This window comes from Streptomyces dangxiongensis (genome assembly GCF_003675325.1).
Taxonomy (GTDB): domain Bacteria; phylum Actinomycetota; class Actinomycetes; order Streptomycetales; family Streptomycetaceae; genus Streptomyces; species Streptomyces dangxiongensis.
In genome coordinates this window covers 7,569,272-7,625,440 of sequence record NZ_CP033073.1, presented here as the reverse complement: position 1 = coordinate 7,625,440, position 56,169 = coordinate 7,569,272, and the positions used below count along the sequence as shown (strand labels likewise).

The 56,169-nt window shown below is 72.4% G+C and carries 53 protein-coding genes and 2 pseudogenes (2 of these 55 only partly in view); 31 read left to right on the top strand and 24 right to left on the bottom strand.

Annotation, left to right across the window (positions count from 1 at the left end; translation table 11 throughout):
• Both tap and tpg read left to right on the top strand, forming a co-directional pair.
• Positions 1-971 carry the 3' portion of a telomere-associated protein Tap gene (gene tap, locus D9753_RS34360; protein WP_121790552.1) on the top strand. The gene continues 1,270 nt to the left of window position 1, outside the view, so 971 of the gene's 2,241 nt are visible here — the last part of the coding sequence; the start codon falls outside the window, past its left edge; it ends in the stop codon at positions 969-971.
• A gap of 13 nt (positions 972-984) precedes the next feature.
• On the top strand, positions 985-1,542 hold the full coding sequence (gene tpg / locus D9753_RS34355; RefSeq protein ID WP_121790551.1) for a telomere-protecting terminal protein Tpg: 558 nt from the start codon (positions 985-987) through the stop codon (positions 1,540-1,542).
• Positions 1,543-1,653: 111 nt separating this feature from the next.
• Here the strand turns inward: tpg and D9753_RS38815 are convergent, their stop codons facing one another.
• Positions 1,654-1,779: a hypothetical protein gene (locus D9753_RS38815; RefSeq protein WP_276209451.1), complete on the bottom strand. Its 126-nt coding sequence runs from the start codon at positions 1,777-1,779 to the stop codon at positions 1,654-1,656.
• Between the two features lie 54 nt (positions 1,780-1,833).
• Positions 1,834-2,130: a hypothetical protein gene (locus D9753_RS34345; RefSeq protein ID WP_121790550.1), complete on the bottom strand. Its 297-nt coding sequence runs from the start codon at positions 2,128-2,130 to the stop codon at positions 1,834-1,836.
• A 254-nt stretch (positions 2,131-2,384) separates the two neighbouring features.
• Between D9753_RS34345 and D9753_RS34340 the strand changes: the two genes are divergently transcribed.
• Positions 2,385-3,464: a hypothetical protein gene (locus D9753_RS34340; RefSeq protein ID WP_338057998.1), complete on the top strand. Its 1,080-nt coding sequence runs from the start codon at positions 2,385-2,387 to the stop codon at positions 3,462-3,464.
• 188 nt (positions 3,465-3,652) lie between these two features.
• On the opposite strand, the gene D9753_RS34335 is transcribed toward D9753_RS34340, so the two are convergent.
• Positions 3,653-4,039: a peptidase inhibitor family I36 protein gene (locus D9753_RS34335; RefSeq protein ID WP_121790548.1), complete on the bottom strand. Its 387-nt coding sequence runs from the start codon at positions 4,037-4,039 to the stop codon at positions 3,653-3,655.
• A gap of 461 nt (positions 4,040-4,500) precedes the next feature.
• Between D9753_RS34335 and D9753_RS34330 the strand changes: the two genes are divergently transcribed.
• Complete coding sequence (locus D9753_RS34330) at positions 4,501-4,881, top strand: VOC family protein (protein WP_121790547.1); 381 nt, start codon at positions 4,501-4,503, stop codon at positions 4,879-4,881.
• Positions 4,882-5,021: 140 nt separating this feature from the next.
• On the opposite strand, the gene D9753_RS34325 is transcribed toward D9753_RS34330, so the two are convergent.
• The 5 genes from D9753_RS34325 to D9753_RS34305 form a co-directional block, all read right to left on the bottom strand.
• The gene (locus D9753_RS34325) at positions 5,022-6,467 is read right to left on the bottom strand and encodes an NAD(P)/FAD-dependent oxidoreductase (protein ID WP_121790546.1); all 1,446 of its coding nucleotides are present in this window, start codon (positions 6,465-6,467) and stop codon (positions 5,022-5,024) included.
• Positions 6,468-6,499: 32 nt separating this feature from the next.
• Positions 6,500-7,639: an MAB_1171c family putative transporter gene (locus D9753_RS34320; protein ID WP_240468363.1), complete on the bottom strand. Its 1,140-nt coding sequence runs from the start codon at positions 7,637-7,639 to the stop codon at positions 6,500-6,502.
• A gap of 78 nt (positions 7,640-7,717) precedes the next feature.
• Positions 7,718-8,875 carry a hypothetical protein gene (locus D9753_RS34315; RefSeq protein ID WP_121790544.1) on the bottom strand — a complete coding sequence of 386 codons (1,158 nt, stop codon included), beginning with the start codon at positions 8,873-8,875 and terminating at the stop codon, positions 7,718-7,720.
• Positions 8,872-9,477, bottom strand: coding sequence for a toxin (locus tag D9753_RS34310; protein ID WP_121790543.1), 606 nt, complete (start codon positions 9,475-9,477; stop codon positions 8,872-8,874). Before D9753_RS34310 ends, D9753_RS34315 begins: the two co-directional genes overlap by 4 nt.
• Positions 9,478-9,589: 112 nt before the next feature.
• Positions 9,590-10,207, bottom strand: coding sequence for a helix-turn-helix transcriptional regulator (locus tag D9753_RS34305; protein ID WP_121790542.1), 618 nt, complete (start codon positions 10,205-10,207; stop codon positions 9,590-9,592).
• Positions 10,208-11,642: 1,435 nt separating this feature from the next.
• Between D9753_RS34305 and D9753_RS34295 the strand changes: the two genes are divergently transcribed.
• Entirely contained in the window at positions 11,643-11,936 is a 294-nt protein-coding gene (locus tag D9753_RS34295; protein ID WP_121790540.1) for a hypothetical protein, read from the top strand.
• Between the two features lie 241 nt (positions 11,937-12,177).
• Positions 12,178-12,630, top strand: a complete 453-nt coding sequence (locus tag D9753_RS34290) for a phosphatase PAP2 family protein (RefSeq protein WP_394346786.1) — start codon at positions 12,178-12,180, stop codon at positions 12,628-12,630.
• 177 nt (positions 12,631-12,807) lie between these two features.
• Here the strand turns inward: D9753_RS34290 and D9753_RS34285 are convergent, their stop codons facing one another.
• Positions 12,808-13,104: an ArsR/SmtB family transcription factor gene (locus tag D9753_RS34285; RefSeq protein WP_121790538.1), complete on the bottom strand. Its 297-nt coding sequence runs from the start codon at positions 13,102-13,104 to the stop codon at positions 12,808-12,810.
• 89 nt (positions 13,105-13,193) lie between these two features.
• Between D9753_RS34285 and D9753_RS34280 the strand changes: the two genes are divergently transcribed.
• The 3 genes from D9753_RS34280 (at position 13,194) to D9753_RS34270 (ending at position 15,410) form a co-directional block, all read left to right on the top strand.
• On the top strand, positions 13,194-13,565 hold the full coding sequence (locus D9753_RS34280) for a VOC family protein (protein ID WP_121790537.1): 372 nt from the start codon (positions 13,194-13,196) through the stop codon (positions 13,563-13,565).
• Between the two features lie 893 nt (positions 13,566-14,458).
• On the top strand, positions 14,459-15,151 hold the full coding sequence (locus D9753_RS34275) for a TNT domain-containing protein (RefSeq protein WP_121790536.1): 693 nt from the start codon (positions 14,459-14,461) through the stop codon (positions 15,149-15,151).
• A 13-nt stretch (positions 15,152-15,164) separates the two neighbouring features.
• A complete protein-coding gene (locus D9753_RS34270; protein ID WP_121790535.1) occupies positions 15,165-15,410 on the top strand; it encodes a hypothetical protein in 246 nt (81 codons plus the stop codon).
• A 40-nt stretch (positions 15,411-15,450) separates the two neighbouring features.
• Here D9753_RS34270 and D9753_RS34265 read toward each other — a convergent pair whose 3' ends face one another.
• Positions 15,451-17,124: a purine-cytosine permease family protein gene (locus D9753_RS34265; RefSeq protein ID WP_121790534.1), complete on the bottom strand. Its 1,674-nt coding sequence runs from the start codon at positions 17,122-17,124 to the stop codon at positions 15,451-15,453.
• 411 nt (positions 17,125-17,535) lie between these two features.
• Here D9753_RS34265 and D9753_RS34260 point away from each other — a divergent pair, with 411 nt between their 5' ends.
• The 6 genes from D9753_RS34260 (at position 17,536) to D9753_RS34235 (ending at position 24,961) form a co-directional block, all read left to right on the top strand.
• The gene (locus D9753_RS34260) at positions 17,536-18,015 is read left to right on the top strand and encodes an HAD family hydrolase (RefSeq protein WP_121790533.1); all 480 of its coding nucleotides are present in this window, start codon (positions 17,536-17,538) and stop codon (positions 18,013-18,015) included.
• Positions 18,012-20,408 (top strand): glycoside hydrolase family 65 protein, encoded by a 2,397-nt coding sequence (locus D9753_RS34255; RefSeq protein ID WP_121790532.1) that lies wholly within the window; start codon positions 18,012-18,014, stop codon positions 20,406-20,408. Before D9753_RS34260 ends, D9753_RS34255 begins: the two co-directional genes overlap by 4 nt.
• A 407-nt stretch (positions 20,409-20,815) precedes the next feature.
• Positions 20,816-21,796: a GNAT family N-acetyltransferase gene (locus D9753_RS34250; protein ID WP_121790531.1), complete on the top strand. Its 981-nt coding sequence runs from the start codon at positions 20,816-20,818 to the stop codon at positions 21,794-21,796.
• Positions 21,793-23,133, top strand: coding sequence for an ABC transporter substrate-binding protein (locus D9753_RS34245; protein WP_121790530.1), 1,341 nt, complete (start codon positions 21,793-21,795; stop codon positions 23,131-23,133). Before D9753_RS34250 ends, D9753_RS34245 begins: the two co-directional genes overlap by 4 nt.
• Complete coding sequence (locus tag D9753_RS34240; protein ID WP_121790529.1) at positions 23,127-24,095, top strand: carbohydrate ABC transporter permease; 969 nt, start codon at positions 23,127-23,129, stop codon at positions 24,093-24,095. Before D9753_RS34245 ends, D9753_RS34240 begins: the two co-directional genes overlap by 7 nt.
• Positions 24,092-24,961: a carbohydrate ABC transporter permease gene (locus D9753_RS34235; RefSeq protein WP_121790528.1), complete on the top strand. Its 870-nt coding sequence runs from the start codon at positions 24,092-24,094 to the stop codon at positions 24,959-24,961. The genes D9753_RS34240 and D9753_RS34235 overlap by 4 nt, the downstream gene beginning before the upstream one ends.
• Positions 24,962-25,063: 102 nt before the next feature.
• On the opposite strand, the gene D9753_RS34230 is transcribed toward D9753_RS34235, so the two are convergent.
• Positions 25,064-25,720 (bottom strand): alpha/beta fold hydrolase, encoded by a 657-nt coding sequence (locus tag D9753_RS34230; protein ID WP_240468362.1) that lies wholly within the window; start codon positions 25,718-25,720, stop codon positions 25,064-25,066.
• 238 nt (positions 25,721-25,958) lie between these two features.
• Between D9753_RS34230 and D9753_RS34225 the strand changes: the two genes are divergently transcribed.
• A complete protein-coding gene (locus D9753_RS34225; RefSeq protein ID WP_121790526.1) occupies positions 25,959-26,162 on the top strand; it encodes a cold-shock protein in 204 nt (67 codons plus the stop codon).
• Between the two features lie 97 nt (positions 26,163-26,259).
• Here the strand turns inward: D9753_RS34225 and D9753_RS34220 are convergent, their stop codons facing one another.
• From D9753_RS34220 to D9753_RS34210, 4 genes are all read right to left on the bottom strand, one after another.
• Positions 26,260-26,568, bottom strand: coding sequence for a hypothetical protein (locus D9753_RS34220; protein ID WP_121790525.1), 309 nt, complete (start codon positions 26,566-26,568; stop codon positions 26,260-26,262).
• Between the two features lie 515 nt (positions 26,569-27,083).
• On the bottom strand, positions 27,084-27,995 hold the full coding sequence (ku, locus tag D9753_RS34215) for a non-homologous end joining protein Ku (RefSeq protein WP_338057997.1): 912 nt from the start codon (positions 27,993-27,995) through the stop codon (positions 27,084-27,086).
• Positions 27,934-28,170 carry a Ku protein gene (locus D9753_RS39125; RefSeq protein WP_338057996.1) on the bottom strand — a complete coding sequence of 79 codons (237 nt, stop codon included), beginning with the start codon at positions 28,168-28,170 and terminating at the stop codon, positions 27,934-27,936. Before D9753_RS39125 ends, ku begins: the two co-directional genes overlap by 62 nt.
• 192 nt (positions 28,171-28,362) lie before the next feature.
• Positions 28,363-29,004, bottom strand: coding sequence for an NAD(P)-dependent oxidoreductase (locus D9753_RS34210; protein WP_121790524.1), 642 nt, complete (start codon positions 29,002-29,004; stop codon positions 28,363-28,365).
• A gap of 168 nt (positions 29,005-29,172) precedes the next feature.
• Here D9753_RS34210 and D9753_RS34205 point away from each other — a divergent pair, with 168 nt between their 5' ends.
• From D9753_RS34205 to D9753_RS34180, 5 genes are all read left to right on the top strand, one after another.
• A complete protein-coding gene (locus D9753_RS34205) occupies positions 29,173-30,087 on the top strand; it encodes a helix-turn-helix transcriptional regulator (RefSeq protein WP_394346785.1) in 915 nt (304 codons plus the stop codon).
• A 210-nt stretch (positions 30,088-30,297) separates the two neighbouring features.
• Complete coding sequence (locus D9753_RS34200; RefSeq protein WP_121790523.1) at positions 30,298-31,344, top strand: 4Fe-4S dicluster domain-containing protein; 1,047 nt, start codon at positions 30,298-30,300, stop codon at positions 31,342-31,344.
• The gene (nrfD, locus tag D9753_RS34195) at positions 31,341-32,363 is read left to right on the top strand and encodes an NrfD/PsrC family molybdoenzyme membrane anchor subunit (RefSeq protein WP_205614334.1); all 1,023 of its coding nucleotides are present in this window, start codon (positions 31,341-31,343) and stop codon (positions 32,361-32,363) included. The genes D9753_RS34200 and nrfD overlap by 4 nt, the downstream gene beginning before the upstream one ends.
• A 177-nt stretch (positions 32,364-32,540) precedes the next feature.
• The gene (gene fdh / locus D9753_RS34185) at positions 32,541-35,801 is read left to right on the top strand and encodes a formate dehydrogenase (protein WP_205614333.1); all 3,261 of its coding nucleotides are present in this window, start codon (positions 32,541-32,543) and stop codon (positions 35,799-35,801) included.
• Positions 35,802-36,002: 201 nt separating this feature from the next.
• Positions 36,003-36,389, top strand: a complete 387-nt coding sequence (locus D9753_RS34180; RefSeq protein WP_205614332.1) for a hypothetical protein — start codon at positions 36,003-36,005, stop codon at positions 36,387-36,389.
• Between the two features lie 366 nt (positions 36,390-36,755).
• On the opposite strand, the gene D9753_RS34175 is transcribed toward D9753_RS34180, so the two are convergent.
• Complete coding sequence (locus tag D9753_RS34175) at positions 36,756-37,178, bottom strand: CBS domain-containing protein (protein ID WP_121790520.1); 423 nt, start codon at positions 37,176-37,178, stop codon at positions 36,756-36,758.
• 337 nt (positions 37,179-37,515) lie between these two features.
• Here D9753_RS34175 and D9753_RS38810 point away from each other — a divergent pair.
• The 3 genes and pseudogenes from D9753_RS38810 to D9753_RS38435 all read left to right on the top strand — a co-directional run.
• Positions 37,516-37,854, top strand: a pseudogene (locus tag D9753_RS38810) (SDR family NAD(P)-dependent oxidoreductase); the annotation flags it as partial.
• Between the two features lie 46 nt (positions 37,855-37,900).
• Positions 37,901-38,065 (top strand): annotated as a pseudogene (locus tag D9753_RS38805) (SDR family NAD(P)-dependent oxidoreductase); the annotation flags it as partial.
• 107 nt (positions 38,066-38,172) lie between these two features.
• The gene (locus tag D9753_RS38435; protein ID WP_240468361.1) at positions 38,173-38,358 is read left to right on the top strand and encodes a hypothetical protein; all 186 of its coding nucleotides are present in this window, start codon (positions 38,173-38,175) and stop codon (positions 38,356-38,358) included.
• Positions 38,359-38,416: 58 nt separating this feature from the next.
• On the opposite strand, the gene D9753_RS34165 is transcribed toward D9753_RS38435, so the two are convergent.
• The 4 genes from D9753_RS34165 to D9753_RS34150 form a co-directional block, all read right to left on the bottom strand.
• Entirely contained in the window at positions 38,417-40,462 is a 2,046-nt protein-coding gene (locus D9753_RS34165; RefSeq protein WP_121790519.1) for a beta-galactosidase, read from the bottom strand.
• A gap of 74 nt (positions 40,463-40,536) precedes the next feature.
• Positions 40,537-41,883: an ABC transporter substrate-binding protein gene (locus tag D9753_RS34160; protein WP_121790518.1), complete on the bottom strand. Its 1,347-nt coding sequence runs from the start codon at positions 41,881-41,883 to the stop codon at positions 40,537-40,539.
• A 114-nt stretch (positions 41,884-41,997) separates the two neighbouring features.
• Positions 41,998-42,948: a carbohydrate ABC transporter permease gene (locus tag D9753_RS34155; RefSeq protein WP_121790517.1), complete on the bottom strand. Its 951-nt coding sequence runs from the start codon at positions 42,946-42,948 to the stop codon at positions 41,998-42,000.
• A 7-nt stretch (positions 42,949-42,955) separates the two neighbouring features.
• Positions 42,956-43,876 (bottom strand): carbohydrate ABC transporter permease, encoded by a 921-nt coding sequence (locus D9753_RS34150; RefSeq protein WP_121790516.1) that lies wholly within the window; start codon positions 43,874-43,876, stop codon positions 42,956-42,958.
• A 397-nt stretch (positions 43,877-44,273) separates the two neighbouring features.
• On the opposite strand from D9753_RS34150, the gene D9753_RS34145 reads away from it, so the two are divergent.
• The 3 genes from D9753_RS34145 to D9753_RS34135 all read left to right on the top strand — a co-directional run bounded on the left by D9753_RS34145 (position 44,274) and on the right by D9753_RS34135 (position 46,914).
• Positions 44,274-45,302, top strand: coding sequence for a LacI family DNA-binding transcriptional regulator (locus D9753_RS34145; RefSeq protein ID WP_121791440.1), 1,029 nt, complete (start codon positions 44,274-44,276; stop codon positions 45,300-45,302).
• A 324-nt stretch (positions 45,303-45,626) separates the two neighbouring features.
• Positions 45,627-46,688, top strand: a complete 1,062-nt coding sequence (locus tag D9753_RS34140) for a glycoside hydrolase family 5 protein (RefSeq protein WP_121790515.1) — start codon at positions 45,627-45,629, stop codon at positions 46,686-46,688.
• A gap of 28 nt (positions 46,689-46,716) precedes the next feature.
• Positions 46,717-46,914, top strand: coding sequence for a hypothetical protein (locus D9753_RS34135; RefSeq protein WP_121790514.1), 198 nt, complete (start codon positions 46,717-46,719; stop codon positions 46,912-46,914).
• Between the two features lie 164 nt (positions 46,915-47,078).
• On the opposite strand, the gene D9753_RS34130 is transcribed toward D9753_RS34135, so the two are convergent.
• The gene (locus D9753_RS34130; protein ID WP_121790513.1) at positions 47,079-47,819 is read right to left on the bottom strand and encodes an esterase/lipase family protein; all 741 of its coding nucleotides are present in this window, start codon (positions 47,817-47,819) and stop codon (positions 47,079-47,081) included.
• 297 nt (positions 47,820-48,116) lie between these two features.
• Between D9753_RS34130 and D9753_RS34125 the strand changes: the two genes are divergently transcribed.
• Both D9753_RS34125 and D9753_RS34120 read left to right on the top strand, forming a co-directional pair.
• Positions 48,117-51,332, top strand: coding sequence for a BTAD domain-containing putative transcriptional regulator (locus D9753_RS34125; protein ID WP_121790512.1), 3,216 nt, complete (start codon positions 48,117-48,119; stop codon positions 51,330-51,332).
• A 66-nt stretch (positions 51,333-51,398) separates the two neighbouring features.
• Entirely contained in the window at positions 51,399-52,814 is a 1,416-nt protein-coding gene (locus tag D9753_RS34120) for an FAD-binding oxidoreductase (protein ID WP_121790511.1), read from the top strand.
• Between the two features lie 83 nt (positions 52,815-52,897).
• On the opposite strand, the gene D9753_RS34115 is transcribed toward D9753_RS34120, so the two are convergent.
• The 3 genes from D9753_RS34115 to D9753_RS34105 all read right to left on the bottom strand — a co-directional run bounded on the left by D9753_RS34115 (position 52,898) and on the right by D9753_RS34105 (position 54,930).
• Positions 52,898-53,359 carry a DUF6098 family protein gene (locus tag D9753_RS34115; RefSeq protein WP_121790510.1) on the bottom strand — a complete coding sequence of 154 codons (462 nt, stop codon included), beginning with the start codon at positions 53,357-53,359 and terminating at the stop codon, positions 52,898-52,900.
• A gap of 29 nt (positions 53,360-53,388) precedes the next feature.
• Complete coding sequence (locus tag D9753_RS34110) at positions 53,389-53,616, bottom strand: DUF5133 domain-containing protein (protein WP_121790509.1); 228 nt, start codon at positions 53,614-53,616, stop codon at positions 53,389-53,391.
• A 279-nt stretch (positions 53,617-53,895) separates the two neighbouring features.
• Positions 53,896-54,930: a helix-turn-helix domain-containing protein gene (locus D9753_RS34105; RefSeq protein WP_121790508.1), complete on the bottom strand. Its 1,035-nt coding sequence runs from the start codon at positions 54,928-54,930 to the stop codon at positions 53,896-53,898.
• 107 nt (positions 54,931-55,037) lie between these two features.
• Here D9753_RS34105 and D9753_RS34100 point away from each other — a divergent pair, with 107 nt between their 5' ends.
• Both D9753_RS34100 and D9753_RS34095 read left to right on the top strand, forming a co-directional pair.
• Positions 55,038-55,934, top strand: a complete 897-nt coding sequence (locus D9753_RS34100) for an alpha/beta hydrolase (RefSeq protein WP_121791439.1) — start codon at positions 55,038-55,040, stop codon at positions 55,932-55,934.
• 202 nt (positions 55,935-56,136) lie between these two features.
• Positions 56,137-56,169 carry the 5' end (the start) of a serine hydrolase domain-containing protein gene (locus tag D9753_RS34095; protein WP_240468360.1) on the top strand. The gene runs 1,071 nt beyond the window's last position, so 33 of the gene's 1,104 nt are visible here — the first part of the coding sequence; it begins with the start codon at positions 56,137-56,139; the stop codon falls past the right edge of the window.

The window sequence follows — 56,169 nt, the reverse complement described above, 5'->3', positions numbered from 1 at the left end:
ATGACGAGTGCATGCGGCGCTGTCTGGTCGGCATCGACGTGAACCTGGCGTTCGGCGCGGCGGCGAACGGCGCCGTCGTCGGCCTGGCGTCGCCGCCCGTACACGTCACCGACCCCGTCTTCGACCCGGCGCTGCCCGGCTCGTGGCTGGTCGACCTTTCCCACGTCGAGCTGTCCCGGGTGAAGGTCGCCAAGCAGTGGCGTGACCTCGACGGCGCGTTGTTGCCCAGTCCGTTCACGCCGACCGGCGAACGCCCCGAGGGGCCGGCCTGGTACGCCACTCCTACGGTCGCGTACGCCGTCGAGCTGGGCTACGACGTCGCACCACGTGAGGCGTGGGTACGCCCGGAGCACGGCCGGTTCCTGGACGGCTGGTACAAGCGGCTGCGCGACGCCTACGTCACCACCATGGCGGACCTCGGCGTCGCGGAGAAGCTGCCCCCGGCCGAGTTCCTGAAGGCGATGGACGGCTACAAGCGGCGTGACCCCGAGATGGGAATCGTCGTGGACGCCGTCAAGATGACCGTCAAGGGCGGCATCGGCAAGCTCCAGGAGAAGGCGCGCGGCGGCGGCTGGAAGCCGGGGCACGCCTGGCCCGCCCTGGCCCGCCCGACGTGGCGACCTGACATCCGCGCCACCGTCATCTCCCGTGCCCGCGTCAACATGCACCGCAAGATGCTCGCCCTCGCCGCGGCCACCGGCCGCTACCCGGTCGCGGTCCTCTCGGACTGCGCCGTGTACGCCGCCGACGGGCCCGGCCCGCTGGACGTCCTGCCCTACGACGGCGACGGCAGGACCGTGCCGGGCTCGTTCCGGCTGGGGGTGTCTCCGGGGATGGTCAAGCACGAGGGCACCCAGAGCGTGCTGTGGGGCGCGGACGTGTTCGAGCGGCTCGGCCGGGACGGCAAGGTCGCCAACCTCGCCCGCTACATCAAGACCGGCGAGGTCACCGCCAAGGACACCGGAGAGTAGGAGCGTTACGGCGATGGTCACGGTCGCGGAGGAACTCGACAAGGCGGTGCAGGGCGCGTTCACGCGTCCGCTCCCCAAGTCCGCCGGGGCACAGATGCGCTACCTGGTCCGGCAGCACCGGCGCAGCACCCGGCGCGTGGCCGAGCTGCTCGGCGTCAGCCGGCGCACCGTGGAGCGGTACGTGAAGAACGAGATCAGGAAGCCCCGGCCGGAGCTCGCCGACCGGCTCGAACGGGAGGTCCGCGCGCGCTGGCAGCCGCAGATCAGGGCCAGGGCCAAGCAGACCGCGGCCACCACGGGCGGCATCATGATCGACACCCGCGCCCGGTTCGGCTTCACCGCGGCCCCCGGCAGCACCGACGACGCCCGGCTGCGTCACCTCACCCTCGCCCTCCCGCCCCACCACGCCGCCCGCCTCTTCACGGCCCAGGAAGCCGGCGCCACCGAGGACCAGCTCCGCGAGATCGCCGCCGAGGCCCTGGGCGAGGTCTACTTCCGCGACAGCGGGCGCCGCGCGCACGGGCTGGAGGTGGAATTCACCGACCTCGGGCATCTGGAGTTCGAGCTGTAGCCACCTCGGCACGTCGACGCGCCTGATGGCGGGCAGGAGTGCCGTCGGTGGTGAGGGCGATGCGGCCACCCATCCGGCACCCGCGCGCCACGACGCTTCACGTCGGCACCCTCAGCCGCCCTGCGTCGGGGCCTCCGGCGTCGGTGCGGCGAGGCCGGCCAGGTGGTGCAGCGAGTCGGTGAGATGATCAGGGCCGAACGGCGGGAACTGGATGTACTCCCGGATGAACTGCGGCACCGCCGACCAGTCGTAGGTCAGCGTGACCCCGGTCTAACGTGGTCGGGGCCGTGGTCAGGGCGTGTCGCCGCAGTAATAGAAGCTGCAGGCCACGCCCGGACCGGGTGCGCGGGGCTCGCCGGGCCGCGGGTCGTACAGCGACCGCCCGCCGGGGAACCGGCCCAGCTCGGTGGGCAGGGCCGCGCCGTCGTCGACCTCCTCCGGCCGCCAGCCCGTGATGTCCAGCAGCAGCCCGTCCAGCGGGCCGCCGGTGAGCGCGGCGTACGTCCGGTGCGCAAGCGGGCCGGGTTCCTGGTCCTCGTGGTCGCGGCCGTACACCCGGCCGCGCAGCAACTGCTCGTCTCCGTTCATGCGTCCAGGGTTGCAGCCGCCACTGACACAGGGGCCGGAGCCGGCCACCGGACCGGCCCGGCGGACTCCGGCTCGGCACGCCGCGCCGGACGCGGGTCGGCCGCGTGCGACGGACGGGGCGCGGAGCCGGCGACCTCCAGTCGCACGCCGCGTGCTGGCTCACGTACACGCGCCCGTGCCCACGACCCGTACGGCAGCGCTGTGCGCACGACCCGCACGGTGACGCCTGCCGCCCCTGGGCCTAAGGTGTGCCGGTGATCTTCAAGAGGAAGCAGAAGGCCCCGGGCCTCGGTGCCGTCGTGTCCGAGCTGGAGCAGGCCGTCGACGCTCGCGACGGCGCCCGCACCGAACGTGCCTTCGCCGCCATGCTCAAGGGCCTGCGGCAGGCGACGGACACGGAGTGCGTCCTGGCGGGGCCCCGCCTGGCCGCGCTGCTCACCGCCTTCCCGCCCACCGGTCCGCGCCCGCTCCTGGCGTCGGCGGCCGGCTTCTGCGTCGAGCGCGGCGCCGATCCGGCGGCCTGCGCGGAACCGGTCCTCGACGGTGTCCGCCAAGACCTGTTCGACGCCCTGGAGTTCGCCCACCGCTGGAACACTGCCGGCGGCGCCGAGGACGAACTGCCGGAGCCCGACGAGGAGATCATCGACGATGCGCTGCCGGCCCGCTTGGGCGGCGACGCGTACGAGGTCACGCGGCTGGCGCTGGCCTGGTGCTCGGCCGAGGAATGGCAGCCGCCCGCGCTGGCGGTGCTGTGCCGCAGCGCGGAGGTACGCCGTCGGCACGCCTCCGCACTCCTCCCCGCCTGCCGCGAGCTGGCAGCCCTCGGGCGGCACGACCTCAAGTGCCTGGCCTACGCCCTGGCGGTGCTGGACGACGAGCCCCTGATGGTGCTGCACCGGCCCACCGGGAGCGGGTTCGAGATGCGGATCGGCGGCATCGGGGACAACTTCCAGTTGCACACGCTGCTCGCCCACGTCCTGGTCGGTGGCGGCCACGTGCCCGGCACCGCTCCTTCAGCCGAGATCGTCCGCCTGGCCACGGATCCCGAGCCCGCTCAAGAACCCACCGACGCCGTCGCGACCGGAGCCTTCGAACTCCTCGCCCCGGACGGCGAGCGGATCTGGAACGAGGGACTGCCCGACGACATCCCCGTGGTGGAGGGGTACCGCCTGCTCGTACTGGACGAACCGCTGTACAGGCGCAGTTGGAACGCCGACCGGTTCTTTCCCCATCTCCCGGGCAAGGCCGAGCTGATCCGCGTCCTGTCCGACGACGAGGCCCGGACCTGGTTCGCCCGCACCACGTCAGTCAGGAGCACCCGACAGGGGTCCTGACCCGGTGGACCCGGCCGCCACCGCGAAACGCCCGACTCGGACCTGGTCCCCCACCGCACACAGAATCCGCCGGGGCGCTGGCGCGACGGCCTCCCACCGTCCCAGCCTGAGGTCGGGCGCGGGACGTCCGCCGCCGCCCGCCCACGCGCGGACACGCTGTTGCGACGCCTGGATCCGCGCTCACGGGCCTACTGCTTCTTGAAGGAGCGGATCTGGTAGCTGCCCTGGAGGTTGCCGCCATGACCGGCGGTCGTCGATCCGACGCGCGCGTGGTAGTTGGTCTGCGTGTAGTACTGGATGCGGTGACCTGTGCCGTTCCACACGGACAGCACCTTCTTGCCGTTGCGGATGAAGGAGCACGCGTCGGCGGTGTTCGCGACCTTCTCCGACGTCCACTGGCAGCGGGTCCCGCCGCCGTCCCAGCCGCTGTAGATGCAGAAGTGCCCCGGGTCGCAGTGGAAGGCCGCGGCGACGGCGCCGGACTGCGTGGCCGCCGGGGCGGACACGGCGGGGGCGGTGCCGAGGGCCGCCGCGAAGGCGACCGAGGCGATGGCGAGCGAGGTGATACGGCGCATGCGGATCGTCTCCTTACCACTGGTTTCATCGTCGGTGTCCCCGGACGACGGTTGCCAGTGTCATGCGCTGCGAACGGCGGTCACCAGAGCGTGCGGAGGGGCGCGCGAGGCGTCCCCGGCAGCCGCCGGCACTGTCTCTCCACCGTGTGAGCCGGGGCCTCCGGCGGAGTCGGGGTCGCGCTGGCGGACGGCGCGCGACCCCGAGCCGTACCTCCGGTGCATGGACGCAGGCCGGCCGTCGCGGGAACAGCGGCCCGACGGGCACCACCGGCTCGGGGACGCGGTCCGTACGGCTACGGTCCTCGCCCGGCGGCCCGGCCGAACAACGCCAGGAGCCCCCAGAAACTCCTCGCACCGGCTCGCCTCACCGGGTACGGTCTCGAACGTGTTCCGGCTGCGTGGGCCCAAGGGCTCCGTTGTGGCCACCCCGGCAGTTCCCACGCTGAGAGTAGGTTTCATCCATGGCATGTCGTATCAGTGAACTCGTGCTCGGTTGCCGCGAGCCCGAGGTGCTGGCGCGGTTCTGGTGCGAGGTCCTGGACTTCGTGGTGCTCGATCGCGAAGAGGACGGCAGCCTGGAGATCGGACCGCGCGACGGGTTCGGCGGCCCGCAGCCGACGCTCTTCCTCAGCCGCAGGGACGAGCCGGAGCCGGGAAAGCCCCGGCTGCACATCGACGTCAACGCCACCGACCGGGACCAGGACGCCGAGCTCGAACGCCTCCTGAAGCTCGGGGCGCGCCCGGCCGACATCGGCCAGACCGGCGAGGAGTCCTGGCACGTTCTCGCCGACCCCGAGGGCAATGTGTTCTGCCTGCTCAAGGCCCGCCTCAACCCGCTCTGAAGGCTCTGTGCCCCCGGTGCGGCCCCAGGCACTGTCGTGCGGGTCGGGGCCGGCAGGAGGGGTGGCGCACTGCTCGGGGAGGCAGCGCTGCGGGACCAGGTGGCTCCTCGGTGGCCCGCCACGCCCGGAACAACCGGAAGTCATGAGTGGGCCACGGACGTGGCTGTCCTCTCGGCGGCCTTTCTCAGCCGGTTGAGCACCTCCCTCTCCGAAGGCCACAGCGGGGGTTCGGACGTCCGGGGTAGGAACGGGCCGGTCAGGCCGGCCAGCAGGGCCTTCGGCCGGAGCACGCGGGTCGGAGTGGCCTTCAGGCTGGTGACGTCCCAGAGGGCTGCCGCTGCGTCGTAGGAGCCGGTCGCGGCCTTGGTCAGTCGGCGTGCGTAGTGGGCGGTGACCCGGTCGGCGAGTGTGGGCGCTCCGCCGAGTACGCCCGGGTAGAGGATGTCCATGCCGACGGCGGTGGCCCAGGCCGTGTCGACGTGGCGGGCGGCGCCGCGCAGGACGCGTCGGGACAGGCCAGGGCCGGTGAGGCCGTGCTGCTGGACTTCGCGGGTGAGGACCTGGGCGCCGAGCGCCGCCACCGACATGCCCTGTCCGTAGGCGGGGTTGAAGGTGGTCAGCGCGTCGCCGAGCACGACGAACCGTTCGGGCCACCGCGGCGACTTCTCGAAGTACCGGCGGGCATTGCTCGTGCTGCGGCCGCGGGTGACCACGACGTCGGTGAGGGGCTGCGCGCCGGAGATCAGGTGGCCGACGATGGGGTGCGGCAGGCCAAGGGTGTACTCGAGGAAACCCTGCGCGTCCTGGGGAGGTTCACCGCCCCGGGTGCCCCCCGCGCTGACCATCCACCGGTTCCCCTCGATCGGGAGCACCATGGCGCTCCGGCCGGGCCGACCGTTGTAGGGGTTGGCCTGCACCACCGTCAGCGGAAACGATTCGGCACCCTCCGGCGTGCGGTAGATCCGGGTGGCGTTGGTGAGCCCGGAGTCGATCTTCCGCTCTTCGACACCCGTGACGCCTATGCCGCTGAGCCACGTCAGGCTGCCTGATCCCCGACCGCTCGCGTCGACGACGAAGTCCGCTTCCAGTTCCGTGCCGAGGTCGTGGTCCGCCCCGCTGATACGGACACCGTGGACACGCTGAGCGTCGCCGAGGAGCCCCTCCACGGTGGCCCGGTGGATCGAGATGGTGGCACAGGAGTCGAGCAGGGCCTGCCGGAGGACCCAGTCCAGCAGAGCGCGTGTGCAGGTGATCATGTGCGGGCCGTTCCACCTCCACCGGCGGAACCACCCGCTGTCCGCTGTGAGGGCGAGCATGCCGTTGCCGAGGGCGATCTCGTGCGCCCCCGCGCTCAGGAGACGGTCGCGCACGCTGTCCGGGAAGAGCGACTCCATCGCGGCCAGGCCGCCGGCCATGAGCAGATGGGCGTGGTGGCCCTGGGGAACACCGCGCCGGTTCTCAGGACCCTCGGGAAGCTCGTCCCTGTCCAGAAGGAGGATCTGTAGCGCGGGCTCGGCGCGGGCCAGGGCCGCGGCGGCCACCAGCCCGGCTGTGCCGGCTCCGATCACGACGGCTTTTTGCGACAACTGTTACTCCCTGTAGCACTCGTGAGACGGTCTCACTGGATTCTCGCCTGCGCCGGCGCCGCCTCACGGAGGCGGTTCACGGCGTGCGCCAGCTCGACCAAACCGATGGTGACGCGGAACTTCTCCGGCGGGTCGGCAGGTCCGTCCCCCTTGCCCGAAGCACGGCGGATACCGTCGATGATCATCTCGCGTTCGGAGGCGAACCGGGCCTGTTCCTGTCGCTCGCCACGCTCCACGGCGGCCGCGTACGCCGCGTGGCCGACCCGTTGGTCGAAGTGCGCCGTCAACTGGAGCAGAGCGTCATGGATGTTGGCTTCGAGCAGGTAGAGGCGGCTGCTCGGCATCTGCCACCAGGGCTGCCACCACGTCGGTTCCGCGACCGGTGGTGCCGTCACCACGTCCTTCACCGCGGACCACAGCGGTGTCAGCGCACGGTAGGTGGCCAGGCTCTGCCGCTCCGCGGCGGCGGCGGACGCGAGACGTGGAAGGACGAATCCGGTGGAGTAGATCAGAGCGCCGAGCGCGGCGGCCGGCGGGGCGACGGTGGTGGACAGGACGTCCAGGTCGTACCCCAGCCAGCGTGCGACGACAGCGGTGACCTTGGCGAGTGTGAAGCCGAGGGCGTCGAGCAGGAGGCCGGCGAGGATCAGTCGCAGGCCGACGCGCAGGAGCCCGGTGACCTCGTCGCGCGCCCATTTCAGGCAGACGGCGCTCAGGACGACGGTGCTCGCCAGGTGACCCACGAGGTAGAGGCTGATCATCTCCCGCATGTACGGGGTGTTGGCGTAGTACGTGTCCAGGTCGGTGAGCCGCTCCGTGTGCGCGTCCGCCAGGCTGAACAGCAGGACGATGGCGACGATGAGTGTCCCGTAGACGGCGACCGTCATCCGGGTCATCCGCCGTATCCGCTCCTCGGGACCGCCTCTCCAGTGGATCAGCAGGATGATCAGGGAGCAGCTCAGGGCAGAGATCGAGCTGTAGGTCAGCGGGGCGCCGACGTTGGGGATGCCCGTGGCGTGGTTGACCGCGGCGAGGGTGACGGGAGCGGACCAGAAGAAGCACGTGGCGGCGATGAACGCGGTGGCCCGCGTGGCGTTGGACAGGGGTGAGCGGGGAGTCCTGCGTGGTCGGCGAAGAAGTACGGCGGCCAGAGCCAGAAGAATGGACGCCATATACACGACAAGACTCATCTTTTCGGGGACTCCGTTCAGGTCCGCGGAGGTGGGGGAATCGAATGCTCGGATCCTGGCTCAGACCGACTGGGCCGCCACGGTGTCCGGCTCTCGTACCGTCCGCTCGGACTTCCTCACGGCATCGGCGATCCGGACCAGGGACTCGGCGTCCCTCGGGTGGGAGAGCCGCGTCGGCGCGCCCGCGGGTCTGAGCACGGGCCGGGTGCTGCGCCGTACGGCCGCGGCGATGGTCACGGCCCATGCGGTCGAGGTGGCACTCCCCCAGTCACCCGTCCTGTCGAACTCCGCGCCGAAGGCCTCGTCGTAGAGCCGTTCGTCGAAGTGTGTCTCGAGCGCAAGGAGACCGTTGTGGATGGTGCTCCAGCGCCAAGTGCCCCACAGGAGCGGGGAACGCGGGCGCTCGACGCGCAGCGCGCGTTCTTTGAGGACCGGGTCCAGGACGGCGTCGAGGGGTGCGAGACGGAAGAAGTCACGCCACGCCGAAAGGTGGTGGCCCGCCACGGGAAGGAGGACTCCCACCACCGTGAGCAGTGCGCCGAGGCCGGCGCACAGGGGCGGAATGGAGGTGCCGAGGACCGCCCAGTCCCGGCCGGCCCACCGCGCGATGACGGCGACCAGCTTGGAGACGCTGTACCCGGCGCTGATGACCGTACCGGCGCCGATCGTCAGCAGGCTGGCCCGCAGCCAGGGCAGTCTGCGGACCTCCGCCTCGAACGCCCAGCGCAGCGACCAGACGGCACTGACCGTCACGGCCGTCAGATGAGCGACCAGGTACAGGACGACCATCTCGGAGATCCAGGGCGCCGTCGCGTAGTACGTGTCGAAGTCGCTGCGACGCTCCTCCGTGGCGTCCCCCAGGATGTAGAGGGTGGCGATACCGAGGAGGACAGCCGCGTAGCCGTAGAGCCAGCTCCGTGTCGTCCGGCGCGCGGAGGGGCCGCCCCGCCAGCAGGCGATCAGGATCAGAAGTGTCGCGCTGTACGCGGTGATCGAGGCATAGGTCAGAGGGGCGGCCAGGTTGGGTACGCCGCTGACCCGGTTGATCACCTCGACCGAGCTGGGCGCGCCGAGGAGGAAGCACAGCGACGCGAACGCCAACACCGCGTTGATGGCACGGAGCGAGGGCTCGCTCCCGTTCCGGATCAGGCCCGGCAGTTTCACCAGGAGCCCGATCCACAGCAGGCCGCAGCTTATGTAGTTGATCGACCCACTCATTTCCGGTTCCCTCGATAGCTGAGAGCATCTGCGATACGGCGGGCGGTCGCGCCCGTGATCACGTCCCGTTCCATCAGCGCCCGCATCTCCTGCCCGACCCGGATGCCGAACAGTTCGGCCTCCTTCTCGGGATCCTCGTCGAAGCGTGAACGCGCGGCGGCCGGCTGCGCGCCGTGCGCATGCCCGGACTGCAGCTCGTCCCACGCCCCGCCCGCCAACTGCTCGGGGGTGAAGCCGTCCTTCTGCCGCATGTGCCACAGCTCGTGACCGAAGATCTGCGCCTGATGCCAGATGGCCGCGTCCCGCTCGATGATGATGTCGTCACGGTCGGCCCGCTCCAGCCACATCCCGGTGGCCTTGAACTCACGCGGGATGTGCACCTTGTGCACCTCGAGCCTGCGATCGCCGCGCCACTGCCGGGCGGACTCCACCAGTGCTTCGAACAGGGCTTCGGGATCTGCCGGCGCCTCCAGGTCACCTTCCGCGTCGGCGTCACCCAGCCGTCCCCGGACCGGAGCGATGAGCGTCTCGGCGAACTGACGCATCTCCCTGTCGCGCGCCCGTAACCGTTGCCACTGCCGGAGCCGGGTCACAGGAGTCATCGCCCGCTCCGGCGGTTCGGGACAGCGGCACCACGGACTGTGCCGGGCTTCTGCCGGCCGGCAGGCGTACCCAGGGGCCGCGGACGGTGGGGTGCCCCGCTGCATCCGGAGATCACGACGCAAGTCCTTCTCCGCCTCGGCCGCCCTTGTGGACACTCTGTGCGACAGGCCGGGTGACGGCCTCCGCCCACTGGGCCATCGCCTGCACTCCGGTGGGCGACAGGAGCCCGCGCGCCGCGAGCCGCAGTATCTCGGGCGTACGAAGCTCGGCGAAGGGATCCGACCTCGACTCGAGTTCCTGGAGGCGCTGTTGCAGCGCCTCGTCGAGTGCCTCCGGCTCGTCGGCGAAGAAGAACCCGGGCGGCAGGGAGAAGAAACGACGGAGCCGATCGGCCGATTCCAGGCCGGGTATGCCCTTCTTCCGCCACTCGCTCATCGTCTGACGCGTCACGCCGGCGGCTGCGGCGATCTCTTCGAGGGCGTACCTCTTCCCGTCGGCACGCCGGCGCGTCTCGCGAAGGAAGTCCAGCCGCTGCCGCACGCGCTCCGCCACCGAGATGTCCACGGCCCGCCCGCCCGCGAGCAGGGTCAGTACGACGGTCTCAGGGATCCCCGTCTCGTACGACAGGTGCGCGCTGTCGAGCACCTCGGACAACTCGGCGCGTCCCGAGGCACGCTGGATGCGCTCCAGGGTTCCGGCCAGTCTTGCGTAGGCATCGTCTGCTGCCACCGGGCATTCTCCTGCGCGCGTCGCTGATCAGGGGCGGGACGTACGCGAGCGTATCCGCATCCCTCCAACTGGTCGACACGGTCGGGGAAGTGTGCGTGAGACGTCGAGGCGATCGTGCGCGACTTCCGTGCGCAGTTCCAGGCGGCGACAGGCCGCCCCACCGACACCTCCGACGATCAGAACTGGTTCACGTGGACCGGCTGGGCCTCCCCCGGCGCTCAGCCGTCCGGCCGGGAACGTCTGCGACAGCGGCTGCAGGAGGTCACCGAAGCTGCGCAGCACCTGCTCACGGACGAGTCCGTGTCGGACGGCTCCCTGCGGCAGGCGGCACGCCTGCTCGGAGAGGCGGCCGACGCGCTGCGCACCTCCCGCCCCGGGGCTGAGGGCCCGCCACCCGGATCAGGACACGGAGGTGGACGGTGGCCTGTCAGCAGGGTGAGCGGAGTCCGGCGCGTGTCGAGCGCCGGGGGGAAGGCGGCGGCGCGAGAGGGGTGCACCCGCGCGAGCGCAGCCGAGCGTGCCCTCCGGAGAGGCGTGACCCGACGACATGGCCGCAGTCGCGCGTACCGGGCCCCGCGTCCGCGGCATGATCCGGATGGGCGGCCCTAGCGGCCGTGGTCCCTCTCGGACGCCGCCGTCACGGCGGTACCGCCCTGCCGAGCCCGGCCCGCTTGCGGCGGCGGAGAACCGCCTCCGACAAGCGACAGGATGGTGTTCACCATCGAGGCCACGGAGGCGAGGGCGGTGTCGAGGCACTCGTTCCGTACGTCTTCCCCGCACCGGGCGGCGCCCCCGTCGGACGCCTGCCCGGCCCCGGGCTCCGGCAGCTCGTCCCGGGCCCGACGGGCCTCCGCGGCCCGGTCCCGGCCGCCGTACGCGCGGCGCGCCGGCAACTCGTAGCCTCCGCCGTCGCGCACACCCGTACCGGTCTTCCGTGTCAACGGTTCCACCGCGCCTCCGCACTGCCGAATTTCGCCTGCACACAGAGTTCAACGGGCGGCTGGGAACCTTCTGGAGCATCGGTCGCCGTTCGGTCATCGTCACCGCGGCGGAGGGGACCCCCGGAGCTGCTTCCACGGTCCGGACACACTCCCCGGCGGTCTCGCTGCCTTGATGAGCGGTGAGGGCGACGGTGGACGACGCGGCCAAGCGTTCCATCGTGATCATCTGCTGCATCTTCCATTCGTGAGACGTCGACGGCGGTTCGCATGATCGGCAAGCTGATCACGACGGAGCCGGACCCGGGCCGGCATGGCGCCGGTCGGCTGACCACCGTCGGTTGACCCCGTTATATCCAATTTTGCTGCTGCCGGTGTGCGAGGAGAACGAGTGGGTAGGTGGCCCGACCGGATGCTTCCGCCCGCCACCGCGAGGGCTCACATCACGCGATGTTTCCGATCGCGACCCAGTGTGGCGGGCCGGCAAGGAGGAGATCATGAAGTTGACGCGACGGATCGCGCTCGCAGGCGCTGGTGCGGCGATCGCCGGAGGCGCTCTGCTGGCCGGCGGGAGCCCGGCGCTGGCGGCTGTTCCTCAGACGGCCGGGCACCTCCCGGCCCACAGCACCCCGGCGGACACCGGCCGGCACCACACCGCCCAGCAGCCCACGGATCCGTGGATCGCGGACCAGCTAGCCACTTTCTATCCCGCGTCCGCCCAGCGGGCAGCCGTGTTCGACCCCTGGGTGAAGGACCAGCTTGCCCTGTTCGCTCCCGCGTCCTGCAAGTGAGTGTGCCGGCACGGCCACGGCGGTCTCTCGCGCCGGCCCAGGCGAAGGGCGGCACGGCGCGTAACCCCGGAGAAGCGCTCCGCCACGACGCTGTTCGCCGTAGATATCGGTGAGTGTCTGAGGCCGCACGGGATACCAGCAGGTCATGACGTTTTTTGCCGCAGTGCGTGAGAGGGACCGTCGTCTGACCAAGAGGGTGGCCGCCTGGCAGCAACCCTGCGTCCACCGGACGCTCTCAGCGGTGGAGGAGGCCGCGGAGAGTTCCAAGTTGTGGTGCGGTGCGGCCGTGGTGATGGCCTGGACCGGCGGACGGCGTGGCCGAGAGGCCGCGGTGGCGGGACTGGCGGCTCTCGCCTTCGCGCAGCTCGTGTCCAACGGTGTGTGCAAGCGGCTGGCCGACCGTCCCCGGCCGCCGAAGGAGTGGATCCCTCACGACGAGGTCGAGGACCGGCCGGATTCGTCGTCGTTCCCGTCCGGGCACACCGCGGCGGCGGTGGCCTTCACCGCGGCGCTCGCCCCGTCGTGGCCGCAGGCGGGGGCCGTGTGTGCGGTGCCGGCCGCCATGGTCGCCGTCGAGCGCGTGCAGTCAGGCGCCCACTACCCCAGCGACGTGGCCGCCGGTGCCGTCATCGGACTCGCCAGCGCATGGCTGATCCGGCGCTTTCCGCCGTTGGCGGTGCGCGTCCGGCGGTGAGAGGGGGGCGGGAGGGCTGTGCCACTACGGGGAACCGTCAGGCGGCACCTGGACCGCCACCGGCCGGTGCACGGGCGCCCGGCCGGGCCCTTCCTTCCACGCTGGGTCCGCTGAGCCGACCCTGGGTCCGCTGAGCCGGTGGCGCCCCTCGCGCCCCGGCGCCGGCAGTCATGGACCTCAGCGCCCGTCCTCGCCCAGCACCGCGGCGAGGAGTCCTGGGAAGCGGGCGTCGAGGCCGGCCCGGCACAGGGTCATCAGCCGGGCCTTTCCCACCCGGCGCGTCCGGGTGATCCCGGCCTCGCGCAGGATGCGCCAGTGATTGGACAACGTCGACCTGGGCACCTCCATGCCGTCCGGGCTGCACGCGCTCTCGCCGGCTTCGGCCATCCGGCGCACCAGCGCCAGCCGGACCGGATCGCCCAGGGCATGGAGCACTACCGCCAGCTCCAGATCGGCATGTTCGGACCGTCCCACCGGCTCTCCTCGTCTTCCTGCGGCTGCTACCCGTAGTATGCAGATCACTTCGATATTTCGGGAAACACGGAATGATCTAGGAGACGGCCGTGACGGTGCTCGCCACCTTCGCCCGCGTCTATGTCGACGACCTGGACGCGGCACTGCCGACCTTCGTCCAGCTCACCGGGGAGCAGCCACGGCTCCGGTTCACCTACCGCGACCTGGATCTCGCGAGCGTCGGCGGCTACCTGCTTCTCGCGGGTTCGGACGAGGCCCTCGCCCCCTACCGCGGCACCCATGCCACCACGATCGTCGAATCCATCGACCACATCCTGCGGATCGCCGAGCAACACGGCGGAGAGATCCTCGACGGACCCAACGAGGTCCCCACCGGCCGCAATCTGACCGTGCGGCATCCCGGAGGCGCGACCATCGAGTACGTGGAGTTCCACGCCACCGCACGCTCCACGCTCGCGTGAGCCGGCCAGCCGGTCCGGATCGCACACATCAGACAATCCCGTCCTGGACTGTCCCGAGCGATTTGCTGCCACGTTCGAGCGATCCGGGCGGGTTCCGCTGACGACCGCGGGTGGCGGCCTGGATGGTGCAGTCGTCGGTTCGGTCGCGTGGCGTCGAGGAATGCCCCGGACGGACGGGTGTGGTCGTCGGGGGATGTCGTGCGGCGGTCGGCGGCGGGCTGCCCGACCCGCGCCGCTGACCCATGTCGTCACCGCCCGCCGGGCCCGCACCGTCACCTCGGGCCACCGGAATCGGACCGGCCGCACACGGCGGCGGCCGGTGAGGGCCGGCGGGCGACGACCACCGTGCGCCTCCATCCCGGCGGGCGACGACCACCGTGCGCCTCCATCCCGGCGGTCGCCCGGAGTTGCACCGCCATGGTGCCCAGGACCAGGGCTGCGCCCGCCCGATGACCCTCTGACGGAACTCCGTCCGCGCTACACGGAGGCACTGGCGAGGGTGGCACGGGTGAGGAGGTCCCCGAGTTCCCCGCTCGCGGAGCGTAGGCACCCTACGGTCGCGGACGCCGCCGGGCCGTCGCCGCGTCCCCTGTGTCAGCGCCTACACCTGCCGGCACGCGCCAGCCGTGTGCCGGTTCCCCCCCGCCCCTGAGGCGACCGGTGTGACACCGCCCGGCCGGGAACGTCTGTCCCGCGGATCCCCCGATCGGTGATTCGCCCCTCGGCCGGGGCGGGCCGTCCTCATCGTGGTAGCGAGACCGGGGCCTGCCACCCCGGCGTACCGGCCCGGCCCCGCGCCTTCACCGGTCCTGCTCGCGCGGGACGGCCGCCCACGTCCTGCGGCGTGAGCGCGGGCCGGGGGCCGCTCCCCGACGACCTCCGGAGTACGACACGTGACCCACCGTACGCGCGCCGCGCTGTCCGCCCTGGCGCTGGCACTGACCGCCTCGCTCACCCCGGCCGCCGCGGCTACGGCCGCACCCGACCAGGACCGCCGCACGGCGCCGGCGGATGCGCGCCCGGCCCCCTGCACCGGCGAGTACCAGGACGACGCCCGGCTGGGACCGAAGCACCTGCCCCGCTCCTGGGAGGCCCCGGTCGGACCGCTGCTGAGGAACTACCGGCGCACCGGCGGCCTCTCCGCGACGGCGTTCCTGGCCAGGTACTGGAAGGACGAGGACCCGCAGGGGCCGGCCGGATGGAAGTACCCGCCCAACGACGGATTCGCCGAGACCAACGGCCATGTCGACAAGCACATCGAGGTCCTGGAGCGCGGGGAGGACCTGGACCGCTTCGGCTCCGAGTACGGCTCCTACCTCGCTCCCGCCGGCGACCGGTACGCCGAGCGGGCGCTGCCTCCGCAGAACCTCAACACCCGCGACCCGAAGTACCCCTGCGACTACCACCGTTACCTCGTCGAACAGCCCTTCCCCGTCTGGCAGGGCCGCATCGCCCCCTGGTTCGCACAGCCCGGCGGTGGCCGGCAGATCAAGCTCGACCCCGCCCTGCTCAACCCCGGCGACGGCCAGCGCCTGAACGTCAGGTGGCTGCTGGACCACGGCTATCTCGCCCCCGCCGCGGCCTGAGCGCCCCCGGCCGGTGAACCGCGACACCCTGGACTCCGTCCTGCGCGCCCTCGGCGTGCAGGACGGTCACTACTTCCTCGAGGACGTCCACGAACCCATCCCCCTGCCCACCGACTTCCTCTTCCTGCGCCGCTCCCCCACCGAACCGGACCGGTGGGACGTCGGGGCCTGCGAGCGCGGTGCCTGGGAGACGATCAGCCTGCACACCCACGAAGAGGACGCCTGCACCCACCTGCTGCGTCTGCTGACCGGGAACTGAGCACCGGACACACCGAACGTCGGCGCATCGCCTCATCGCCTCAACGGCTCACCTGGGCGAGGGAGCCGGCCGCGCCCGGCAGTACGTGGTCGCCCAGCTTGTCCGTACTCAGGCACAGCGAGCAGACGAACGCCCCGTGGGTGGCGCAGGCGGCCAGGTCCGGGCGTTCGTACGGCTGGTGACAGACGTGGCAGTCCAGGGTGACGGCGCTCGGGTTGCCGTCCGCGTCCAGCAGGGGCTCGGTGATGCCGTCGTCGGTGCGGCGGAGGTAGTAGCGGCCCCTGGTGACCATGGCCATGAAGGGGGTGAGGACGAAGGCGAGCACCGCCGCGGCGACGGGAGAGTACGGCTGGAGCGTGTCGCCCAGCAGGTGGAAGTACATGGCGATCGACAGGCCGGAGGCGGCGACGAACGCGACGACGCCGACCGGGTTGACGGCGTAGAGCATGCCCCTGCGGAACTCCGGCTGGAGCGGGGAGAGTTTCAGCAGGTACTTGTTGACGCCGATGTCCGTCGCCACGGTGACGACCCAGGCGATCGCGCAGTTGGAGTAGAAGCCCAGGATGTCGTTGAGGAAGCTGAACATGTCGGCCTCCATCAGGGCGAGCGCGAAGCCCAGGTTGACCAGGACGAAGACCATGCGGCCGGGGTAGTGCCTGGTGACACGCGTGAAGGAGTTCGTCCAGGCCAGTGACCCCGAGTACGCGTTCGTCACGTTGATCTTGATCTGACTGATGACCACCAGGGCCACGGCCAGCGGGAGGACCATCCAGGAGGGCATCATCGCGTCGAAGGCGCCGCGGAACTGCTGGATCGGCTCGGGCGCGGCGGCCGGACCGACCTTCGTGAGGATGTAGACGGCGAGGAAGACGCCGATGGCCTGCTTGAGAGCGCCGAGCACCACCCAGCCGGGACCGGCCATGACCACGGCGGTCCACCATGTGCGCTTGTTCGCCTCGGTCTTGGGCGGCATGAAGCGCAGATAGTCGATCTGCTCGCCGATCTGCGCGATGAGGGACAGGCACACGCCGGCGCCGAGCAGGACGGATGCGGTGTCGACGCCGCCGTGGCCGTCCGTGCCGGCGTAGGCGAGGAACCGGTCCACGGTGCCGGGGTCCGCGGCGATCAGGTGGACCAGTGGGCCGACCATCAGCAGCAGCCAGACCGGGGTCGTCCACACCTGGAGCTTGCTGAGCGCTTTCATGCCGTGGACGACCAGCGGGACGACCATCAGCGTGGAGACCAGGTAGCCGAGCCACAGCGGCAGTCCGAGGCCGAGCTTGAGGCCCTGGGCCATGATCGAGCCTTCGAGGGCGAAGAAGATGAAGGTGAAGCTGGCGAAGATGACGCTGGTCAGGACCGAGCCGTAGTAGCCGAAGCCGGAGCCGCGGGTGATGAGGTCGAGGTCGATGTTGTAGCGGGCGCCGTAGCAGGCGAGGGGCAAGCCGGTGACGAAGATGACCACGGCGGCCACGCCTATGGCCACGAGGGCGTTTCCGGTGCCGTGCGCCAGGCCGATGCCGGCTCCGATGGAGAAGTCGGCCATGTAGGCGATGCCGCCGAGCGCGGTCGTCGCCACGACCATGGGGGTCCAGCGGCGGTAACTGCGCGGAGCGAAACGGAGGGTGTAGTCCTCCAGCGTCTCCCTGGCCGCCTGGTCGTCGGTGGGCCGCGTCGCGTCCGTCGCTGTCGGCCGTGATTCGGTGGTGCTCATGTCGCGCCTCCCGATCATGCTGCTGGTGCGGGTGCCGGGTGTGGGAGGAGCCGCCGCCGGCGTCATCGGCGGGAGCGGGAGAGCCGGCTCACCGCCATGGGTGGTGCACGGCTGGGTCAGCGGCTGTGGTCCCACGGCCGGTCACGCTAGACAGGGGGTGTTACCGACCGTGCCCGCCGGGGTGAACGGGGCGTTTCCGCGGCCCGGGTGCCGAAGGCGAGGCCGCGGACCGGACGTCCGGGGGCGGTGGACCGGGTCGGGGGTTCGGGGAGGCCGGCGGGCGCCGGGGTGCTCGGGCCCGCAGAGGCGGGATGGGCCGGTGCTCCGGGACTGGACCGGGCGGGTGCCTTCCGGCGTGCCGGGTGGTGTCCTGCCGTCGCCGTGGGCGCGCCGCCTTCTAGCCTCCTGGGCATGCTGGGGCTTCCTGCGCACGTCCGTGCCTGCCTGTTCGACCTCGACGGGGTGCTCACCCGGACCGCGAAAGTACACGCGGCCGCCTCGAAGGAGAGGTTCGACGGCCGTCTCCGCGAGCGCGCGACCCGTGAGGGGACCGCGTTCGTGCCCTTCGACGCGGTCGACGACCACGACGAGTACGTGGACGGGCGTCCGCGCGCGGACGGGGTGCGCACCTTCGACCCAGTGGTGGCGCACGAGCGTCGTCTGCGGGGCGTACCCGGTCCGGACACCTGCCTGGAGGCGGCCCGCGGTCCGGGGGCGGAGCCGGACCGGGCCGCCGTGTCCGCGGACGCCCCGGCCGGCGTCGAGGCGGGCCCGGCGGGCCGGTCCGGTGTGGTCGTGGGGGTCGACCGGGTGGGTCGGGCGGAGCGGTTGCGGGCGCGCGGCGCTGATGTGGCGGTCCGTGACCTGGCCGAACTCCTGGAGTCACGGTGATCACTCATCCGAGCTTCACGGTCGAGCCGTGGTGCCTGCGCGAGACCGAGCTGAGTCTCGACCTGCTCGCGCAGAGCGAGTCGGTGTTCGCCCTGTCCAACGGGCACATGGGGTGGCGCGGGAACCTCGACGAGGGGGAGCCGCACGGCCTGCCCGGCGCGTACCTCAACGGCGTCTACGAGCGGCATCCCCTGCCGTACGCGGAAGCGGGCTACGGCTATCCCGAGTCCGGCCAGACGATGATCAACGTCACCGACGGCAAGATCATCCGACTGCTCGTGGACGACCACCCGTGCGATCTGCGGTACGGCCGGCTGGTGTCGCACGAGCGTGTCCTGGACTTCCGCTCCGGTGTGCTCAGCCGTGAGGCGCAGTGGACGTCACCCGGCGGCCGCACGGTCCGGATCTCCTCACGCCGGCTCGTGTCCTTCACACAGCGAGCGGTCGCCGCGATCGTGTACGAGGTGGAGCCGACCGACGGGGCGGCCTCGGTGGCCGTTCAGTCGGAGCTGGTCGCCAACGAACAGCTACCCCGCTTCTCGGACGACCCCCGCGTCGCCGCGGCGACCGAGTCGCCGTTGGTCGCGGAGGAGTACTTCGCGCAGGAGACCCGGCTGCGGCTCGTGCACCGCACCACGCACAGCGCGCTGCGGGTGGCGGCGGCGGCCGACCACCTGGTGGAGGGGCCGGAGAGTACGCGGTGGACGGCGCAGAGCGAGCCCGACGTCAGCCGTCTGACGGTGACCGCCGACCTGGTGCCCGGCCGGCCGCTGCGGCTGGTCAAGTTCGTGGCCTACGGCTGGTCCGGGGAGCGTTCGCTGCCCGCCGTGCACGATCAGGTGGACGCGGCGGTGGCGGCCGCGGTCAGCACCGGCTGGGACGGGCTGGTCGCCGAGCAACGGGCGTACCTGGACCGCTTCTGGGCCGGTGCGGACGTCGAGGTGGAGGGTGACGCGGAGATCCAGCAGGCGGTGCGGTTCGCGCTCTTCCATGTGCTCCAGGCGGCGGCCCGTGGCGAGAACCGGGCGATCCCCGCGAAGGGGCTCACCGGAACCGGGTACGACGGGCACTCCTTCTGGGACACCGAGTCCTACGTGCTGCCGGTGCTGACGTTCACCGCGCCGGAGGCCGTATCGTCGGCGCTGAGATGGCGGCACCGGACGTTGCCGGCGGCGCTGGAACGCGCGCGTCAACTGGGGCTGGCCGGAGCGACGTTCCCCTGGCGGACCATCGACGGCGCCGAGTGCTCCGCCTACTGGCCCGCCGGGACGGCCGCCTTCCATGTCAACGCCGACATCGCCATGGCGGTCGTACGGTACGTGGCGGTGACCGGGGACGAGGACTTCGAACGTGCCGAGGGGCTCGATCTCCTCGTGCACACCGCCCGGCTGTGGCACTCCCTCGGTCACCACGACGCGGAGGGTGTCTTCCACCTCGACGGGGTCACCGGCCCGGACGAGTACAGCGCCTTCGCCCGGGACAACCTCTACACCAACCTGATGGCCCGGCGGAACCTGATCGACGCGGCGGAAGCGGCCGTGCGCCATCCTGACCGGGCCGCGGAACTCGGGGTCGACGAGGAGGAGTCCGCGATGTGGCGGGACGCCGCCGCCCGCATGGCGGTGCCGTACAACGAGTCCCTCGGCGTGCACGAACAGTCGGCCGGTTTCACCACCTTGCAGCGCTGGAACTTCGAGGCGACCCCGCCCGACACCTATCCCCTGCTGCTGCACTACCCCTACTTCGACCTGTACCGCAAGCAGGTGGTGAAGCAGGCCGACCTGGTGCTGGCCATGATGGAGTGCCCGGACGCCTTCACCGACGAGGAGAAGGCACGCGACTTCGCCTACTACGAGGCGCTCACCGTCCGCGACTCCTCTCTGTCGGCGAGCTGTCAGGCGGTGCTCGCCGCCGAGACCGGGCATCTGCGGCTGGCCTACGCCTATCTGGGCGAGGCCGCGCTGATGGACCTGGACGATCTGGAGCACAACACCCGCGACGGATTGCACATCGCCTCGCTCGCCGGGACGTGGATCACCCTGGTCGGGGGTTTCGGGGGCATGCGCCGGTACGCCGGCGAGGACGGGAAGCCGGGCCGGCTGGCGTTCGCGCCGCGCTTGCCGGAGGCGCTGTCCCGGGTGGCGTTCACCGTGCTGGTACGCGGTCGCAGGCTGAAGGTCGACATCGGCCGGTCGCACACGCGTTACCGGCTGGTGGAAGGGGAGCCGCTGGTCGTGCTGCACCACGGGGAGCCGGTGACCTTGTCCGCCGACGGGCCGGTGGATTGCCGGATGCCTCCGGTGCCCGCGCGGCCCGAACCCCAGCAGCCCGCGGGACGCCGCCCGATGGGCCTGTCCGCCGGGGAGGAGTCCCTGGCGGGGACGCTGGAGTAGGACGGCGAAGAAGGGCACGCGCGCGGCGGGACGCCCGTCGTCTCCCGCTGCGCGGCCCACTCCTTCGAGATGTCACCGGCAGACGGGGCCAGAGGATGAGCACGGACGTGATCCGCCGTACGTACCGACCTGCACCGAACACGCCGGACGCCCACTGCGCGGGGTCCGGCTCCGCACCACCGGCCGCGAGGCGTTCGCTCCTGTGCGTACCGCCGTGGCGATGCTCACCACGCCATGGCGGCCGTACCCGGACGACCTCGCCCGACGCCCCGGACGGCGGTGCGGCGGGCGCCCGCCGTCGTCACCGCAGCGACCTGCTGCGGGGGTCCGACCGGTCGCGGAAGGCCGTCGACGCGGGCGGTGTCCGGTGCCGGCGGTGACCCGCGGAGGGAAGGACGGCCCCGTCGATGACTGATCGCACGCCGGGATCCCGGGCCGGGATCCGTGGCTTCCGGGCGGGCGACGGCCCGAAGGTGATCGAGGCGTGGCGTCGGAGCGCGCCGGCCGATCCCGTCAGCCCCGACCGCTTCCGCTCCCTGGTGCTGCTCGACGCCAACTTCGATCCGCAGGGGCTCCGGGTCGCCGTCGACGGTGACCGTGTCGTCGGCGCCGCCTACGCGGTGCGCCGTCTGACGCCGATGACCGGTACCGACCTGGAACCGGAGCAGGGCTGGATCCCGTTCTTCTTCGTGGCCCCGGCCGCCCGCGGGCGCGGTCTCGGCCGCCGGCTGCTGACCGACGCCCTCGACTGGCTGCACGGCCACGGCCGCACCCGGGTGGACTTCTCCTCGTACACCCCGAACTACCTCCTCCCCGGCCTGGACGCCGACACGTATCCGGAAGCGGCCGGGCTCCTTGAGTCCCTGGGCTTTCGCACGCTCTACGAGGCGGCGGCGATGGACCGCAGCCTGCTCGGCTACCGCTTCCCGCGGGATGTCGCGGACCGCCTGGACGAGCTGACGGCGCGCGGATACCGGTTCGCCACCCCGCGCGACGACGACCTGGTGGACCTGGTCGCGCTCGCCGGGAACCACTTCAGCCCGGACTGGGCACGCGCGATCCGGGAGTGCCTGGCCGCGGGCACGCCGCTGGACCGGATCGTGGCCGTCCGGGACCCTTCGGGCCGCATGGCCGGCTGGGCGATGCACGGCGCGTACGAGTCGGTGGAGGAGCGGTTCGGCCCGTTCGGTGTGCTGGAGGAGATGCGCGGCACCGGGATCGGCAAGGTGCTGCTTCATCTGGTGCTGGAGCGGATGCGGGCGCGCGGTGCGCACGGCGCGTGGTTCCTGTGGACCGGCGAGCGGTCCCCGGCCGGCCACCTGTACCGCGGGACCGGATTCACCACGACCCGGGTGTTCCGGGTGCTGCGCAGGGAGGCCGCCCGGTGAGGCCGGCGCACCGCACGGGCTGCCCGACCCGGCGCCGCTTCACGCTCGCGCTGCCCTCGGCGCTGCTGGCCTGCGGATGCGCCGCGCCCCACCGGGGTACCGGCCGGCCCGGGGACCCGATCGTGCTCACCCTGCTCTCCCACTACGCGAGCGGGGCGCTCAGGGACGCTCTGCAAGGCCCGGTCGACGAGTGGAACGCCACCCACGACCGGGTCAAGGTGCGGACGGAGGCCGTGGAGTTCAGCGATCTGCTGACCACGCTGATGGTCCGCCAGGCCGCCGGCCAGGGTGCCGACATCGTCCACCCGTACTGCCTGTGGACCGGCCAGCTCGTCCGGGCCGGCGTCCTGCGGCCCGCGCCGCCCGGGCACGCCGGGGAGATCGCGCGCGGCTACGGCGCCGCCGCGGTCGGTGCCGCGTCGGTCGGGGGCAAGGTCTACGGCTACCCCACCGAGGTGCAGACGTACGCCCTCTACTACAACAAGCGGCTGCTGCGCGAGGCGGGTGTCGACGGGCCGCCGCGCACCTGGCGGGAGCTGGAGGAGGCTGCCCACCGCACCACCAGGCGCGACCGGTACGGCAACACGCTGGTGCAGGGCTTCGGGCTGTCGGTCATCGACGACTCGACCACGGTCGGCCAGACCCTCGCCCTGCTCAACGCCGCCGGCGGGACGTTCGTCTCCGCCGACGGCAGGAGCACCGCCATCGACTCGCCGGCCGGCCGGGCCGTGTTCGATCTGGAGCACCGGCTGGTCGCCACCGGCGCGAGCGCACCCGGCGTCAACGTCTACAAGGCGTTCCCGTCCGGACAGGTGGCCATGGTGGTCAGCGCCGGCTGGTGGTCCGCGGATCTCAAGACCCTGATGGGCGGGGACTACCGCGATGTCGGTGTCGCACCGCTTCCCCTCCGCCGGGCGCACGACGCGCGTGCCACGCTCTCCACCGGCTTCCTGCTGGGCGTCAACGCGGCCAGTGAACATCCGCGCGAGGCCTGGGAGTTCCTGCACTGGCTCAACACCGGGAAGGTTCGGGTGACCAGCGCCGGGAAGGACGCGACAGCGACCCGGATGAGCCTGCTCCAGGTGTCCGTCGGCTCCCTCACCGGCCGCGCCGACGATATGCGGACGCTCCTGGGCGAGGGCGGCGATCCGAACCTGCGCCCGTTCCGGGACGCGCTCGCCTACGCGGTGCCGGAGCCGAACATGCCGGGGGCGCAGCAGGCCAAGTCGCTGCTGCGCAAGAACATCGAGGCGCTGTGGACCGGTCAGCGGTCGACCGACGAGGCACTGCGCGCGATCCGCCGTCAGGTCGACCAGGAGGTGGCGCGCTCGTGGTGAACGCCCTGGCGCCGGAGACGACCGAGCGGACGGCCGGCCCGCGGACCGCCGGACCCGCCGACGGCGGCCGTGGCCGGACCCGGCGCCTGCGCCGCCGCCAGGCCGCCGTCGCCTATCTCTTCCTGGCGCCGGCACTGCTGTTCTTCGCCGCCTTCCTGGTCCTGCCCCTGGGTTTCGCGCTGCTGCTGTCGACGTCCCGCTGGGCCGGGTTCGACCTCGGCGACATCGACCCGGTGGGCCTGGACAACTTCGCCGGCCTCTTCGCGGACGGTTCGACGTTCCTGGTGCCGATCCTCACCAACACGCTGCTGTTCGCCCTGGGGACGGTGGTCCTCGCGCTCGCCGGTTCGGTGCTCGTCGCGACCTGCATCGACAAACTGCGGTTCCAGGGGCTGTGGCGCACCCTGTACTTCCTGCCGATCGTCACGACGGTCGTCGCCGTGGGCAACGTGTGGAAGTACATGTACGAGCCCGGCGGGCTGGTCAACGGCGTCCTCAACGCCTGCGGGCTCGGCTCGGTGGCGTTCCTCCAGGATCCGGACACCGCGCTGCCCTCGGTCGTGGTCGTACAGGCCTGGGCGTCGGCCGGCACGGCGATCCTCGTGCTGACCGCCGGGCTGAAGTCCGTTCCCGAGTCGTACTACGAGGCCGCCGCGCTCGACGGCGCCGGGCCGGGCACCGTCTTCTGGCGGATCACCCTGCCGTTGCTGCGGCCGTCCCTGCTGTTCGTGTGCATCACCCAGTTCCTCACCGGTCTCCAGTCGTTCGCGCTGATCATCGTGATGACCAAGGGCGGACCGGGTGACGCGACGAACGTGGCCGCGCTGGAGATGTACCGGCAGGCCTTCTCGTACGGCGACTGGGGTACGGCGAGTGCCGCCGCCTTCGTCCTGTTCGTGGTGGTCCTCATGGTCACCCTGGCCCAGTTGTGGCTCTTCCGGCGCAAGGGGGAGGACGCATGATCCGACGCCGCTTCCCGTGGCTGTCGTACCTGGTGGTGGTGGCCGGCGCCGTGCTGACGGTCGTGCCGTTCCTCGACATGGTGATGACCTCCTTCAAGGGGCCCGGCGAGTCCGGCACACTGCCGTACCGGTTCCTGCCCGAGGCGTTCGACCTGTCCAACTACCGGGCGGCGGTGGACCAGCTCGACATGCCGGCGCTCTTCCGCAACAGCGTCGCAGCCACTGCCCTGATCACCGGATCGGTGCTGCTCACGTCGTCGCTCGCCGGCTACGCGCTGGCCAAACTGCGCTTCCCCGGGCGGGACTTCGTCTTCCGGCTGGTGCTGTCGACGATGATGTTCCCGCCGTTCCTCTTCTTCATCCCGCACTTCCTGATCCTGGTGCACTGGCCGCTGGCGGGCGGCAACGACCTGGCCGGACGCGGTGGCGCGGGCCTGACCGTCAGCATCGTCGCGCTCACCGTGCCGTTCCTCGTCAACGGCTTCGGTATCTTCCTGACGCGTCAGTTCGTGATCTCGATCCCGGACGAGGTCCTGGAGGCCGCGCGCATCGACGGGGCCGGCGAGTTCGCCGTGTGGTGGCGGATCGTGGTGCCGCAGACCAAGCCGGTCCTGGTGACCCTCGGGCTGCTGACCTTCGTCGACGCGTGGAACGAGTACATCTGGGCGCTGCTCGTCTCGACCGCCGACCCGGACGTGATGACCCTGCCCGTCGGCATCCAGCTCCTTCAGGACCACGTCGACCCGGCCCGCACGATGCCCGTCGTCATGGCCGGTCTCGTCCTGAGCATCCTGCCGGTGCTGGTCCTCTTCCTGCTGCTCCAGAAGTACTACATCCGCGGCGTCATACTCAGCGGCCTGAAGTGACGAGCGCCCGCGCCGGGCTTCGCCGGCCCGGCCTGCCGCTCAGGGACGAGCGCCATGGACGGCCGGGTGCGGCCGCCCGGGGCACCGACGGCGGGTGGCGCATCAGGCGGTGGCGAGTGCGACGAGGTGCCGGGCCGTCCCGGCGGGATCGACGGTCTGATGGAGATGGGCGCCGGGCAGATGTGCCACACGCCAGCCGCGTCCGCCCGCCTCGGCGCAGACGTCGTCGTACGGAGGGCCGAACAGCAGGTAGGAGCAGGGGTGGTCGTCCCAGCCGGCCGGAACCGGGATGTGCTGCTCGTAGTAGGACAGCGGCAGGGTGGGCTGCTCCTCGATCACTTTCTGCCGCACCACCGGATCGGCGAACATGGGTGCCACGTCCGCCTCGTCCCACCAGTCCGTCCACCGCGGCAGCCTGCCCCTGACCGCCAACGGGCGGAGGAACTCCAGGAACTCGGGCGAGGCGACAGGGGTCTGTCCGGACGGGGCGGGCAGCGCGGCATCCACGAAGACCGAGTGGGCCACCGGGAGGTCGAGGCCCGCGCGGATCGCCGGGACGAACAGGCCCGCGTTGCTGTGCGCCACCAAGGTGACCGGGCTGCCGGGCGCGATCTGCCGGAGATCGTCACGAACGGCCTCGACCACACGCGGCCAGAACGGCGCAGTGCCGTCGGCGATGTGCAGCAGGGACGGCACGCGTACCCGGTGTCCGGCCGCCGCCAGGTGTGCGGCCACCGGGTGCCAGGTCGAGGGGCCCACGGACGGACTGTGTACGAGAACGAAGGTCTGACCCATGTGACGATGCTGCCCCGGCTCCTGCGGCGGCACGACGGTTTCGGCCGGCAGCGGAACGCCTGTGCGGCGGGAACATCATCCGATGTGTGGTCGGACGGATAACGCGGCAGGTTCGGGGTAGATCCACTGTGGCTCCCGTCGTCGGGAGCCGGAGCGCGCCCGACCGGAGGGCTGCTCCCGGGTTTGAACGAAGGATCGATCGATGGCCAGCGGTACCGTGAAGTGGTTCAACGCAGAGAAGGGCTTCGGCTTCATCTCCCAGGACGGAGGAGGCCCGGACGTCTTCGCGCACTACTCCGAGATCCAGGGCAGCGGCTACCGCGAGCTCACCGAAGGCGAACACGTCACCTTCGACATCGGGCAGGGGCAGAAGGGTCCGCAGGCTCAGAACATCGTCCGCGGCTGACCGGGCGTAGCGCACGGGTACGAGGCGGCTGCCGGTACGGGCAGCCGCTTCGTCGTGTCAGCGGGTGGATCGACCACGCGCGTACGCGACGCCGGCTTCAGACGTGGTGCCCCTGGGCCGCCAGCCACCTGTGCACGCTCTCCTTGTCCGCCGGTGTGATGCGGGCCGGCCCGTCGACCTCCGGGCCCTCGTCGTCGTTGAAACCGGTGTCGGTGATCCGCGCGGTCACCCACGTGGCCAGGTCCTGCGCGGTGTCCTCGGTCAGCGAACCGCCCTTCCAGTCCTCGCGGACCCGGTGGGCGGCAGCCGGATCATGGCGTTCCATCTCCTCCAGCCAGACCGGCAGCAACCGGTCGACGGTCTGCCGGTCGGACCGGGAAGGCTCCCGTCCCTCATGTGCTGTCATGCGAGGCCGGGTTTCCCCACAGCTCCGGGTGACACCTGTGTGCCGTGATCACCGACGGCACGGGTCCGGGAGGCCGGGTCAGAGGGTGGTCGGCTCGCCAGGGGGCCGGCCCCTGTCCAGGCGGCCGGCCGTCCGGCGGTCGGCGTGGGGACCGGGCGGGTTGCTGCCCGGTCCCGGCCGTCGGTCGCCCGGCCGTCACTCGGACGGCGTCCGGTTGTCGCCCTGCGAGCCGGGGTCCCGGTCGGTGCTGGAGTCCACGGCATGCGCCTCGCGCGGGCGGCCGGGGCCACTCGTGCGACGGTCGCCCGCCTGGGCGCGAGGACGGTCGTTCGGGCAGTCGTCGGCCAGGTCGCGCCGGCTCCGGGCGACGGCGTGACGTGCCAACAGGCGGCGGGCCGGGCGTGGTGCTCGGGCCGGCTTCTGAACCGGCAGCGGTAGGGAGCGGGCGGACCGGGCGCGAGCCTCAGCCGGCCTGAACCGGCGCCGGTAGGGACCGGGCAGGCCGGGCACGAGGCTCAGGCCGCGCTCTTCTTGCGGCGGCGCCCGCCGGGGGCGAGGGCGTCGATGAGTTCCTCGCGGCTCATCCTGGACCGGCCGGCAACGTCCTGTTCGGTCGCCCGCTGGTACAGCTCCGCCTTGCTCAGCCGCTGCAACTCGCTCTTGCCGCCGCCGCGTCCGCGGGCCCGCGCCGATGCCGCGCCGGCCCTCCTGGGCGGAGCCTTCCGCGAGGGCGTCTTCGCCGTCGTCCTGCCTGGCGCGGAGGTGCGGGCGCCCTTGCGCGGAGCGGACTTCTCCTTCTCCTCGACCTCCTCGACCGAGCGGGCGCTCCGCAGGCTGCTCTCGAGGACCTTCATGAGGTCGATGACGTTGGTCGCCTCCGGAGGCCCCTCCGCCGTGACGATCTCCTGCCCCTCGGCCTTGGCCTTGACCAGCTCGCGCACCTTCTCCTGGTAGGTGTCGCGGTAGCGGCCCGGCTCCCAGTCGGTGCTGAGGGCATCGACCAGCTCGAGCGCCATGTCCAGCTCCTTGCCGCGCCCGGTCTTCTCCGAGGCCGAGGGCAGTTCGGGCAGTTCCTCGCCCGGATCGCGGACTTCGTCCGCCCAGTGCAGCGTTTGCAGGACCAGCACGTCGTCCTCCGCCCGCAGGGCGGTCAGGTACTGCTTGTTGCGCATGACGAAGGTGGCGATGCCCACCTTGTCCCTCTCGGCCAGGGCCGCGCGCAGCAGCTCGTAGACCTTCGAGTACTCCTTGCCGCGCGGGGCGATGTAGTAGGTGCGGTCGAAGAAGACCGGCTCGATGCGGTCCAGCTCGACGAAGTCGGTGATGTCGATGGTCCTGGAGCGGCCCGGCGCGATCTCGTCCAGTTCACCCGGGCTCGACGACGACGTACTCGCCCTCTGCGACCTCGTACCCCTTGACGATGTCACCGGTGCCGACCTCGTCGCCGGTTCGCTCGTTCACCCGCCGGCTGCGGATCCGGTCGGTCGTGCCGCGCTGCAACTGGTGGAAGTGGACGGTGTGGTCCTGGGTGGCGGTGTACAGACCCACGGGCACGCTGACGAGCCCGAACGTGATCACGCCTGTCCAGATCGCCCGCGCCATCCCCGTGCTCCGTCCCGTCCGCCCAGCGCCGCGGCTGGATCCGCCCTCTGTGCCTCCACGCTCGCACCGCCGCCGCTCCCCCGCGCGCCGGACCGCCCCGGCAGCCACCCGAACGGCGGCGCCGCGTCGCGGACGGTGGCGCCGCGCACCGGCGGAAGCGCGGTGCGCGTACGGCGTCGTGCCCCGGCCGTTTCAGTAGGCGACGGACATCCGGGCGCGGGGGTGCGCGCCGCGTTCGAGTTCGTCGACGAACGCGATGGCGTAGTCCTCGGCGCTGATGGCGCTGTTGCCCTCGGCGTCGGTGATCAGCAGGTCGCCGCCGGTCCGGAAGACGCCCGTGCGCTCGCCGGGCGCGATCAGGGCCGCGGGAGAGACGGCAGTCCACTCCAGGTCGGTGACCTCGGCCAGGGCGTCGAGGAGGTCGGCATGCGCGAGGGCCTCGCCCTTGTACTCCGCGGGGAAGCCGGGAGCGTCCATGAGGCGCGCGCCGCCGTCCGTGAGCAGCGAGCCGGCACCGCCGACGACGGCCACCCGTCGCACACCGCCCCTGCGCGCCCCCTCCAGGAGGGCCTCGTTCAGCGCCGCGAACGGCTTGCGGGGGTCACTGCCGTCCCTCGGCGGCACCAGCGCGGACACCACCACGTCCGCGCCCCTCACCGCATCCGCCACCTGCTCCGGAGCACTCGCGTCCACGGCCGCGCCGGTCAGCAGGGCATGGTCCAGCGGCGCCTCGCCGGAGCGGGAGGCGGCCACCACGTGGTGGCCGCGGTGCACGGCCTCGGCGGCGATGCGGCGTCCGATCATGCCGGTGGCACCGAGAACAACGATGTTCATGGGGAACTCCTCGTCGGGAATCACGGCCGCCTTCGTGGGTCGGCCGGGCGGGCGGGCACCGTCGCGGACACGATCCGGACACGTTTCGGGACCGGGTCACCGCCCGCGCTCGGGCCCACGTCCAAGCTATGAGCCGGGAAGACATGGAGCCGGGTACGGTGACGACTGATGATGGTCAAAAACGGACAGCATGGGAGCGGAACCGGAAGAACGATTCGCGAGGTTCCCTTCACCGCCCCCGCGGGGGTGCCCTCCGGGGTGGAGGTCATGTCCTTCGCACTGCTCCGGTCGCGGCTGCCCGCGCGGAGCCTGACCGGGCCGCAGCGGCCCTCCTTCCACCATCTGCTCGCCCCCACGCGTGGCGTACTGCGGCACTCGGTCGACTTCACCGGCTATGTGATGCGGCCGGGCACCTGGCTGTGGGTACGCCCCGGCCAGGTCCAGCAGTGGCACACCATGGACGCGACCGAGGGCACGGCCGTGCTGTTCGAGGCCTCGTTCCTCGACGCGGCCACGGCCGCCGCCGCCCGCCTGGACGATCCGTACGCGGCGGTCGGCCTGGAGCCCGACGAGCGGGAGGGCCTCCGGCTGGAGATGGCCCGCGCCCATCTGCGTGAGGAGTTCGACGCCTTCGGACGCCTGCCTCTCAGCGTGCACACCGCCGCGCTGCGGCATCTGCTCGCGGTCCTCGTCCTGCGCCTCTCCCACCTCGGCCCGCCGGCCGGCAGCCCGCGGGCCGAGCCCGATGAGACGTTCCTGCGCTTCCGTGACGCGGTGGAGGAGGACTTCTTCCGCACCCGACGGGTGGAGGACTACGCCCGACGCCTCGGTTACTCGGCGCGGACGCTGACCCGCGCGTCCCTGGCCGCCACGGAGGTCGGCGCGAAGGAGTTCATCGACCGGCGCCTCGTACTGGAGGCCAAACGTCTCTTGGCCCACGGCGACCAGAGCGCCGTACAGATCTCCCGGCAGCTCGGGTTCTCCAGCGCCACCAACTTCAGCAAGTACTTCCAGGAGCGGACCGGACAGAGCCCCATCAGCTTCCGCACCACCATCCGCGGCCTTCCACCCACCGGCGGCTGACGAGCGCCTCGTCGGATGCCGTCCGGCCGGGGGCGGCCCCCCGGACGCCTCCGGTGGCCCGGGGTTGCAGGCGGCCGGACGGCGGCGTCTGCTGGAGGGGCGGGAGGTGCGGCGGGGTCCGCAAGAGGCGGCAGCGCCTCCGTACCGAGGTCGCGCGGGCCGTACCGGGGACGGCGGAGGAGAGCGACGGGGCAGCGAGGAGGCCGGGGCATGACCGACGACACCGCCGCACGGGCGGCCCGGGAGGACGGGGCAGTCCCGCGGCACAACCTGCTCTCCGGTCCGCAGCCCGACGTGGCACGGGCGGCCGGATACGCCGACGCCCCGCCCCGCATGGGGTTCTTCACCGACACCTCGGTGTGCATCGGCTGCAAGGCGTGCGAGGTGGCGTGCAAGGAGTGGAACGCCGTGCCGGAGGACGGCCTGGAACTGACCGGCATGTCGTACGACAACACGCAGGGCCTCGGCGCCGACACCTGGCGGCACGTGGCCTTCATCGAGCAGCGCAAGCCGTTCGGCGGGCAGGAGCCCGGGGTCGGGCACGAGGACGTCGACGTGTTCTCCGCCGCGTCCGCGCTGGGCACCGGCCCGGGCTCGCCGGGCCCGGGAGCCACCGCTCCCCCACCGGGTGCGGCACCCGCGGGCGCCCCGGCCGGGGAGATCTCCCCGGTGTCCCCCGACGGCCGCACCGAACTGCGCTGGCTCATGGCCTCCGACGTGTGCAAGCACTGCACGCACGCGGCCTGCCTCGACGTGTGCCCCACCGGCTCGCTGTTCCGCACCGAGTACGGCACGGTCGTCGTCCAGGAGGACATCTGCAACGGCTGCGGGTACTGCGTGCCCGCCTGCCCGTACGGTGTCATCGACCAGCGCCGGGACGACGGGCGGGTGTGGAAGTGCACCCTGTGCTACGACCGTCTCGGTGTGGGTATGGAGCCGGCCTGCGCGAAGTCCTGTCCGACCGAATCCATCCAGTTCGGCCCGCTGGACGAGCTGCGGGACCGGGCCGCCGCCCGGGTCGCCCGGCTGCGCGCGGCCGGTGTCACGGACGCCCGGCTGTACGGCGAGGACCCGCAGGACGGCGTCGGCGGCGACGGGGCGTTCTTCCTGCTGCTGGACGAGCCGGAGGTCTACGGCCTGCCGCCCGACCCGGTCGTCACCACCCGTGACCTGCCCGCCATGTGGCGGCACGCGGCGGCGGCTGCCGTCTCGCTCGCCGCGCTGGCCGCCGCCGGCTTCGTCAGGAGGCCGCGATGACCGGTTCCGACGTCCCCCGGGACGGCGTGGAGGGCGCACGCCCCGGACGGGACGCCCTCACCGGCGCGCATACCGGACGCCGGCGGCGCCGCGGGCGCGGCGAGCGGGCGATGGTGCCCGACGCCGAGTTCTCCTCGTACTACGGCAAGCCGATCCTGAACAAGCCGACCTGGAAAGCCCTCGACATCGCGGGCTACCTCTACCTCGGGGGCCTCGCCGGCGCGTCGTCGCTGCTGGGCGCCGGGGCGCACGTCACCGGTCGGCCGGCACTGGCCCGGACGGCGAAGATCGGGGCGGCGGGCGCGATCTCCCTCTCCCTGGTCGCGCTGGTGCACGACCTGGGCCGGCCCGCCCGTTTCGTCAACATGCTCCGCGTGTTCAAGCCGACCTCCCCCATGAGCGTGGGCTCATGGCTGCTGGTGGGTTACGCGCCGCTGACCCTGGCCGCCGCCGCGACCGACGTCGCCGGCCGGTACCGGCTGGTGGGTGCCGCCGCCACCGCGTCCGCCGCCGTGCTCGGACCGGCCGTCGCCACGTACACCGCCGTGCTGATCTGCGACACCGCCGTGCCGTCGTGGCACGAGGGGTACCGCGAGATGCCGTTCGTCTTCGCCGGGTCGGGCGCCACCGCGGCGGCCGGGCTCGCGCTGGCCTGCGTGCCGGCCGGGCAGACCGGCCCGGCGCGCCGTCTGGCCGTTCTGGGCGCCGCTCTCGAACTGGGCTCGTTCCAACTGATGAAGCGGCGGACGGGGCTGGCGGCCGAGCCGCTGGAGCAGGGCAGGCCGCACGCGCTGCTGCGCGCCGCGGAAGCCCTCACTGTCGGAGGTACCGCGCTGGGCGCGTACGCCGGTGGGCGGAACCGGGTCGCCGCCGCTGTGGCGGGTGCGGCCCTGCTGGCCGGTTCGGCGGCCCTGCGGTTCGGGATCTTCCACGCGGGGGTGGCCTCGGCGGAGGACCCCAGGTACACGGTCGTGCCCCAGCGGGAACGGCTGGCGGCCCGCCGGTCCCCCGGCGCCTGACCGCCGAGCGGGCCGGACCACGGGGATCCCCCGGGCGCCGCCCGGCACGGCGGCGGTCTGCCTCCGGATGCCGTGCCCGCCCGCCCGCGGGACAATCGGCAGCAGGAGGGAGGGTGGCCGAACGGCGCGGAGACGGGTACCGCGGCCGCATCGAGTACGACGGGAAGGGCGGGCGTGATGGGTGTACGCACCTGGATCGACTCCTGGCCGGTCTACCGCCAGCTCACGGGGACGGACCCCCTGGGCCGGGGTGCCGCCGCCAAGAGCGGCACCAGCGAGCGGCTGCGCCCCCGGGTCGCCTCCGCGGACCGGGTGGTGAAGTCCGTCTGCCCGTACTGCGCGGTCGGCTGCGCCCAGAACGTGTACGTCGAGGACGAGCGCGTCACGCAGATCGAGGGCGACCCCGACTCCCCCATCTCGCGCGGCCGGCTGTGCCCCAAGGGCGCCGCCAGCCTGCAACTGACCACCGGGGACGCCCGCGAGCACCACGTCCTGTACCGGCGCCCGCACGGCACCGGCTGGGAGCGCCTGGACCTCGACACGGCGATGGACATGATCGCCGACCGGGTGATCGAGGCGCGCCGGACCGGCTGGCAGTGGGAGGTCGACGAGACCCGTACCCGGCGCACCCTGGGCATCGCCAGCCTGGGCGGGGCGACACTCGACAACGAAGAGAACTACCTGCTCAAGAAGCTGTTCACCGCGCTGGGAGCGATCCAGATCGAGAACCAGGCGCGCGTTTGACACTCCTCCACCGTTCCCGGTCTGGGAACCTCGTTCGGACGCGGCGGCGCGACCACCTTCCAGCAGGACCTCCAGCACGCCGACTGCATCGTCATCCAGGGCTCGAACATGGCCGAGTGCCATCCGGTCGGGTTCCAGTGGGTGATGGAGGCCAAGGCGCGCGGCGCGAAGGTGATCCACGTCGACCCGCGGTTCACCCGCACCAGCGCGCTGGCCGACCTGCACGTGCCGCTGCGCGCGGGCACGGACATCGCCTTCCTCGGCGGGATCGTCAACTACGTCCTGCGCAACGACAAGGACTTCCGCGAGTACGTGGTCGCCTACACCAACGGCCCCATGGTGGTGAGCGAGGACTTCCGCGACACCGAGGACCTCGACGGCGTCTTCTCCGGACTGGACCCCGACACCCGGAGCTACGACAACGAGAGCTGGCAGTACGCGGGCACCGAGGTCCGGGCCGCCTCCGGCAAGGGTGACCAGGAGTACGAGGAGCGCACGGGCGGCGGCAGCACGGTGACCGACGCGGCACGCGGCGAGTCCCACGGCTCCGGCGGCGCGGCGATCCCCGAGGGCGAGCCCGAGCGGGACGAGACGCTCACGCACCCGCGCTGCGTGTTCCAGGTCCTCAAGCGGCACTACGCCCGGTACACCCCGGAGATGGTCGAGCGGATCTGCGGGGTCCCGCAGGACATCTTCCGCCAGGTGTGCGAACTGGTCACGGACAACTCCGGGCGCGAGCGGACCACCGCGTTCGCCTACGCGGTCGGCTGGACGCAGCACACGACCGGCGTGCAGTACATCCGCGCCGCCTCCGTGCTCCAGAGCCTGCTCGGCAACATCGGCCGGCCCGGCGGCGGCATCCTCGCCCTGCGCGGGCACGCCTCGATCCAGGGCTCGACGGACATCCCCACACTGTTCAACCTGCTGCCGGGCTACATCCCCATGCGGCACGCCCACCGGCAGGAGACCCTGGACAGCTTCGTGGCGGCCGAGGCGGCGCACAAGGGCTACTGGGGCAACATGCGTTCCTACCTGGTCAGCCTGCTCAAGGCGTACTGGGGAGCGGCGGCCACCGAGGAGAACGAGTTCTGCTTCGACTACCTGCCGAGGCTCACGGGTTCGCACTCCACCTACGAGACGGTGATGGCCCAGCTGGACGGGATCTGCAAGGGCTACTTCCTCATCGGCGAGAATCCCACGGTCGGCTCCGCCGACGCCAAGATGCAACGCCTCGGCATGGCCGAGCTGGACTGGCTGGTCGTCCGGGACTTCTCGCTGATCGAGTCGGCCACCTGGTGGAAGGACGGCCCGGAGATCGAGACCGGTGAGATGCGCACCGAGGACATCGGCACCGAGGTGTTCTTCCTGCCGGCCGCCGCGCACACCGAGAAGGACGGTACCTTCACCAACACCCAGCGGCTGCTCCAGTGGCACCACCAGGCGGTCCAGCCGCCCGGCGAGGCCCGCAGCGACCTGTGGTTCGCCTACCACCTGGGCCGGATCGTCCGGGAGAAGCTCGCCGCGTCCACCGACGAAATGGATCGGCCGGTGCTCGACCTGACCTGGGACTACCCGACCAGGGGCCAGATCGCCGAACCGGCGGCGGAGGCCGTCCTCGCCGAGATCAACGGCCACGACGCGCAGGGCGAGCCGCTCGCCTCGTACGAGCAGTTGAAGGACGACGGCTCGACCTCCTGCGGCTGCTGGATCTACTGCGGGGTCTACGCCGACGGCGTCAACCAGGCGGCCCGCCGCAGACCCGGCAGGGAACAGGACTGGGTGGCCAACGAGTGGGGCTGGGCCTGGCCCGCCAACCGCCGCATCCTGTACAACCGCGCCTCGGCGGACCCGGACGGCAAGCCGTGGAGCGAACGCAAGGCACTGGTGTGGTGGGACGAGGAGAAGGGCTTGTGGTCCGGACACGACATCCCGGACTTCAAGGCCGACCGATCGCCCCACCACCGGCCGCCGCCGGACGCGACCGGCCCGGACGCCCTGTCGGGCACCGACGCGTTCGTCATGCAGGCGGACGGCAAGGCGTGGCTGTACGTGCCGTCGGGCCTCACCGACGGCCCGCTGCCCACCCACTACGAACCGCAGGACTCGCCGTACCCGAACCTGCTGTACGGCCGGCAGCGCAACCCGGTACGGCAGTTGCTGCCGCCGCACCCCGACAACCGCTACCAGCCCAGCGGCACCGAGCCCGGCGCGGAGGTGTTCCCGTACGTGGCCACCACCTACCGGCTGACCGAGCACCACACCGCGGGCGGCATGTCCCGCTGGCAGCCCTACCTGGCGGAACTGCAACCCGAGTTCTTCTGCGAGGTGTCGCCCGAACTGGCCGCCGAACGCGGCCTGGAGCACACCGGCTGGGCGACGATCGTGAGCGCGCGCGGGGTCATCGAGGCGCGGGTGCTGGTGACCGACCGCATGCCGCCGCTCACGGTGCACGGACGCCGTCTCCACCAGGTCGGACTGCCCTACCACTGGGGGCCGAACGGCTACAGCACGGGGGACGCGGCCAACGAACTGCTGCACATGTCCCTCGACCCCAACACCCACATCCAGGAGACCAAGGCGTTCGCCGTCGACATCCGGGCGGGACGCCGGCCACGGGGACCGGCCGCCCCCGAGCTGGTGCGGGCCTACCGGACCCGCGCGGGCATCGACGAGCACACCGGCACGGAACTCTGAGCGCACCGACCGCCCGTGACCGCCGGGCGGGTGGCGCGGCGCCCGGGCGGAACACCGCACAACGGCACCGTCGCGCCGACGGGGGAAGGCCGTGGGTGTCCCGTGCGGCCCTCGCCACGGGCGGGGGTGGCGGTCGAGCGGGGGTGGGTACTCGCCGGTGTGCGCGGGGAAGCGTGCACACCGGCTGTGGAGGTGCTGACGATGCGGACCGGACTGCTGAGGGCCATCGGAGCGGCGACCTGCGCCTACGGGGTCGCCACCGCGTACCGGCCTGGCCTGCTCGCCCGCCCCTGCGGGCTGGTGGACGCGGACGGCCAGGTGGGTCCGTACACCGTCGTGGTGCTGCGCCCGCTGGCCTGGCGGGACGCCGCCTGCGGGCTGGCGATGCTCGTCGCCCCCCAGGGTCCGGCCCTGGCCACGGCCACCACCGTGCGCATCGCCTCGGACGTCGGTGACGCCCTTCTGTTCGGCCCCGTACTGCCCGGCCGCGTCCGTCGCGCGGGGGCGGCCGTCAGCGCCCTGGGCTGGGCCGCTCTGACGATCGCGGGCCTCATCGGCAGGGACCACCACGCCACGGCGATGCACTGACCCGCCGGCCGGCGTCCGCCCGCCCTTGGGTCACCTCGGCGGCAGGGGGCAGGCGTGCGCGCGCGGCGCGGCGCGGCCGGGCTCGGCCCGGCCGAACTCCTCGACCGCTGCCTGTACCACCACGGTCAGCCTCTCCCGCCCGACGGTGACGACCTGGCGGCGGCGTTCGACCGGACCGTGACGGCAGCATGCCCGCCACCGCCGATGACAGGCATCAGTGTGCCTGCACCGGCGCCGCGAGTGGTCGACGGCATCCCATGTGCCGCCGTCGCAGCGCGTGAACCGGCCGAAGGTGAACGGGCTGCGGCTGAAGGGGCCGTGGGCGGACCGGATTCGGGCGGCGGGCCGGCATCGGACGGCGCTGCGTCACTCGTTGGGCTCCGTGGCGCTGATGTCCGCCAGGGCCGAGTCGGTGTCGCGTTCGACAGCGAGATCCCCGAGGGAGACGATGCCGACCGGACGGCCGTCCTCGACCACCGGCAGACGCCGCACGGCGTGCTCGCGCATCAGCTCGACGGCCCGGCTGATGTCGTCGTCCGGCGAGAGGCTGACCAGGTCCTCGCTGCAGGCCTCGGCGACGCTGCGCTCCTCGATGTTCCCGCCCTCGCACACCACGCGCACCACCAGGTCCCGGTCGGTGACCAGTCCGCGCAGCGTCTCGTCCTCCGCGACCAGGACGACACCGATGCTCTGGTCCCGCATCAGACGGGCGACGTCCACCACCGGGGTCTGCGGCCCCACCGCCACCGGCGCGGCCGTCATGATCTCGCGGACCTTGTTCACTGCCATGGGCTCTCCTCCACACGTTCACGCCGGCACGACCGCACGATGAGCGCTCACCGGCCCCGGTTGCCCGTACCCGTGCGACGCCGCCGGCTCCCGCACCGGGGTCGCTTTACCCTCCGATGGCAGCGCCCCGGGGCCCCGGACGGCGGCGCGCCGTGACACGCCGGCGGGACGCGCCAGGGCCGGCCGGCCTTCCGCAGGTGCTCGGCAGGGCCCTGTTCGCCCGTCCGGTGTTTCACCCGTACGGCGGCTGGACACCCGGCCGGCGATCACGGGAGGGCTCCGGCACGGCCCCGGTGAGCAGTCGAGCAGTCAGTCCTCCGACAGAAGGATCACGCCCATGGCATCGGACAGCACACCCGGCACCGCCCTGGTGACCGGGGCATCCTCGGGAATCGGTGCGGAGTACGCGGGCCGGCTGGCGGAACGCGGCTGGAACCTGATGCTGGTCGCCCGGCGCGCCGAGCGGCTGGACGCCCTCGCGCGGCGACTCCGCCAGGACAGCCGCGCGGAGGTGGAGACGCTGGTGGCGGACCTGGCCCGGCCGGCGGACCTCGCCCGGGTCGCGGAGCGGGTCGCCGGCGAGGACGTGGACCTGTTGGTGAACAACGCGGGCATCAACGGCTACGGTCCGTTCCCCGAGGTCGACCCGGCGCTGCTGGGCAAGGTGCTGGAGGTGAACGTCGTGGCGCCCAACGGTCCTCACCCGGGCGGCGGTCCCCGGCATGGTGAGGCGGGGCCGGGGCGCGGTGGTCAATGTGGCCTCGCTGCTGGCGTTCGCCGGCGATCTGCCGCCCGGACCCCTCCCCCAGCGGGCCGTCTACGGCGGCACCAAGGGGTACGTGGTCACGTTCACCCGGACCCTGGCCGCCGAACTCGCCGGCACGGGCGTACACGTCCAGGTCGTCTGCCCCGGGCTCACGGCGACCGAGTTCCACCTCGGTACCGGTGAGGAGAGCCGGTCGCGGGCGAGGCCCGGGTCCACGACGACGGCGGCATGCCTGCGGGCGACGTGGTCACCGCGTCTCTCGCGGCGCTGGACGACGGGGAGGTGGTGTGCGTACCGGGCCTGTCGGACGCCGGTGCGGTGGCCCGCCTGTCGGCCGCGGAACTCGGTCTGCGCGACGGCGCCGGCACCCGTGTGGCGCCCCGCTGCGGCACGGCCCGGACCGCCCGGGACTGACCGTCGCAGCGCCCTGCGGGTCCCGGTCCCCCGCCCGTCGGCGCCTGACGGGACGGTGTCAGGTGCGTTGGTGCAGGACGGTGACGGCGCGAGGGGCGAGGACCAGCGGGCCGTCCTCGTCGGCGGGGCCGGGAGGCAGGACGTCACCCGTGAGGCCGGGCAGGGGCACGGGCTCGTCGGTGCGGTTGACCAGGAACAGGTAGCGGTCGCCGTCCCGGCTGCGGACGGCCAGTTCGACGTGTCCCCGGGCCTGTTCGGGCAGCTCGCTGCGGATGCCGGCGTGGTCGAGGAAGGTGGGCAGCAGCGCGGTGAGTCCGGTGGGGCCGAGACGGGTGGAGACGTAGGCGGCGGAGCCCTGGCCGCTGGTGCGGCGGGTGACGGCGGGACGTCCGGCGTGTTCTCCGCCGGTGTAGCGGGCGAGGACCTCGGTGGCGGGGTCGGTGGCGGTGACGCGGTCGGTCCACAGGCTTGCGGTGAGGCCGCCGTCGAGGGTGACCCGTTCGCCGTCGGGCAGGGGGCCGAACTCCTCGATCCGGATGCCGAGCAGGTCGCGCAGGGCGCCGGGGTAGCCGCCGAGCCAGACGTGGTCGTTCTCGTCGACGATGCCGGAGAAGTACGTGGCGACCAGGTGGCCGCCGTTCTCGGCGTAGCGGGTGAGCTCCTTGGCGAGGGTGGCGGGGACGACGTGCAGGACGGGGGCGATGACCATGCGGTAGCCGTCGAGAGGGGTGCCGGTGGGGACGACGTCGGCGCGTACGCCCACGTTCAGCAGGGCGGTGTACCAGTCGAGGGCTTCCTGGCGGTAGCGGAGCCGGGAGGTGGGGTGGGAGTCGAGTTCGCTGGCCCACCAGGAGTCCCAGTCGAAGAGGACGGCGACGGGGGCGGCCTCCCGCGAGGCACCGGCGGCGGGGGCGAGGTGGCGCAGGGTGTCGCCGAGGCAGGTGACGGAGCGGAACAGGTCGCTGTCGGGTCCCGCGTGCGGGAGCATCGCGGAGTGGTACTTCTCGGCCCCGGCGGCGGACTGTCGCCACTGGAAGAAGCAGACGGCGTCGGCGCCGTGGGCGACGTGGAGCAGGGAGTCGCGGGCGAGTTCACCGGCCCGCTTGGCGAGGTTGACGGGCTGCCAGTTGACGGCGCTGGTGGAGTGCTCCATCAGGTACCAGGGCCGGCCGCCCGCGAGGTTGCCGGTGAGGTTGGCGGAGAAGGAGAGTTCGTCCAGGGACTGCGGGCCCGGGGTGCGGTAGTGGTCGTTGGAGACGAAGTCGACCTCGGCGGCCCAGTCCGCGTAGTTCATGCCCTTGGTCTCGCCCATGACCATGAAGTTCGTGGTGATCGGCACGTCGGGGGTGACGGCGCGCAGGACGTCGCGTTCGGCGCGCAGGTGATCGCGCAGGGCGTCGGAGGAGAAGCGCTTGAAGTCCAGCTGCTGGGTGGGGTTGGGGTGGGAGGCGGCCAGGCGCGGCGGCAGGATCTGCTCCCAGTCGCTGTACCCCTGGGACCAGAAGGCGGTGCCCCAGGCGTGGTTGAGCTGGTCGAGGGTCGTGTAGCGCCGGCGCAGCCAGGTGCGGAAGGCGCGGGCGGCGTCGTCGGAGTAGTCGTAGACGTTGTGGCAGCCCAGCTCGTTGGAGATGTGCCAGGCGGCCAGGGCGGGATGGCCGGCGTAGCGTTCGGCCATGGCCCGGGTCAGGCGCAGGGCGTGCTCGCGGAAGACCGGTGAGGTGGGGCGCCAGTGCTGGCGGGCTCCGGGCCACACCGTCTCGCCGTGGTCGGTGACGGGGAGGATCTCGGGGTGGGCGGTGGTGAGCCAGGGCGGCGGCGAGGCGGTCGCCGTGGCCAGGTCGACGGCGATCCCGCCGTCGTGCAGGAGGTCCATGATCTCGTCGAGCCAGCCGAAGTCCCAGGTGCCGGCGGTGGGCTGGATGCGGGCCCAGGAGAAGACGGCGAGGTTGACGATGGTGACACCGGCCTGCCGCATCAGCGCGACGTCCTCCTCCCAGACCTGCCGGGGCCACTGGTCCGGGTTGTAGTCGGCGCCGTAGGCGAACCGGGGAGAGCCGTTGTCTCCCCGGCCGCGCAGCGACTGGGACAGGGGGGCGGGGCGCATGCTGTTCCTTCCGGGTGCATGGGGTGAGGGCGGCGCCGGCCGGTCCGGGCGGCGCCGCCGGGCGCGGGCGCGGGTCAGCCGGTGCTGACGGTGAAGCCCTGCTCGTCGCCGTACTTGACGGAGGCGTCCTGCCAGGTCTTCAGCCCGGCGGAGAGCCTGGTGCCGGAGACGTAGGCCTTGCCGACGGTGTCGTTGAAGATGGAGTTGGCGTACACCTGGTACGGCAGGTAGGACCAGTCGTCGGCGACGTTCGCGGCCGACTCGGCGAAGACCTTGTTGGCCTGCTGCCCGCCGAAGTACGGGAACGCGGTGTCCTGGAACGCCTTGGAGTGCAGCTCCGCGGTGGTGGCCGGGAACGCGCCGTTCGCCACGCGGGTCTGCACGCCCTTGCCGGCGTCGGCGTACTCCAGGAAGGCATACGCCAGTGCTTCGTTGTCGCCGAGTTCCGGCATGGCCAGGGCGCTGCCGCCGTTCTCGGCGGAGGCCTTGGCGCCCGCGGTCCACTGCGGCAGCGGGGCGACGCGCCAGTCACCGGAGGCGGACTTCGCGCCGGAGGCGAGGTTGGCGGGCATCCATGCGCCGATGGCGAGGGTGGCTATGGTGCCGTCGTCGAGGCCCTTGTACCACTCGTCGGACCAGCTGGTGACCGGGGAGACCAGCTTGTCGTCGAGGAGCTTCTGCCAGGTGCCGGAGTACTTCCGGGCCCCCGCGTCCGAGAAGTCGATCTTCACCTTGGTGCCGTCGACCGTGTAGGGGCGCGAACCGGCCTGCCACAGCATGCTGGTGGTGAAGCCGGCGTCACCGGCGTCGTTGGTGATGTACGCCTTGGGGTTCGCCTTGTGCAGCGTGCGGGCCGCGTCGACGTACTGGTCCCAGGTGGTGGGCACCTTGATCCTGTACTTGTCGAAGACCTTCTTGTTGTAGAACAGCGCCATCGGGCCCGAGTCCATCGGCAGGCCGTAGACACCGTCGCCGCCCGCCCTGACGCCGTTCCACGGGCCGGGGGTGAACTTGCCGGCGAGCTGGTCGGCGCCGTACGCCTCGAGGTCGGTGAGTTCCTTGGTCAGGGCGTACTGGCCCATCGCGTAGTACTCGATCTGGGCGACGTCCGGGACGCCCTTCTTCGCCGCGATGGCGTTCTGGAGCGCCTTGTACTGGTTGTTGCCGGTGCCCGCGTTGACGAGGTCGACCCTGACCTTGGGGTGCGCCTTCTCGAAGTCGGCCGCCACCTGCTTGAGCGTGGGTTCCCAGGCCCAGACGGTGAGGGTGCCGCCCTTCTTCAGGGCCGCCTGGATGTCCGCTTCGGAGACCGCCTTGTGGCTCGGTCCCCCGTCGTCGGAACCGCCGCAGGCGGTCGCTCCCAGGGCGAGGGCGCTGACGAGGCCGATGCCGCGCAGCAGGCGGCGGGAGTGCTTGAGCATGGTCGTGCTTCCACTTCTTCGTGGCCGGAGCATGGCCGGGACCGTGACCGACGGGGAGGGTCGCAGGGGCAGGGGGAAGGGAACGGTGGGGGTGGGGGCGACGGAGGGCGCCGGCTATTCCTTGACGCTTCCGGCGGCGAGGCCGGACTGCCAGTACTTCTGCAACAGCAGGAACGCGGCGATCAGCGGCAGGATGGTGATCAGGGAGCCGGTGACGACCAGGTGGAAGACGGGCTGTCCGCCGGCGGTCTCGGCCTGGGCGTTCCAGCTATTGAGGCCGAGCGTGAGCGGATACCAGTCCGGGTCCTTGATCATGATCAGCGGCAGGAAGTAGTTGTTCCAGGTGGCGACCATGCTGAACAGCAGAACGGTGACGATGCCGGGCGCCAGCAGCGGAAGGGCGACCGTGAAGAAGGTGCGGGCCTCGCCGGCGCCGTCGATGCGGGCGGCCTCCATCAGTTCGGTGGGGATGGCCTCGGAGGCGAACACCCACATCAGGTACAGGCCGAACGGTGAGATCAGCGAGGGGATGATCACGGCCCACGGGGTGTTGGTGAGCCCCATGTTGCTGAACATCAGGAAGGTCGGCACCGCCAGGGCGGTGCCCGGAACCGCGACCGCGCCGATGACGACGGCGAACACCGCGCGCTTGCCGGGGAAGGAGAACTTGGCCAGCGCGTAACCGCCCAGGACGGCGAGGAGGGTGGCACCGCCCGCGCCCAGGACGACGTACAGCAGGGTGTTCAGCAGCCAGCGGACGAAGACACCGTCGTGATAGGTGAAGGTCTGGCCGATGTTGTCCCAGAGCGCGAAGTGGCCGTCGAACCACAGACCGAACGAATGGGCCAGCCCGGACTGGGACTTGGTGGCGCTGATCACCAGCCAGACCAGCGGCAGCAGGCTGTAGAGCAGGATCAGGCCGGTGAGCAGCGTCAGCAGGACACTGCGCCGGGGTCCGCCGGGGGTGTGCCGGCGGCGGCCGGCCCGCAGCCGGGGTACGGCGCCCGGAGCGCCCGGCGCCGTGGTCGCGGGGCGGTCGGGGACGGTGGTGACAGGAGTGGCCATCGCTGCTTCACGCTCCCTTGCGCATGCCGCGTGTCTGGACGACATAGGCGATGACCATGGTGATCAGCCCCATGACGATGGCGACCGTCGCGGAGTAGTTGTGCTGCTGTCCGGAGAAGGAGAGCGAGTACGTGTAGTAGTTGGGGGTGTAGTCGGTGGTGATCGCGTTGCGCGCCAGCGGCTGGAGGATGCTCGGCTCGTTGAAGAGCTGGAAGCTGCCGATGACGGAGAAGATCGTGGCGATGACGAGGGCGCCGCGGATGGCGGGGAGCTTGATGGCGGTGATGACGCGGAGCTGCCCGGCGCCGTCGATCTCGGCGGCCTCGTAGAGGGAGTGCGGGACGACCCGCAGCGCCGAGTAGAAGATCAGCATGTTGTAGCCGACGAACTCCCAGGTGACGATGTTGCCGATCGAGGCCAGCACCAGGTGCGGGGAGAGCGGATCGGGCAGCGTGACCCCGAGCGCGTCGTCGATGTCGCCGACGAGACCGAAACGGGTGCCGTACAGGAAGCCCCACATCAGGGTGGCGACGACGGCGGGCACGGCGTACGGCAGGAAGATCGCGATGCGGAAGAAGTCCTTGCCGTAGAGCCGCCCGCTGTCCAGGGCCAGCGCCACCAGCAGGGCGATGCCGAGCATGACCGGCACCTGGACGCACAGGAAGAGCGAGACCCGGCCGAGCGCGGCCCAGAACTGGTCGTCGTGGAGCGCCTGCCGGTAGTTGTCCAGGCCGACGAAGGTGGTCCCGCCGATCAGCCGGGTGCGGTAGAGGCTCAGCCAGACCGAGTAGGCGATCGGGGCGAGGAAGACCAGGGCGAAGACGGTCATGAACGGGGCGATGAAGCCCCAGCCGGCCAGGCCGCGGCGGTCGCGCCTGGTGGCTGCGGGCGGACGGCCTCCCGCGGCCGGCGGCGATATGACGGTCATGCTGCATCCTCGCGTCGTCGTGGGTGCGGGGGCCTGAGCCGTCGCACGGCAACGCGGGCCCCACCGGCACTGTCCAGTGTTTACGTAAACATCACCGGTGGCCTGATGCTTACATTCCCGGTCGGCAGCGTCAATACTTCGGGAGAGAGAGCGCGTGCCCCGATGCGCGGCGCCTGCCGGGGCACCGTGGACAGCGTCGTGAGCAGCCTCGTGAACAGCGCCGTGAGCAGGGCCGGAGCGGTGGCGCGCGCTACTCTCGACCAGATCCGCCGCGCGCAGGGCCCGCGGCGCGGCCGGCACCACAGGAAGGGCAATCGTGCACCAGGACGTGAGCGGCGCGGACCGGGCCGGGCAGCCTCGTCGGCGGTCGGCGGCCGACCGGCGGCGCAGCGTCTCCATGGCCGACGTCGCGCGGGCGGCCGGGGTTTCCTCGCAGACCGTCTCACGCGTCTCCAACGGCCACGCGAACGTGGTCGAGGAGACCAGACAGCGCGTCCTGCGAGCCATGAGGGACCTCGGCTACCGTCCCAACAGCGCCGCACGGGCCCTGAAGAGCGGGGAGTTCCGCACGCTCGGCGTCATCCTCTTCACCCTCTCCACCACCGGCAACGTGCGCACCCTGGAGGCGATCGCGACCTCCGCCGCCGAGGAGGGGTACGCCATCACGCTGATACCGGTGGCGGCGCCGAGGCAGATGGACGTGCGCGGCGCCTTCACCCGGCTCGGCGAGCTGGCCGTCGACGGGATCATCGTCATCATGGAGGTGCACCTCCTGGACGCCGCCGTCCTCAGCCTGCCGCCCAGCGTCCAGCTCGTGGTCGTCGACTCCGACGCGGGCGACCACTACAGCGTGATCGACACCGACCAGGCCGGCGGCACCCGCGCCGCCGTGCGCCACCTGCTCGACCTCGGCCACACCACCGTGGCCCATCTGGCGGGCCCCGACGGCTCGTTCGCCGCCCAGCGCCGCGCCGACGCCTGGCGGCAGGTGCTGGAGGAAGCCGGACTGACGGTGCCGCCGCCGGTACGGGGCGACTGGTCCGCGGAGTCCGGTTACCGGGCCGGCCTGGCCCTGGCGGCCGACCCCGACTGCACGGCCGTCTTCGTCGCCAACGACCAGATGGCCCTCGGCCTGCTGCGCGCCCTGCACGAGAAGGGGCGCCGGGTTCCGGAGGACGTCAGCGTCGTGGGGTACGACGACATCCCGGAGTCGGCCTCCTTCATCCCGCCGCTGACCACCGTCCACCAGGACTTCGGCGCGGTGGGCCGGCTGTGCGTGGAGAGCGTGCTGCGGCAGATCCGCGACGACCGGCCGGAGCACGGGACGACCCTGGTCCCCACCCGCCTGGTCGTACGCTCCAGCACCGCCCCGCCGCCCGCGCGGCACACCGGGCGCCGGGCCACGGCCACCCGCCGGGCGCGGTGACCTCACCGCCGGGGGCAACTCCGGCACGCGTCGGGCACCTTGACAGCCCCCGGGGCCGGTGCCACTCTTCCGGCTCAGAGTTTACGTAAACATCGGGCGTCGAGGCCGGTCGGAGTACCGGTGCGAACCTTTTCTCGCCGTCGATGTTCACGTAAACACTCGGGTCTCCCGATAGGGCGGCAGGACCGCGCACGCAGCCGACCGGGCCCGGCAGACCCCGCCCGACGTATGCCCCGCCACCGTGCCCGTCCGCCCCGGAGCCCGGCACGCCGGCACTCCTGCCGGCAGCTCCGTGTCCCGCCCCGCACCTGAGAGAGACCGCACATGCGCACACGCGTCCGCAAGCCCCGCGCCACCCGCCGGTTCCGCGCCCTGCTGGCGGCGACCGCCCTCGTCGTGACCGGCGGGACGCTGGCCGTCTCCGCACCGGCGTCCGCCTCCGGGCCGCCCGCCCTGGACTCCAGCCGGTTCAAGGGCGTGAACTGGGCGGACCCGCGGGACAACTACGCCGACGACCCGGTCGTCCTGTCGGGACTGTCCACCTCGGACACCTACGCCCGGACGTTCGTCAAGGCGACCCGGGTCATCAAGGCCTTCCGCGCCAACCTCGGCGCGGACACCGTGCGACTGCCCGTCAACCCCTACACGGTCGGCGGCCCGTACTGGAGGTCCTACCGCGCCGTCATCGACGCGGCCGACCGCCAGGGCTTCAAGGTGATCCTCTCCTACTGGGAGGGCACCGGCGCCCACAAGGACGGACTCATCGACGACACGGCGGCCTACCGGACCATGTGGGACACCGTGGTCCACGCCTACCAGGCCGACCCCCGCGTCTACTTCGAGCCGATGAACGAGCCGCACGGCTACACCGACACCCAGTGGGCCGACATCGCCGCCGACTGGCTCGCCACCTACCGGGGCGTCCCCCGCAACCGTGTCCTCGTCTCCGGCGCCGGCTACAACGACCACGTCACCACCGTCTGCGCCGACCCCCGCCTGCGCGGCACCTACCTGTCGCTGCACCACTACGGCTTCTGGAAGGACTACGCCACCTACGACCAGTGGGTGGCCGACCTGAAGGAACGGATCGGCGACTGCGCCGGACGGACGGTGGCCGACGAGTTCGGCGCCCCCATGACCACCGGCCTGGACTACGACCGGCCCGACGAAGCGAACAACTTCGTCAACTACGTCCAGGCGGTCACCGACACCTTCCGTGAGCTGCGCATGGGGTCGGTCTACTGGCCCGGACTGCGCAGCGGTGACACCTACAGCATGGAGGAACTCACCGGCGCCCCCGACCGGCCCTGGCTGGCCACCACCAACCGCTCCGGCGCCGACCGTCTCGCCTGGGGCTGGGGGCGCGGGAAGCCCGTGCGGGGCTGACGGCCGGGCACCACCACTCCTTCCCTCCATGCTCCGTATCCGCTCCGGCCGGTCATGGCGGCGGGCCCTGGTCAGTGGGCTGGCCGCGCTGGCCCTCGCGCCCGTCACCGCCAGGTACGGCGGCAACAGCCCGGGCTACGACGACAACATCACCTCCGTCTGCGCCGACTCCCGCCTCGACGGCACCCATCTCTCCCTGCACCACTACGGTTGCTCGGCGCCCTGACCACGAACAACTCAAGCGGCGCCGGCCGATTCCGCCAGGGCTGGGGCCTCGGCCAGGCCGACGGCACGGACCGCTTCACCGGGACCTCGGCGCCCCCGGCCCGGCGCCGGGGCCGCACGGGGACGGTCCCGTGCGGCTCCGCCGCGGCCTGCGGCCGGCCGGAGTCAGGAGGCGACGAAGCGCGCTATCTGGCCCAGTACGACCGTGTCCGTGAGGTACCCGAGGTGGGTCTGGCAGGGCACGTTGTTGTTCGTGGCGCCGTCCAGCCGGGTGCTGGTGTACGGCAGGATGATGCCGTCGCACGCCGAGTACCAGGTGGCGTACCTGGTGGTTCCCGGTGTCTCGTCACCCGAGGAGATCTGGGAGATGAACGAGGAGCCCGGGTACATCTGCTGACAGGTCGTGTAGACCAGGCAGGCGCCGGCGGACGTGGTCCCGTGGTTGGCGCCGGCGATCGAGGCGAGGTGGCTGACGCTGGTGTTGCCGCCCAGCACCTTCAGGTAGTACTGGCTGACGAGGCCGCCCATCGAGTGGTTGACGATCGCGACCTTGCTCGCGCCCGTGCGTGCCCTGACGTTGTCGACGAAGGCGGCGAGGCCCCGGGCGTTGGTGACGTTGTCGCCGTAGGAGTCGTACTCGTAGGCGAAGAGATTCGAGCTGGACCAGCCGTTGAGCCGGAAGACGCTCATGGCGGTGACCCAGTTGGACGCGTTGCCGGTGTACCCGTGGACGAAGACGACGGGCGTACCGGTCGACAGCGGATGCGCGGCCACGCCGGCCGGCCGGGCGGCGGTCGTGGTCGCGGTGCCGGCCGCGCCGGCCGTGGACGCCGGGGAGAACAGGGTGAACGCGGCCGTGGCGGTCGCGAGAACGCCGAGGAGCCGGCGCGGGGAGCGGCGGGGCATGGGGTCCTCCTGCTGAGGATGTGGGGGTGCGGGTGCCTGACCCGACCAGCGTCGTGAGGCGGGGGGCGGGGGCCATCGGCGAAATCACCAGTCATCGAGTGCCGCCGGGCGTCCGGTGCACGGCCCTTCCCGTCGCGGTGCCTCCGACGGCCCCGGGAGGTGTCGTGGCCCCGTGATCCGTCAGTCGGGGGCCGCCGGGTCCCGTCGGGCGGCCGGCCCGGTCGCGGTCGCGCCGACGCGGAGGTGCTGCCGGGCCGCCGGCGCCGGGCCGGGGGTAGTCTGCTGGGTGAGGCAGCCATGGCCGGTGACGTGCACATCCGACTCCTGGGCGGTTTCGACGTGACGGTCGGGGACCGCCCTGTCGCCGCCGGGGCGTGGCGCCTGCGCAAGGCGCGGAGCCTGCTGAAGGTGCTGTGTCTGGCGCCGGGACACCGGATGCACCGGGAGCGCCTCTACGACCTGCTGTGGCCGGATCTCGAGCGCCGGGCCGCGGCGAACAACCTGCATCAGGTGCTGTACGCCGCGCGGCGCGCGCTGACCGGTACGGGGGCGGACGGGGACATCGTCGTACTCCGTGACGACCTGGTGCTGCTCGGCCCCGACGGCGGTGTGCGCGTCGACGTCGACGAGTTCGAGGAGGCGGCCCGGCGGGCCTCCCACGACGGGGCCGCCGCGCAGCTCGGGGCCGCGCTCGCCCTGGCCGAGCCCGGACTGCTGCCGGAGGACCGTTACGAGCCGTGGGCGCGCGAGGCCGCCGACGCCCTGGCGGTGCGGTGTGCGGCGATGCGGTGGGCGCTGGCCGAGGCGCTCCGGCGTGAGGGACGTACGGCCGAGTCGATCGAGGGGCTGCGGACGCTGCTCGGTGCGGATCCGCTGCATGAACCCGGCTCCCGGGCGCTGATGACGGCGCTGGCCGCCACCGGACGGCGCCGCGAAGCGCTCGCCGTGTACGAGGGGCTGCGGGACGCGCTGTGCGAGGACGGCGGCGCCGACCCGGACCCGCGAACGCGCCGCCTCTACCGCACCCTGCTGGCCGGCTCCGTCCAGCCGCGGGAGGAGGAGCCGGCCGTGCCGCGGCACAATCTGCCGGCGCAGGCGGGCGCCCTCATCGGCCGGCAGCGTGAGACGGCCGAGGTGGAGGCGCTGCTCGGGCGGTCCAGGCTGCTCACCCTCACCGGGACCGGCGGCTGCGGCAAGACCCGGCTGGCACTGGCGGTGGCCGCCCGGCAGACCGGAGCGTTCCGGGACGGGGTGTGGTTCGTGGACCTCGCCGCGCTGACGGAACCGCATCTCGTGCCCGACGCGATCGCCGCCGTCCTCGGACTGCAGCTTCCCGCGTCCGGGCCGGCCCAGGAGGCCCTGGTCTCCCAGCTTGGCGGCCGGGAGCTGCTGCTGGTCCTCGACAACTGCGAACACCTCGTCGAGGCGTGTGCCGCGGTGGTCTCCGATGTCATGGCCCGCTGTCCGGGGGTCACCGTGCTCGCGACCAGCAGGGAGCTGCTGCGCAGCTACGGGGAACGGACGTTCCGCGTGCCGTCGCTGAGCCTGCCGGACCCGGACCGGCTGCCGTCCGTGGCGGATCTGGGGCGATTCGCCTCCGTGCGGTTGTTCGTGGAGCGGGCCGGCGAGGCCTGCCCGGGCTTCGGGCTGACGGAGGCCAACGCGGCGGCCGTCGCACAGATCTGTTTCCGGCTCGACGGGATACCCCTGGCCCTGGAGCTGGCCGCGGCCCGGGTGCGGGTGCTGGCCCCGGGCCAGATCGTCGAGCGGCTCGACGACGCCGTGTCGCTGCTCGGCCGGGGCAGCCGGCGCGCCGTGACCCGGCAGGAGACCCTGCTCGCGGCCCTGGAATGGAGTCACCGGCTGCTCGACGGGGACGAGCGGTGCCTGCTGCGCCGGCTCGCCGTCTTCACGGGAGGCTTCTCGCTCGCCGCGGCGCAGGAGGTGGGTGCCGAGGGCGCCGGCCGCGAGCGGGTGCTGGACCTGCTGGGCAGGCTGGTCGACAAGTCGCTGGTGGGGGTGGAGACGCGGCAGGACGAGGTGCGCTACCGGCTGCTGGAGACGGTCCGGCAGTACGCGGCCGGGCGGCTGCGCGCGGCCGGTGAGCTGACGGCCGTCGAGGCCCGCCACCGGCGTTTCTACCTGGCGCTCGCCGAGCGGCGGGACAGCGAGTCGGCGACCGGGCTGTCCGGGGCGACGTCGCTGGAGCTGGAGGCCGACTACGGCAATCTGCGCGCCGCCCTGTCGTCGCTGCTGCGCGGCGATCCCCCGGCGGCGCTGCGGCTGGCGGTCGCACTGTGGCTGTTCTGGTCCGAGCGTGGGCGGCTCGCCGAGGGGCGGCGATGGCTGGACGCCGCGCTGGCCGCCGCGCCGGAGCCGAGCCCGCAGCGCGCGAGGGCGTTGATGGGGCAGGGGGTGCTCGCGGTCCGTCTCGGCGACGGATCCCCCCTGGCGGACATCGGTGCGGGGATCGTCCGCGTACACGAGCGGCGGTCGGATCCGGCGGCGCTGGCGTACGCCCGCTACCAGCAGGCCGTGCTGCTGTGGATGCGCGGGTCGTGGGAGCGTGCCCGCGAGGCGCTGGACCGGTCGTGCGAGCTGGCCCGTGAGGTGGGCGAACCCTCGGTTCTCGCCGCCGCCGCGCACGCGGAGGGGGTGTGGGCCGTGTGCCGGGGTGACGGGGCGGGGGCCCGTGCGGCGTGCGAGAGCAGTCTGCGGCTGCTGGCGGCGGTACGGGCGGACACCGGCCCGTTCCTGGTGGTCATGACACCCGGATACGTGAGTGAGGAGGACGCGGCGGGCCAGGTGTCGCTGTACTTCGAGGAGACGGTCCTCGCGGGCAGGGCGGTGGGCGCGGCCCGGGCCCGCGGGTACGTCCTGGCCAACCTGGCCTGGGCGGCCCGTCTGGACCGTGATGCCGACGCCGCCGTGGCGGCGGCCGAGCGCAGCGCCGACTGCTTCCGCGCCCTCGCCGACCCGTACGGGCGGTCCCTGGCCCTGAACGCCCTGGGCAACATCTGCCGGAGCCGGGGCGATCACACCGCCGCCCAGGAGCATCTCGACGCGGCACTGGCGATCAGGCGCACGCTGGGCGACCGCCGGGAGGAGGACATCACCCTGGGCTGCCTCGGCCTGCTGCGCCTGGCGCGCGGTGACACCGAGGGCGCACGGGTGTCCATCGCCGCCGCCCTCGCGCACTTCGAGGAAACCGACGACATCCCGGGCACCACCAACAGCCTGCTGCACCTCGCCCTGGTGGCCAGGGCCGCCGGGGAGACGTCCCGGGCGCGCACCCTGCTCACCCGTGCCCTGCGGTTGGAGCACGTAGCCGGCTCGCCGTGCGCCGCGGGCTGGGTCGCCCTGATGCTGGCCCGGCTGGCGTGGCAGACCGGTGACCGCGACACGGCCCGGGCGTCGGCCGACCGCGCCCGGGAACTCTTCGCCCGCCTGGGTGACGTGCGGGGCACGGCCGTCCTGCGGCGCACCTCGCCCTGGGCGCACAGCGGCTGTTGAGTGGCTGCTAAGCGGCGGTGCCTAGTGTCCCGGGTGTCCAGCAGGCACACATGCACGGAGGCCATCATGTCGGTCGACACGACGAAGGGCGTCCTGGGTGACGCCACCATCGGCGAGCTGGAGGCGGGGCTGCGCGGCACGGTCGTCCGTCCCGGCGACGCCTCCTACGACGAGGCCCGCACGATCTGGAACGCGGCCCACGACAAGCACCCGGCTCTGGTCGTGCGCTGCGCCGGGACCGCGGACGTGCTGCGCGCGGTGGAGTTCGCGCGCAGCCAGGACCTGCTCGTCGCGGTGCGCGGCGGGGCGCACAGCATCGCCGGGTTCTCGACCTGCGACGGCGGCATCGTCATCGACCTGTCGGGCATGCGGGGTGCCGTGGTCGATCCGAGGCGGCGCCGGGCCGTCGCCCAGGCCGGCCTGACCTGGGGCGACCTCGATCACGAGACGCAGGCCTTCGGTCTGGCCGTGACCGGCGGGCTGGTCTCCTCCACCGGCATCGCCGGATTCACCCTCGGCGGCGGGGTGGGCTGGCTGCTGCGCCGCCACGGTCTGGCATCGGACAACCTCACGGCGGCCGAGGTGGTCACCGCCGACGGCCGGGTGGTGCGGGCCGACGAGCGGGAGCACTCCGAGCTGTTCTGGGCCCTGCGGGGCGGCGGCGGCAACTTCGGGGTCGTCACCTCGCTCGAGTACGCGCTGCACCCTGTGGGTCCCCAGGTCCTGGCGGGCCTGATCGTCTACCCCCTCGACCAGGCCAGGCAGGTCGTCACCCGCTGGCGCGAGCTGATCGCGGACATGCCCGACGAGCTGACGACCCTGCTCGATCTGACGACGGCCCCTCCGGTGCCGTTCCTGCCCAGCGAGGTGCACGGCACCCGGGTCGTCGTGCTGGCCGGCATGTACGCGGGCGCTCCCGCGGCCGGTGAGGCGGCCGTCGCCGCGCTGCGCGCGCTGGGGACACCGATCGCCGACGTGCTGGGCCCCATGCCCTACGCGGGCATGCAGTCGCTGCTGGACCCGCTGTGGACGGCCGGCGCGCACAACTACTTCACGTCGGCGTTCATCGAGCCCACCGACGCGGCCGTCGACGCGCTGCTGCGGCAGCATCTGCGGACCCCGACGCCCTCCAGCGAGCTGCATCTGCACCAGCTTGGCGGCGCCTTCGCCCGCGTCCCCGCCGGGGCCACGGCCTTCAGCCAGCGGCGGGCGAGCGTGCTGTGCAACGTCATCGCGCGTGCCCCCGGGGCGGCGGGCTTCGAGGATCACGTCGCGTGGGCCCGCGGCGCCCGGGAGGAGATCGCCGTGCACGGCGGTGGCAGCATGTACGTCAACTTCACGGGCGACGCCGGTGCGGACAAGGTGCGCGCCTCCTACCCCGGGGAGGTCCACGAACGGCTCGTGCGGGTCAAGGACGCCTACGATCCCACGAACCTGTTCCGGCTGAACCAGAACATCCGGCCCTCGGCGGCGGCACGTTGACCCGGCCCTGACCGGCTGTCCCGGGGCGGCATACACCGTCCCGGGCGCCGGGGCCGCTCCCGCGCCCGGCGCGCGCGGTGGGCTCAGAGCGTTCCGTCCGCTCCGTCGCGGTCGAGGGTGCCCCAGCGGCCGGGCTGCTCGGTGATGACGCGGCACGCCTCGGTGATGACGGGGTCGGCGATCCAGCCGAGCGGTTCGACGTCGGTCACCAGGGGCTCGTTGTCGGGGCCGCGGGCCGCTTCGGAGCCGCGCAGGACCCAAGGGCGGGTGCGGGCGTCCTTGACGCGGGGAAGGTGGCAGTAGTCGTACAGCCGGCGGGCGACCCAGACGGTCGGGGGCCGGCTGCCCCACCAGTCCTCGATGTCCAGGGAGCTGACGGACAGACCGGGCAGTCTGATGCCGGTCAGGTCGTCCTTGCTGCTCATGCGCGGCAGGTCGCGTTCCGGGCCGCGCGACCAGCGTACGTAGAGGCCGCGGCGGCCGGTGACGAGCCGGGCCAGCTCATCGAGGCTCGTGAGGGTGGGGAGTTCGGCGGTGGTACTCATGACGCTGGTGGGTCGGGTAGGACGGACGGTCAGGCGGTGAGGAGGGAGTCGTCCTCGGTGCGGGCGCCGGGCAGTTGGTGGCGGGCGGCGACGAGGGCGGTGTCGATGTCTCGGGTGCCGGTCGACACGCACAGCGTGTAGGCGACGTCGTCCATCCGTCGGCGCACCTCGGGGCTGCCCTCTTCGGCGTGCAGGAGGCGCAGCGTCTCGTACTGTTCGATCAGGTTGTTCAGTACCGCGGGGTGTGCCATGAGCATCGAGGGTCTCCTGAGCGCCGTCATCCGCATGGTGTGTACAACGATCCGTGTTCCCCGTGATCCGGCCTCCACTCCCCCGAATCGCGTCCGACGCACCTGAGTCGGGGCAGGGGCGGGTGCGCGAGGGGACGGCGGAACAGCGCGGTGGGGCCGCACGTCCAGGCTTGCGGTCACCGCGTAATTCGCCGGCGGCCCGTCAGGGGTGTGCCACGCGGACCGGCCCGGCCGGTCGTACGCGCGTCAGCCGTACGCGCGTCATCGGGCCCGGCCCGGGGCGGGTCAGTCGTCGAGCAGCGTCCATGTGGCGAGGGCGAGGCGGGCTCGCATCAGGCCGGCGGGCCGGGTGAGTTCGATGCCGAGGGTTCTGCCGAGCTGTTCGAGGCGGCGGGCGACGCTGCTGTGGTGCAGGTGGAGCCGGACGGCGGCGGCGCGGAGGGAACCGGTGGCGCAGTAGGCGTCCAGGGTCTCCAGATCCTGCGGGTCGGCGGCCACCCGGGCGATCGCGGCCACGTCGGTGTTCTCGCGCGCGACGTCCCGGGGCAGCTCGGCCAGCAGGGCCAGCGCGCCCAGGTCGGCGTGGTGGACGACGGGTTCGTGCGGGGTGGTGAAGCGCAGGGCGGTGCGGGCCTGCCGCCAGGACCGGTCGGGGCGTCCGGCGGCGCCGATGCCCGCGCGTACGCCTGCCGGGAGCCGGGCGGGGTCGACGGTGGTGGCCAGGATGACGCCCACGTCGGTGAGCGGTGCCGCCTTCACGAGGCGGGCCGGGCAGACCAGGGCGCTGACCCGGTCGAGCGGGAGCCGGGAGCGCACGGCGATGGCGTGGACCGGCAGTCCGGGGGCGAACCCCAGCAGCCGTAACGCCCTCGCGCCGGCCGCCTCGTCGCTGTCGGAGCTGACCGCCAGTTCGACGAGGGCGGGGTCGGCCATGGTGGTGCGGGCCGGTTCGTACCGCTCGACGGCCGCGGCGGCGGCGATGGCGAGCCGGTCGAGGAGGATGTCGTCGAGGGGGTTGGACGGCCCGGGGCGTTCCAGCCAGACCGTGCCGATCTCCTCCTCGTCGAGGGTGATCGGCGCCGTGCTGGACGCGCGTGACGGCGGCCCGGACGCCTCCGTGCCCAGCGGCGAGGCGCGGACCACGCGTCCGGCGCCGTGGAGCCGGAGCCCGACGACGCACTCGGCCAGGCCCGACGAGGCCCGGGCCAGCGCGGGGAGATCCACCCGCCGGCGCATCAGTGTGTCGTAGAACGCGACGATGCGGATCGCGCCGTCGACGTACGGATCCAGTCCCGACAGCCGTACGGCCAGTGCCTCCATGACAGAAGGATAGGAGGACTGGGGCGCGCCGATCGGTGCGTGTCCGGCGGGGGACGCGCGACGGATGTCGGCTGCCCCCTCGGGTGACGGCCGTGAGGATGGTCGTCATGGACCCCGAACTCGAGCCCTTCGTCCCGCTGTTCCCCGACGCCGACCTGGCGGACCCGGTCACCGCGCGGGCGCGCTTCGCCGAGCTGGCCGCCTCGGTGCCCGCACCGGACACCGAGGAGCTGGAGCTCGAGGACCGCACGGTGCCGGCCGATCCGGACGTGCGGGTGCGGATCTACCGCCCGCTGGGGGCCCGGGGTGCGATCGTCTGGCTGCACGGCGGCGCGTTCACCCTGGGCGGCCTGGACACCGAACACCCGTGGGCCGGCCGGATCGCGGCGAACTCCGGCGCGACGGTGGTCTCGGTCGCCTACCGGCTGGCCCCCGAACACCGATTCCCCGCCGCCCTGGACGACGCCTGCGCCGTACTGCGGTGGGTGGCCGCGAACGCGGCCGGGCTCGGGATCGACCCGGAGCGGATCGCGGTCGGCGGGCACAGCGCCGGCGGCGGACTCGCGGCCGCGGTGGCGCTGCGCATCCGGGACGAGCGGGGACCGGCGATCCGCTTCCAGTTGCTCAACCAGCCGCAGCTCGACGACCGGCAGGAGACGTGGTCGCAGCGGAACTTCGTCGACACACCCTGGGCGGACCGCGGCAAGGCCACCGCGTCGTGGCGGCACTACCTCGGTGACCGGCCCGCGACCGCGTACGCCGCGCCCGCACGGGCCACCGACCTGTCCGGCCTGCCGCCGGCGTACATCGCCACCGCGGAGCTGTGTCCGAACCGCGACGAGGACATCGACTACGCGCTGCGGCTGCTCCGGGCGGGCGTGTCGGTCGAACTGCACCAGTGGCCCGGCACGTTCCACGGCTCGCAGGCGATTCTGTCCGCCGAGGTCTCCCAGCGGCAGAACGCCGAACTCGGCGCCGCGCTGTACCGCGCGCTGGCCGGCTGAACCGCGGACACGAACGACCCCGGGGGGAGTCCCCGGGGCACTTCCCGAACGGAAAAGGACGGATGTCTCGATGATCCGAGTGCTGACAGGTGCAAGCGTGAGCGTGCCGGGTGTCTGCGTGGGCACGGCGCCGGCGTTCCCCGCGCCCGAGGGGCCGGCAGTTCCGTCGGCCGGCTTCGAGCCCGCGCGGTTGAGGTCCGCCATGGACGCTGTCCATGAGGCGGGGGTGCCGGGG

Coding starts and splice junctions, on each gene's coding strand:
- tpg (WP_121790551.1), top strand. CDS start 985: ATGGTCACGGTCGCGGAGGAACTCGACAAGGCGGTGCAGGGCGCGTTC.
- D9753_RS34345 (WP_121790550.1), bottom strand. CDS start 2,130: ATGAACGGAGACGAGCAGTTGCTGCGCGGCCGGGTGTACGGCCGCGAC.
- D9753_RS34335 (WP_121790548.1), bottom strand. CDS start 4,039: ATGCGCCGTATCACCTCGCTCGCCATCGCCTCGGTCGCCTTCGCGGCG.
- D9753_RS34330 (WP_121790547.1), top strand. CDS start 4,501: ATGGCATGTCGTATCAGTGAACTCGTGCTCGGTTGCCGCGAGCCCGAG.
- D9753_RS34320 (WP_240468363.1), bottom strand. CDS start 7,639: ATGGCGTCCATTCTTCTGGCTCTGGCCGCCGTACTTCTTCGCCGACCA.
- D9753_RS34315 (WP_121790544.1), bottom strand. CDS start 8,875: ATGAGTGGGTCGATCAACTACATAAGCTGCGGCCTGCTGTGGATCGGG.
- D9753_RS34310 (WP_121790543.1), bottom strand. CDS start 9,477: ATGACTCCTGTGACCCGGCTCCGGCAGTGGCAACGGTTACGGGCGCGC.
- D9753_RS34295 (WP_121790540.1), top strand. CDS start 11,643: ATGAAGTTGACGCGACGGATCGCGCTCGCAGGCGCTGGTGCGGCGATC.
- D9753_RS34265 (WP_121790534.1), bottom strand. CDS start 17,124: ATGAGCACCACCGAATCACGGCCGACAGCGACGGACGCGACGCGGCCC.
- D9753_RS34260 (WP_121790533.1), top strand. CDS start 17,536: ATGCTGGGGCTTCCTGCGCACGTCCGTGCCTGCCTGTTCGACCTCGAC.
- D9753_RS34250 (WP_121790531.1), top strand. CDS start 20,816: ATGACTGATCGCACGCCGGGATCCCGGGCCGGGATCCGTGGCTTCCGG.
- D9753_RS34235 (WP_121790528.1), top strand. CDS start 24,092: ATGATCCGACGCCGCTTCCCGTGGCTGTCGTACCTGGTGGTGGTGGCC.
- D9753_RS34225 (WP_121790526.1), top strand. CDS start 25,959: ATGGCCAGCGGTACCGTGAAGTGGTTCAACGCAGAGAAGGGCTTCGGC.
- D9753_RS34220 (WP_121790525.1), bottom strand. CDS start 26,568: ATGACAGCACATGAGGGACGGGAGCCTTCCCGGTCCGACCGGCAGACC.
- D9753_RS39125 (WP_338057996.1), bottom strand. CDS start 28,170: ATGGCGCGGGCGATCTGGACAGGCGTGATCACGTTCGGGCTCGTCAGC.
- D9753_RS34210 (WP_121790524.1), bottom strand. CDS start 29,004: ATGAACATCGTTGTTCTCGGTGCCACCGGCATGATCGGACGCCGCATC.
- D9753_RS34205 (WP_394346785.1), top strand. CDS start 29,173: ATGATGGTCAAAAACGGACAGCATGGGAGCGGAACCGGAAGAACGATT.
- D9753_RS34200 (WP_121790523.1), top strand. CDS start 30,298: ATGACCGACGACACCGCCGCACGGGCGGCCCGGGAGGACGGGGCAGTC.
- nrfD (WP_205614334.1), top strand. CDS start 31,341: ATGACCGGTTCCGACGTCCCCCGGGACGGCGTGGAGGGCGCACGCCCC.
- D9753_RS34180 (WP_205614332.1), top strand. CDS start 36,003: ATGCGGACCGGACTGCTGAGGGCCATCGGAGCGGCGACCTGCGCCTAC.
- D9753_RS34175 (WP_121790520.1), bottom strand. CDS start 37,178: ATGGCAGTGAACAAGGTCCGCGAGATCATGACGGCCGCGCCGGTGGCG.
- D9753_RS38435 (WP_240468361.1), top strand. CDS start 38,173: ATGCCTGCGGGCGACGTGGTCACCGCGTCTCTCGCGGCGCTGGACGAC.
- D9753_RS34165 (WP_121790519.1), bottom strand. CDS start 40,462: ATGCGCCCCGCCCCCCTGTCCCAGTCGCTGCGCGGCCGGGGAGACAAC.
- D9753_RS34160 (WP_121790518.1), bottom strand. CDS start 41,883: ATGCTCAAGCACTCCCGCCGCCTGCTGCGCGGCATCGGCCTCGTCAGC.
- D9753_RS34155 (WP_121790517.1), bottom strand. CDS start 42,948: ATGGCCACTCCTGTCACCACCGTCCCCGACCGCCCCGCGACCACGGCG.
- D9753_RS34150 (WP_121790516.1), bottom strand. CDS start 43,876: ATGACCGTCATATCGCCGCCGGCCGCGGGAGGCCGTCCGCCCGCAGCC.
- D9753_RS34145 (WP_121791440.1), top strand. CDS start 44,274: ATGGCCGACGTCGCGCGGGCGGCCGGGGTTTCCTCGCAGACCGTCTCA.
- D9753_RS34140 (WP_121790515.1), top strand. CDS start 45,627: ATGCGCACACGCGTCCGCAAGCCCCGCGCCACCCGCCGGTTCCGCGCC.
- D9753_RS34135 (WP_121790514.1), top strand. CDS start 46,717: ATGCTCCGTATCCGCTCCGGCCGGTCATGGCGGCGGGCCCTGGTCAGT.
- D9753_RS34130 (WP_121790513.1), bottom strand. CDS start 47,819: ATGCCCCGCCGCTCCCCGCGCCGGCTCCTCGGCGTTCTCGCGACCGCC.
- D9753_RS34125 (WP_121790512.1), top strand. CDS start 48,117: ATGGCCGGTGACGTGCACATCCGACTCCTGGGCGGTTTCGACGTGACG.
- D9753_RS34120 (WP_121790511.1), top strand. CDS start 51,399: ATGTCGGTCGACACGACGAAGGGCGTCCTGGGTGACGCCACCATCGGC.
- D9753_RS34115 (WP_121790510.1), bottom strand. CDS start 53,359: ATGAGTACCACCGCCGAACTCCCCACCCTCACGAGCCTCGATGAGCTG.
- D9753_RS34110 (WP_121790509.1), bottom strand. CDS start 53,616: ATGCTCATGGCACACCCCGCGGTACTGAACAACCTGATCGAACAGTAC.
- D9753_RS34105 (WP_121790508.1), bottom strand. CDS start 54,930: ATGGAGGCACTGGCCGTACGGCTGTCGGGACTGGATCCGTACGTCGAC.
- D9753_RS34100 (WP_121791439.1), top strand. CDS start 55,038: ATGGACCCCGAACTCGAGCCCTTCGTCCCGCTGTTCCCCGACGCCGAC.